The 57,671-nt window shown below is 46.9% G+C and carries 39 protein-coding genes, 1 tRNA gene and 1 pseudogene (2 of these 41 only partly in view); 16 read left to right on the forward strand and 25 right to left on the reverse strand.

Annotated features, from left to right (window positions below; translation table 11 throughout):
* Positions 1–69, forward strand: the 3' end of a protein-coding gene (locus Q1A41_RS12545; RefSeq protein ID WP_299979404.1) for a PAS domain S-box protein. 1,416 nt of this gene lie to the left of the window's left edge; 69 of the gene's 1,485 nt are visible here — the last part of the coding sequence; its start codon lies beyond the left edge, outside the window; its stop codon occupies positions 67–69.
* 122 nt (positions 70–191) lie between these two features.
* Here the strand turns inward: Q1A41_RS12545 and Q1A41_RS12550 are convergent, their stop codons facing one another.
* The 5 genes from Q1A41_RS12550 to Q1A41_RS12570 are packed head-to-tail and all read right to left on the reverse strand — an operon-like array spanning position 192 to position 2,444.
* Positions 192–707, reverse strand: a complete 516-nt coding sequence (locus tag Q1A41_RS12550) for a GNAT family N-acetyltransferase (RefSeq protein WP_299979407.1) — start codon at positions 705–707, stop codon at positions 192–194.
* 11 nt (positions 708–718) lie between these two features.
* The gene (locus Q1A41_RS12555) at positions 719–1,111 is read right to left on the reverse strand and encodes a GFA family protein (RefSeq protein WP_299979410.1); all 393 of its coding nucleotides are present in this window, start codon (positions 1,109–1,111) and stop codon (positions 719–721) included.
* 37 nt (positions 1,112–1,148) lie between these two features.
* Positions 1,149–1,535 (reverse strand): DUF5329 family protein, encoded by a 387-nt coding sequence (locus tag Q1A41_RS12560; RefSeq protein WP_299979413.1) that lies wholly within the window; start codon positions 1,533–1,535, stop codon positions 1,149–1,151.
* 38 nt (positions 1,536–1,573) lie between these two features.
* Entirely contained in the window at positions 1,574–2,047 is a 474-nt protein-coding gene (locus tag Q1A41_RS12565) for a GNAT family N-acetyltransferase (RefSeq protein WP_299979416.1), read from the reverse strand.
* Between the two features lies 1 nt (position 2,048).
* Complete coding sequence (locus tag Q1A41_RS12570) at positions 2,049–2,444, reverse strand: MAPEG family protein (protein ID WP_299979418.1); 396 nt, start codon at positions 2,442–2,444, stop codon at positions 2,049–2,051.
* 547 nt (positions 2,445–2,991) lie between these two features.
* On the opposite strand from Q1A41_RS12570, the gene Q1A41_RS12575 reads away from it, so the two are divergent.
* From Q1A41_RS12575 to Q1A41_RS12585, 3 genes are all read left to right on the forward strand, one after another.
* A complete protein-coding gene (locus Q1A41_RS12575) occupies positions 2,992–3,612 on the forward strand; it encodes a TetR/AcrR family transcriptional regulator (protein ID WP_299979421.1) in 621 nt (206 codons plus the stop codon).
* A 38-nt stretch (positions 3,613–3,650) separates the two neighbouring features.
* Entirely contained in the window at positions 3,651–4,814 is a 1,164-nt protein-coding gene (locus Q1A41_RS12580) for an aromatic ring-hydroxylating dioxygenase subunit alpha (RefSeq protein WP_299979424.1), read from the forward strand.
* Between the two features lie 134 nt (positions 4,815–4,948).
* Positions 4,949–6,094 (forward strand): acyl-CoA dehydrogenase family protein, encoded by a 1,146-nt coding sequence (locus Q1A41_RS12585; protein WP_299979427.1) that lies wholly within the window; start codon positions 4,949–4,951, stop codon positions 6,092–6,094.
* A 463-nt stretch (positions 6,095–6,557) separates the two neighbouring features.
* Here Q1A41_RS12585 and Q1A41_RS12590 read toward each other — a convergent pair whose 3' ends face one another.
* The gene (locus Q1A41_RS12590; RefSeq protein WP_299979430.1) at positions 6,558–7,196 is read right to left on the reverse strand and encodes an Imm5 family immunity protein; all 639 of its coding nucleotides are present in this window, start codon (positions 7,194–7,196) and stop codon (positions 6,558–6,560) included.
* A 393-nt stretch (positions 7,197–7,589) separates the two neighbouring features.
* Entirely contained in the window at positions 7,590–9,098 is a 1,509-nt protein-coding gene (locus tag Q1A41_RS12595) for a PQQ-dependent sugar dehydrogenase (RefSeq protein WP_299979432.1), read from the reverse strand.
* 153 nt (positions 9,099–9,251) lie between these two features.
* Between Q1A41_RS12595 and Q1A41_RS12600 the strand changes: the two genes are divergently transcribed.
* Both Q1A41_RS12600 and Q1A41_RS12605 read left to right on the forward strand, forming a co-directional pair.
* Complete coding sequence (locus Q1A41_RS12600; protein ID WP_299979434.1) at positions 9,252–10,085, forward strand: helix-turn-helix transcriptional regulator; 834 nt, start codon at positions 9,252–9,254, stop codon at positions 10,083–10,085.
* 160 nt (positions 10,086–10,245) lie between these two features.
* Positions 10,246–11,643 carry an aminotransferase gene (locus Q1A41_RS12605; protein ID WP_299979437.1) on the forward strand — a complete coding sequence of 466 codons (1,398 nt, stop codon included), beginning with the start codon at positions 10,246–10,248 and terminating at the stop codon, positions 11,641–11,643.
* Positions 11,644–12,102: 459 nt separating this feature from the next.
* Here the strand turns inward: Q1A41_RS12605 and Q1A41_RS12610 are convergent, their stop codons facing one another.
* Complete coding sequence (locus Q1A41_RS12610; protein WP_299979440.1) at positions 12,103–13,248, reverse strand: acyl-CoA dehydrogenase family protein; 1,146 nt, start codon at positions 13,246–13,248, stop codon at positions 12,103–12,105.
* Between the two features lie 226 nt (positions 13,249–13,474).
* Here Q1A41_RS12610 and Q1A41_RS12615 point away from each other — a divergent pair, with 226 nt between their 5' ends.
* Positions 13,475–14,206, forward strand: coding sequence for a TetR/AcrR family transcriptional regulator (locus tag Q1A41_RS12615; protein ID WP_299979443.1), 732 nt, complete (start codon positions 13,475–13,477; stop codon positions 14,204–14,206).
* Positions 14,207–14,240: 34 nt separating this feature from the next.
* On the opposite strand, the gene Q1A41_RS12620 is transcribed toward Q1A41_RS12615, so the two are convergent.
* Positions 14,241–24,050, reverse strand: coding sequence for a retention module-containing protein (locus Q1A41_RS12620; protein ID WP_299979446.1), 9,810 nt, complete (start codon positions 24,048–24,050; stop codon positions 14,241–14,243).
* 707 nt (positions 24,051–24,757) lie between these two features.
* On the opposite strand from Q1A41_RS12620, the gene Q1A41_RS12625 reads away from it, so the two are divergent.
* Positions 24,758–25,924, forward strand: a complete 1,167-nt coding sequence (locus Q1A41_RS12625; protein ID WP_299979449.1) for a MerR family transcriptional regulator — start codon at positions 24,758–24,760, stop codon at positions 25,922–25,924.
* 118 nt (positions 25,925–26,042) lie between these two features.
* Here the strand turns inward: Q1A41_RS12625 and Q1A41_RS12630 are convergent.
* The 7 genes and pseudogenes from Q1A41_RS12630 to rlmE form a co-directional block, all read right to left on the reverse strand.
* Positions 26,043–26,129, reverse strand: a tRNA-Leu gene (locus Q1A41_RS12630).
* A 190-nt stretch (positions 26,130–26,319) separates the two neighbouring features.
* Positions 26,320–26,661 (reverse strand): annotated as a pseudogene (secG, locus tag Q1A41_RS12635) (preprotein translocase subunit SecG); the annotation flags it as partial.
* Positions 26,662–26,693: 32 nt separating this feature from the next.
* On the reverse strand, positions 26,694–27,431 hold the full coding sequence (tpiA, locus tag Q1A41_RS12640) for a triose-phosphate isomerase (RefSeq protein ID WP_299979452.1): 738 nt from the start codon (positions 27,429–27,431) through the stop codon (positions 26,694–26,696).
* A 215-nt stretch (positions 27,432–27,646) separates the two neighbouring features.
* Entirely contained in the window at positions 27,647–28,996 is a 1,350-nt protein-coding gene (gene glmM, locus Q1A41_RS12645; RefSeq protein ID WP_299979454.1) for a phosphoglucosamine mutase, read from the reverse strand.
* A gap of 114 nt (positions 28,997–29,110) precedes the next feature.
* Complete coding sequence (gene folP / locus Q1A41_RS12650) at positions 29,111–29,968, reverse strand: dihydropteroate synthase (RefSeq protein WP_299979457.1); 858 nt, start codon at positions 29,966–29,968, stop codon at positions 29,111–29,113.
* A gap of 94 nt (positions 29,969–30,062) precedes the next feature.
* Positions 30,063–31,982 carry an ATP-dependent zinc metalloprotease FtsH gene (gene ftsH / locus Q1A41_RS12655; RefSeq protein WP_299979901.1) on the reverse strand — a complete coding sequence of 640 codons (1,920 nt, stop codon included), beginning with the start codon at positions 31,980–31,982 and terminating at the stop codon, positions 30,063–30,065.
* Between the two features lie 335 nt (positions 31,983–32,317).
* The gene (gene rlmE, locus Q1A41_RS12660) at positions 32,318–32,950 is read right to left on the reverse strand and encodes a 23S rRNA (uridine(2552)-2'-O)-methyltransferase RlmE (protein ID WP_299979460.1); all 633 of its coding nucleotides are present in this window, start codon (positions 32,948–32,950) and stop codon (positions 32,318–32,320) included.
* Positions 32,951–33,196: 246 nt separating this feature from the next.
* Between rlmE and yhbY the strand changes: the two genes are divergently transcribed.
* Together yhbY and Q1A41_RS12670 are read left to right on the forward strand one after the other, a co-directional pair.
* Positions 33,197–33,502: a ribosome assembly RNA-binding protein YhbY gene (yhbY, locus tag Q1A41_RS12665; protein WP_299979463.1), complete on the forward strand. Its 306-nt coding sequence runs from the start codon at positions 33,197–33,199 to the stop codon at positions 33,500–33,502.
* Positions 33,503–33,887: 385 nt separating this feature from the next.
* A complete protein-coding gene (locus Q1A41_RS12670) occupies positions 33,888–35,171 on the forward strand; it encodes an MFS transporter (protein WP_299979466.1) in 1,284 nt (427 codons plus the stop codon).
* A 59-nt stretch (positions 35,172–35,230) separates the two neighbouring features.
* Here Q1A41_RS12670 and greA read toward each other — a convergent pair whose 3' ends face one another.
* The 4 genes from greA to Q1A41_RS12690 form a co-directional block, all read right to left on the reverse strand.
* Positions 35,231–35,710: a transcription elongation factor GreA gene (greA, locus tag Q1A41_RS12675; protein ID WP_299979469.1), complete on the reverse strand. Its 480-nt coding sequence runs from the start codon at positions 35,708–35,710 to the stop codon at positions 35,231–35,233.
* Between the two features lie 214 nt (positions 35,711–35,924).
* Positions 35,925–39,146: a carbamoyl-phosphate synthase large subunit gene (gene carB, locus Q1A41_RS12680; RefSeq protein ID WP_299979472.1), complete on the reverse strand. Its 3,222-nt coding sequence runs from the start codon at positions 39,144–39,146 to the stop codon at positions 35,925–35,927.
* A 45-nt stretch (positions 39,147–39,191) separates the two neighbouring features.
* Positions 39,192–40,337 (reverse strand): glutamine-hydrolyzing carbamoyl-phosphate synthase small subunit, encoded by a 1,146-nt coding sequence (carA, locus tag Q1A41_RS12685; RefSeq protein WP_299979475.1) that lies wholly within the window; start codon positions 40,335–40,337, stop codon positions 39,192–39,194.
* A gap of 356 nt (positions 40,338–40,693) precedes the next feature.
* The gene (locus Q1A41_RS12690) at positions 40,694–42,244 is read right to left on the reverse strand and encodes a methyl-accepting chemotaxis protein (RefSeq protein ID WP_299979478.1); all 1,551 of its coding nucleotides are present in this window, start codon (positions 42,242–42,244) and stop codon (positions 40,694–40,696) included.
* 341 nt (positions 42,245–42,585) lie between these two features.
* Between Q1A41_RS12690 and Q1A41_RS12695 the strand changes: the two genes are divergently transcribed.
* Both Q1A41_RS12695 and Q1A41_RS12700 read left to right on the forward strand, forming a co-directional pair.
* Positions 42,586–45,429: an autotransporter domain-containing protein gene (locus Q1A41_RS12695; RefSeq protein ID WP_299979481.1), complete on the forward strand. Its 2,844-nt coding sequence runs from the start codon at positions 42,586–42,588 to the stop codon at positions 45,427–45,429.
* Between the two features lie 106 nt (positions 45,430–45,535).
* A complete protein-coding gene (locus Q1A41_RS12700) occupies positions 45,536–46,111 on the forward strand; it encodes a Crp/Fnr family transcriptional regulator (protein WP_299979482.1) in 576 nt (191 codons plus the stop codon).
* Positions 46,112–46,254: 143 nt separating this feature from the next.
* On the opposite strand, the gene Q1A41_RS12705 is transcribed toward Q1A41_RS12700, so the two are convergent.
* The gene (locus Q1A41_RS12705) at positions 46,255–47,973 is read right to left on the reverse strand and encodes an AMP-binding protein (RefSeq protein ID WP_299979485.1); all 1,719 of its coding nucleotides are present in this window, start codon (positions 47,971–47,973) and stop codon (positions 46,255–46,257) included.
* 203 nt (positions 47,974–48,176) lie between these two features.
* A complete protein-coding gene (gene dapB, locus Q1A41_RS12710) occupies positions 48,177–48,983 on the reverse strand; it encodes a 4-hydroxy-tetrahydrodipicolinate reductase (protein ID WP_299979487.1) in 807 nt (268 codons plus the stop codon).
* A 415-nt stretch (positions 48,984–49,398) separates the two neighbouring features.
* Here dapB and Q1A41_RS12715 point away from each other — a divergent pair, with 415 nt between their 5' ends.
* From Q1A41_RS12715 to Q1A41_RS12725, 3 genes are read left to right on the forward strand one after another with little or no spacing between them, the layout of a single operon-like run.
* The gene (locus Q1A41_RS12715) at positions 49,399–51,018 is read left to right on the forward strand and encodes a methyl-accepting chemotaxis protein (protein ID WP_299979489.1); all 1,620 of its coding nucleotides are present in this window, start codon (positions 49,399–49,401) and stop codon (positions 51,016–51,018) included.
* Positions 51,019–51,053: 35 nt separating this feature from the next.
* Positions 51,054–52,337 carry a hypothetical protein gene (locus Q1A41_RS12720; protein WP_299979492.1) on the forward strand — a complete coding sequence of 428 codons (1,284 nt, stop codon included), beginning with the start codon at positions 51,054–51,056 and terminating at the stop codon, positions 52,335–52,337.
* Between the two features lie 30 nt (positions 52,338–52,367).
* A complete protein-coding gene (locus tag Q1A41_RS12725; protein WP_299979495.1) occupies positions 52,368–52,787 on the forward strand; it encodes a phosphate ABC transporter substrate-binding protein in 420 nt (139 codons plus the stop codon).
* Positions 52,788–52,855: 68 nt separating this feature from the next.
* On the opposite strand, the gene dnaJ is transcribed toward Q1A41_RS12725, so the two are convergent.
* From dnaJ to grpE, 3 genes are all read right to left on the reverse strand, one after another.
* The gene (gene dnaJ / locus Q1A41_RS12730) at positions 52,856–53,977 is read right to left on the reverse strand and encodes a molecular chaperone DnaJ (protein WP_299979498.1); all 1,122 of its coding nucleotides are present in this window, start codon (positions 53,975–53,977) and stop codon (positions 52,856–52,858) included.
* Between the two features lie 254 nt (positions 53,978–54,231).
* Positions 54,232–56,163 (reverse strand): molecular chaperone DnaK, encoded by a 1,932-nt coding sequence (gene dnaK, locus Q1A41_RS12735; protein ID WP_299979501.1) that lies wholly within the window; start codon positions 56,161–56,163, stop codon positions 54,232–54,234.
* Between the two features lie 168 nt (positions 56,164–56,331).
* On the reverse strand, positions 56,332–56,913 hold the full coding sequence (gene grpE, locus Q1A41_RS12740) for a nucleotide exchange factor GrpE (RefSeq protein WP_299979504.1): 582 nt from the start codon (positions 56,911–56,913) through the stop codon (positions 56,332–56,334).
* A gap of 241 nt (positions 56,914–57,154) precedes the next feature.
* Here grpE and recN point away from each other — a divergent pair, with 241 nt between their 5' ends.
* Positions 57,155–57,671 carry the beginning of a DNA repair protein RecN gene (gene recN / locus Q1A41_RS12745; RefSeq protein WP_299979507.1) on the forward strand. It continues 1,151 nt past the right edge of the window, so the window shows 517 of its 1,668 coding nt (coding positions 1–517); its start codon is at positions 57,155–57,157; the stop codon falls past the right edge of the window.

Genomic DNA, 57,671 nt, shown 5'->3' on the forward strand with positions numbered 1-57,671 from the left:
CTATCAGAAGACAGTCAGCGCTTCCTCAGTGAACTGGCCGAGAACTATCAGGTAAACAAAGAGGGCTGATAACTCCCCTCACAGTAAGTACCTTCATTAGTTTCTGTGTGGCACTATAGTGCCTAAGCAAAGTGCCTAAGCAAAGTGCCTAAGCAAAGTGCCTCAGCAATGCACCTAAGCATACCCAGTTGCTAGGCAACTGGGTGCCTATAGATATCCCATCTATCGCCGCGAAAGTCTATCTCTCTTTCAAAACTTGCACCGACTGCTAAGGCCAGCTTTATTGACGCCTGGTTCTCTTTAGCGATTAGGCTGATCAGTGCTATTTCAGGCAGGTATTCTAAACCGGCTTTTTGTAGCGCTCTGGCAGCTTCACCGGCATAGCCCTTTCCCCAATGGGCTGGCGCCAATGCCCATTTTATTTCTGGGCTGGGCCAATCATTCGGATACCAAAAGCCGGCCGTACCGATTACCTTGCTACTGCTTTTTTCTTCCAGAGCGTACGGGCCATAGCCCCTCAATACCCAATGCCCCAACATAGCACTCATTATTCTCCAACTTTCGCCTTCACTGAAGGCTCGCCCTACTGTGTACCGGGTGGCCTCTTCTGAAGAATAATACTCATGGAGGTCTTGCCAATCTTCATCTTTGAATTGACGTAGAATTAATCTTTCAGTTTCAAGTTGTTCGGGCACCTTAAATTTCATAGCTAAAAATCTTATTCAAACTCTAAACACTGAGGCAAATGACTGTCGATAGAGTACCAACTTGCTTTTTGCGACACCCAAATATGGTTCTTCTCTTTTAGTTGAAGCGAGCCTTCTATTGAGTCGTCCATTGACTCATCTAAGGAACCTAGGCGAAGTACGATATGCTGGGCTGTTTTTCGCTTCGCATATATTTGTGTGCCACAGTGAGAACAAAAATGGCGAATTTTCCCAGGGGAAGACTCATACTGACTTAGATGCTCATCCCCTAGAACTGTAAAATCATCCACTTTAACAGCCGCCACACTGGAAAATGCGGCGCCATGGGCCTTACGACAAGTAACACAGTGACAATGCACTATATCCCCCATATTGCCATTGATTTCTAGGGCACCTTTCCACACAAACAACTGCCCGTTGCCATACAAACTCCCTGTATTCTTACTTATCTTCTAAGTCTCGATAACGCAATAGCTCTTCGCTCAACCAATCTACACTTTTTATTTCATTTTTTATCGCCTTGCCCGTGACACAATGAACCTTGTAATACTTCCCAGACATCGTGCTTTTGGTAGCACAAAGGCGAATAAAGTCTTCTGCTGTCTTTATCTCATCGGCAAAATAACGATACTTTCTTTGTATATGTTTTACGGCCTCCTTCCCACTATGCCGCTTGCCATTACGCTCATATTGGCAATTGGTGCTTTTCACATAGGCAAGCAGGTGATTTATTTCTTGTTGAGATTTAGCTGGCTCACTTGCATCAGCTGGTACCACCCCAATGGCCAAGGCCATTAAAAAAAGAAAGGCAAAGCATATTTGTTGCATTAGAATTCCCATAGAAAGTAGCGATTCAGTTACCCGAGCTATAGCTCGATCACCATATCAATGCGATGCATGTCTGGCCCCCAACCGTCCTGTTTCTCACAAACGGTCTTGGCAGCAAACTTCTTAAAGAAAGGAGCAGACTTGTGGCTTGCTGCAATTTTTAAAGTCTGAGCCCCAAGCAAACGAGCCCGGCTTAGAGCCCGTGACATAAGCTCGGTTCCAATTCCACTTCCTTGCATATCGGGGTTAATCAAAATCCAATTTAGCGAGGCAGCTCTTGCTGCAAAAGCCCCACCACTGATCGCTGTTTCTTCTGGAAACACCCCAAATGCCGCTATAAGCTTGCCCGAAATAAAGCAAAGCTCGTACGCATCAGGGCTTGCCTCAAGAAAGCTTTTGTAATCATCCCGCTCATTTGGCGCAAAGTACTCGGGGCAATTTGCATCGAATAGCTTCAAACAGTCATCCAAGACTGCCGAAACATAGGGCAGGTATAAAAGCTCTTTTTTCACACTAAATATCCGCCACAAGCTTGCCCCACATTGCTAACACCGCAACGAAGTTAATGGTAAAAACTACCCCGCGTAATTTAATACTGGAATGAAAAATTTGCACCGCACTGTGCAATATTCTACCCGCCACAAAAACCCAAGCCATAAGAATGTAGAAAGTCGATGATTCAAGGCCCTTCAGGATTATTAATATACAAGCAACATGAAAAAAAAGCGGCCATTCAAATTGGCTACTTAGGTTAGCGCTTATTTTGACTTGGACTGATTCAAAAGGATTACTGCCATCACTACGATTTCCAATACCCCACACCTTCGGCGCTCTTGCGACGGTCAACATTGCATAGAGTGCTGAACACAGCAGGATATGGACCACCATAGGAATTACTATACTTTCCATACTTCAATACTCCTTTTGACCCCTACGCGATTTTTGTCTTTGGCGACGACGCTCTTTACGGATACTTGGTCCTGTACGCTCCAACTCACAAACTTTCGCGAAGGCTAGTTCCACAAGCAGAGGACCTGCTAAAATTAATACTGCGAATGTCAAAAAGCTTTCTGTCTTTATACCAATATATACTGCGATACTAGCAATACACATTAGAAGCAAAGACAAGCAGCATTTAGAGAGAGTTGTGTACTGGTAGTTATTGAAACAGCTATGACAATCCATGCTATTTGCGAAGGACAGCATTTTCATTCCAAGCTCATATTCCTTACAGTTTGGGCACTTGCGCTTCATAGCTCCCTTGATCCCTCTCCAACACTCACTACTCGGGCGGTTATAGCGCTAATCTATTGATAAGCGCTGATCAACACAAGCCCTATCCCCATTTGCCGCTACTATCTTGCATAGCCGCTCTACTTGCCTTATATTCACCCTACCAACCGGTAGGTAGGCACTACATTGATTGAATTTATGAAAACCCAGAGCAAATGCCCCCATGACTAAGCTGAAATCCGTAAAAACACCTGAACTGGATACCAAAAGCCGTATTTTGCAGGCCGCTTTAGAGGCCTTTTCCCAAAGTGGCTTCTACGGCACCAGTATTAATAGCGTTGCAGAAGCGGTCAATATCAAGAAGCCTTCATTGCTGCATCACTTCTCTAGCAAAGAAAAGCTCTATGGCGCGGTTTTGGAGTCCATATCTACCCGCTTGTTAAGCGAACTAGAAGCGGCTATGGCCAGCTCTGAAGATGAAAAGCAACAGATGCTGAATGTGATGGATAGCTTTTATCGCTGGAATAAAGAATGCCCCAATGAAACAGTTTTGCTACTGCGTGAAATGCTGGATAACCCCCAGCGCGCCGCCACGGCCCACAATTGGTATTTAGCGCCTTGGCTGGAGCGATTAGTTGAGCTGATTCGCCGTGGCCAGCAGAACGGCCGCTTCCATGAGCTGGAGCCTATGGCATTCCTCTACAACATTATTGGTGCACAACATTATTTCGTGGTGTCCCTACCCACCTTAAAACAAATACTCAGCGCCAGTGACTTCAAGGCCCTATTAAAACAACAACGCCAAGAGCTAAAGTCGCTGATCGAATTGCGCCTGTTCAAATAATTTAAAGAATCAAATTATAGAATAATGAGAAGCCTGATATGAAACATCAACGCCAAGTCGAACTGCTGCAGCAGTGCTTAGATTATATCGATACAAAAACTACCCAACACGAAGAACAAGAGTACCTATCGCCGGTTTATAAATACCACGATCAAGAGTACTTTGATCAAGAACTTGATGCCGTATTTAAGCGCATGCCCAATATGGTGGCCCATGTCAGCGAGATAGAGCTTGGCAATGGCTTTATCACACGGAATTTACACGGTATCAGTGTCATTATTGCTCGCCAAAACGACGGCTGTGATGATAGTAGCTTTAAGGCGATGATCAACGTTTGCAAACACCGCGGTGCTCGTTTAGAAGGTGCAGAAAGTGGTTGCAAAAACCGTTTTGTATGCCCCTATCATGGCTGGATGTTTAATAACAAAGGCGAGTTAAAAGGCGTTCCTCATCAAGAGGGGTTCCCCACATTAATTAAAAGCGACAGTGGGCTAAATGAATTATCGCTTTGGGTACGTAACGGCTTTATCTTTGTCTTACCAAACACCGATGTAGAGTTTGATTTTGATAAGTTCTGGGCACCGATCGCTGAAGATCTTGATGATTACAATATTGAAGACATGATGGTCTATCGCCCGGTGACCAAAACCTGGAACAGCAACTGGAAGATTGTCTCCGGTGGCGGCTTAGAGTCTTATCACTTTCAGGTTACTCATGCGAAGACAATTGCGCCCTACTTCTTCAGCAACACCTCTTATCTCGAAGACTTTGGCCCACATTTTCGCTTGATTTTGCCGCGCCAATCGATCAATCAATTACGTGAGCAAGATCAAAGCGAATGGCAAATACGCGATCACACCCATATGGTGTACCAGCTATTTCCTAATGTTGCTTTGCTGGTACAAGAAGACCATATCGCCATGTTTATCATGAAGCCTGTTAGCCCAAGCGAAGTTGAAATTACCTTTCAAATGCTAATACCCAAAGATGGATTCGCACAGCGAGAACAAGCTTACTGGGATAGAAATCACCAGATTACCGAAATTACCCTAAATGAAGACTTTGAAATGGGTGAGTCGATTCAATCTGGCATCCGGTCTGGTGCCAACAAGCACTTGCGTTTTGGCTTATCCGAATGGGGCTTAGCAAAGCTTGAGCAGTTCATCGATCAGGCCATCGCAGGAAAGCCCCCTGGACAATAATTAGGCCTGCTGGGTTAAAACTGTCATTTTGAGCGAAATAAACACTAAAAGGGTCACCAAATACAATTGGACTGCTTTGGCATTCTTGTCATTATTCAAGCTATACACTATAGCTTGAATAATGAGGCCTAGATATGTCCCAGAATTATGACGACTCTGAATTGGGTTTATTTCGTGAAATGGCAGTACGCTGCTTAGAACAAGAAGTTGAACCCCATTACGAAGCCTGGGAAGAAGCCCACGCCACCCCAAAAGAGATCTGGCAAACCCTTGGTGCTGCTGGCCTGCTAGGGCCAGATCTACCTGAAGAATACGGTGCCGCTGCGGCCTCCTTCCGCGTTGCGCAAATGATCACCTATGAAATGTCCCGCATGGGCTATGGCGGCCTTGGTAGTGGCTATAACATCCACTCAAACATCGTAATGCCTTATATTCTGAATATTGGTACCGATGAGCAAAAGCAGCAATGGCTACCTAAAATGGTAAGCGGAGAAGTTCTGGGCGCTATTGCCATGACCGAACCAGGTGCTGGCAGTGACTTGGCCGGTATGAGCACCAGTGCCGTACGCGATGGTGACGATTGGATCTTAAATGGCTCCAAAGTATTTATTACTAATGGCATCTATGCAGATCTCGTTATCGTATGCGCCAAAACCGACCCAAGCGCGGGTGCAAAAGGTATCTCCCTATTCTTGGTTGATACCTCATTGCCTGGCTTTAATCGCGGCAAGTCTATTCGTAAAATTGGTCAACACTCTAGCGATACCGCTGAGCTATTCTTCGAAAATATGCGCATACCCGCTAATGCGCTATTAGGTGAAGAAGGTAAAGGCTTTATCTACCTAATGGAAGAATTGCCCCGCGAGCGCTTAGGCGTTGCCAGCCAAGCCGTCGGCGCTGCAGACGGAGCCATTGCCTTGGCCGTTGATTACACAAAGGATCGCAAAGCCTTTGGCCAATCGATCAGCCAATTCCAAAATACTCGCTTCAAAATGGCTGAATGCCAAGCCAAAGTAGAAACGGTACGCGCCCTGCTTGAAAAAAATATGGATAAGTACGAGCGCAGCGAGATGAGTGTTGAAGATGCAGCAATCCTCAAACTAAGCTCAACAGAAATGCAGCTAGAAGTTGTCGACCAATGTCTACAAATGTTTGGTGGTTACGGCTACACCGCCGAATACCCGATCTCCCGCTTCTACGTTGATGCCCGCATTCAAACTATTTACGCAGGTACTTCGGAGATTATGAAAGAAGTGATTTCTCGCGGGATTTTTAAGTAAGTCGATTATTCGTCGGGGCGATTGAGGCCTGTTTAATTGGCCTTTAGTATCGCAACGACGGACCGATCTTCGAGCTGGAGAGGGACTGCGGGGGACACATAAATACATCCTTGTAGCTCTTCTCCGGCATCCCTGCCTCCAAAGCCCCCACAGTCCCTCTCCAGCTCGAGGATCTACTTTTGTGACATGTTAGGCCGAGGTGTTGACGATTGACCTACTAAAGAAATCTTTATCCTTTATATCTTTTCAAGCCTGAGTATAGCTTGGTCGGGATCGACTGGCTGCCCTTGATCTACTGTGCAACAGTACTAGTGTTCGGGTGGCTTAAAGTTTCAAAGTCCAAACACAAAAAGTGGTACATCAATGTCCATGACAACGCCCCCGCTTACCTCTTTGTAAAACTTAAAAAAGAGTAGGATAGCGCTACAAACGTACTTGACTGCCGAGGCAATACTTCAAGGTGTCAATGCTCCAAAATTTCTCCTGGCGCAACAAGAGGTGGCCAAGTCTCGATTAAAGCCACCTTTAAATACCATAGCAAAAACTCTTTACGAGCTGACTCATTTAAAACTACAGACTCCCAAGTGGCCCCTCCAGATATAGCTAGAGAGGAATTGAAACAAGCATCCCAGCATTCTGGAGTACAATCCTTTTCTGTTTTGGCTTCCATTGAGAAGTCATAGTCATATACAACAGTCTCAAAAGCAGACAAACATGAAAAACCAGCATAACTCGCAACAATATTATCTTCACTAGAACACATAATATTGTTGACTATAGTTTCAAACCTTTCAGCTTGTATCTTCAGCTCCTCTAGAGGCTCTTCTCCAGCTAAACACTGTATGGAAAGTGAGAGTATATTCCTTGCTGTACCGTCAACATCGTAGCAGCCCTCCCAAATCGGTAGAGTTTTATATGCGCAAGCAAGAGCTATCTTTGCTCGCCTATAATAACCAGCATCAGGGTGTAAATCTTTTGATAAAGCCTCAATGCCCCTATGTAATTGAATTCTAAAGCCCAATGAAAGCTCAGAAGAGCATTCTAAAATTGAACTGCCTTCTTCAATCATTCTGAGAAGCTCATCAGGGATATCATTGCTCAAAATTATTTAACTCTCATCTACTGTTTTTCTTCAATAAAAACATCCTGGACATCCACCACAATTGGCCTATATACGCCATCTCTTGCCATGTAAAGCCAGAAACTCTATGCGGGGCTGCCCCAGGAGAAATTTATGGAACACTAAGCACAATGTAGATTTCAGGCTCGGCGGTAGCTGGCCAGGAACCGTGGAGCAGCATGGACGCTGCGAAGTCGAGCGCCCCGGATGGTTTAAGCGTGTTCCAGGACAGCTACCGCCGAGCCTGAAATCGGTCGGGGCCAACAAAAAGATAAATACCCACCTTCAACAAAGTGAGAGGGCCGCCGATCGTGGCACAAGCACAACCCCACGTTCGGCCGGTTCGGAGCCCCAAACTACAAGTCTATAAAAAACTCACTCAACCGAAAGTAAATACACCGCCATCGCCCGACGCTGAGCCTCATCAAACGGATACACCGGCATAGGCGCATTAGGTTGCAAGAAATAATCACTTAAAGACTGCAAAGTGTAACGGCCATTTAAAGCATCCAAAGACTTACCACCACTATTACCCTTGCCTTGCAACAAATGACAAGATGCACAAGGATACTGATTGTATAGCTCTTCGCCGACTGCCAAAGCTACCCGCATCTCTTCCGTACTAAGCTCCTCAAAAGCCTTATCCGCAACAGTATCACTAGCCAAATCGACCAAAGTATTCTGCGACTGCCCATGACAAACACGGTAAATAGAGCCTGCATAGTCATCAGAAACATAAACACAACCATCCGGCCCCTCGGCAATATCTACCGGACGCCCGATAATATCCTCATTCTTTTCAAAGCCACTTAAAAAATCCTCACCGCTTACAGAACCATCCTCTTGCCAATGTAAGGCCACCACCTTATAACCGTCAGCCTTGCTGCGATTCCAAGAACCATGTAGTGCAACCAAAGCTGTTTTTTTGTAAGCAGAGGGAAACTTAGCATCACGAATAAAGCGCATCCCCAAAGGCGCATTATGAGCAGGAAAACCAAATACCGGAGAAGTAGAGATAGACAAACGATCTTCCTGACCTGGACCAAAATCCGGGTCTAAATCACCAAAGCCATTAATATAAGGCCAGCCATAAAACTGCCCTTCCTCTACCTTGTTTAGCTCGCACACCGGATAATCATCACCCAACAAATCACGACCATTATCTGTCGCATACAAACTGTTATCCCAAGGCGCAATATCCAAGCCTACGCTGTTACGCAAACCGGCGGCAAAAACCTCACCGTTTTTACCATCAACATCAAAACGCATAATGGTCGCGCGACGCTTATCAGCCTCTTCGCATACATTACAGGTAGAACCAATACTCAAATACAAATTACCATCATGTAAGCGAATCGATTTACTGCGATGATTACCATCATCCGGCAAGTCAGGAATAATAATTTCATAATCGCCCGCAAACTTCCCCTGCTCATGATCAAAGCGAACACGGCCAATCGCATTGGATTCAGCGATATATAAATAATCCTCGTAGAACTCTAAATCATTTGGCGCTTTTAAGCCTTCCATTAGAATTTCTTTGCCATCATGACGACCATCGCCATCCGCATCGGCTTTTAAACGCACTAGCTGACCGTCACGAGAAAGCACCGCTAAAAGATCACCCGAACGGCTAAACTCAATAAAGCGTACCTTAGTCAAACCTTCAGCATAACGCCCAACAGAAAAACCCTCAGGGACTTTCAAACGTTGAGCAATAACACTCTGCTGGGGTGCTTCAACACTGTAAACCCCCAAGACATTAAGAATGGCCTTGGCACTGCCCAAAGATAATGGCCCAAACTGCAACAAAGCAGCAATCGCCAAAACTAAAACCAGAAGTATAATGACAAGCCATTTAACAAGCTTAAACAAAAAGGCCACGGGAATTTCCTTTTATTGTTATGGTTAGAGTCTTGGCAGATTATCATAATTTGCCTATATTGAGACGATAATGTTGTCTGACATGACGCAGCTCTTAATACGTACAAAATAAGCACAAAAAAACCAATTAAAGCCAATCTAGAGAGACCAGAGATGCTTGAAGCCTTAATACCCGCCATGGCTCGGGTAACTGAGAATATCGGCCAGGAAGGCTTCGCAGACAGCATGTTGGCTTTCTTTGAGCATATCTGCCCAGTGCAAAGCTTAGCCGCATTTGCTTTTCCCAAAGATGGGCGCCCTAAGCTGCTACTGGATATTTACGAAGATGGCATTATCGGCAAGCAGGCCAGCATGAATCGCTATATGTCAGGGGCTTATCTTTTAGACCCTTATTTTCAAGCCTGCCAAGAGCAGCAAGACAGCGGCATCTATCGTCTTGCAGAGCTTGCCGCCGATGACTTTGAGCAAAGTGAGTATTTTAAGCAATATTTCCAATTCGCTAACTTTACTGATGAAATTGGCTATCTATTGCAGGTCGAACAGGATTATATCCATCTATCACTGTGCAGTACCAAGGCCTTTGATGAATCCGCTAAAGCAAGCCTGCAGCAACTTAGCCCTTGGGTGCTGGCGATCATGTCCCAGCACTGGCGCGAATTCGGTCAAAGCAGTTCGGCTCAAGAGCAAGATGATATGCACCAGCGCTTGCAGCAAGCCTTTGCCCAGTTCGGGCAGTCATTTTTGACCCAGCGTGAGGCAGAAATCGCACGCTTGCTGCTGCAAGGGCACTCAACCAAATCAATGGCCGAACGCTTAGGCATCTCGATGGAAACCATCAAGGTGCACAAACGCAACCTCTACAACAAGCTGGATATCAACTCCCAATCCGAGCTTTTCTCCTTATTCCTCAACTCCTTAAGCCTACTGGGGCCGCAAGATATTGGAGACCCGCTATTGGCCTACCATCAACGACCTAAAGCCACATAAAGGGTAAACTCGCGACTGCACGCACTATCTAGCAGTAACACCGACACTATCTAGCACTAACAGCTACATTGTCTTACACCTACCCTATAGGGGTATGGGCAGCATGCTGGCTTTTGCATAGTCTTATACCCTAAGCAATAAATCAAAAACCGAGAGTACTATGAGCCAGAGCGAGCAATACGATAGCCAAGCCATCAATCAAATCGATAAGGATCACCATCTGCACCCTTGGCAGATCTTCGATGTATTTCGAGAGGAAGGCGCCCTAGCCATCGCCAAAGGTGAAGGCTGCTACATCTACGATACCGATGGAAAGCGTTATTTCGATTCTGTCGGCGGGCTTTGGTGCAATAATATCGGCCTCGGTCGTAAAGAAATGGCCGAAGCGATTGCGGCACAAGCTTACGAGCTATCCTACGCCAGCCCGTTTGTGGATCTCACCAATGTTCCTGCTGCAAAACTAGCGGCTAAGCTGGCTGAGTTAGCCCCAGCACCGATCAATCATGTGTTCTTTACCTGTGGTGGTTCAACCGCTGTTGATACCGCGTTTCGTATGATTCACTACTATCAGAATTGTCGCGGTAAGCACGAGAAAAAACATATCATCTCGCGCATGAACTCTTATCACGGTTCGACCTATGCCGCTATGTCGATTGGTGGCAAGCCTGGAGATCATCCGCCGGAATTTGATTACATCAGCGATACGATTCACCATTTATCTTACCCAAACTACTACCGCTGTGCGGAAGAAGGTCAAAGTGAAGCCGACTTTGTCGATCAGCTTGTTAAAGAGTTTGAAGATAAAATAGCCGAGCTAGGTGCTGATAAAGTGGCCGCCTTTTTTGCTGAGCCTATTATGGGTGCTGGTGGCGTTATCGTCGCCCCAGAAGGCTATCTGCAACGTATGCACCAAGTTTGTAAGCAAAACGATATTTTATTTGTTGCCGATGAGGTAGTAACAGCCTTTGGTCGTCTTGGGCACTGGTTTGCTTCAGAAAGCGAATTCGGCATCATTCCAGACATGATCACTTGCGCAAAGGGTTTAAGCTCTGGTTATCAGCCGCTTGGCGCTTTGCTGTTTTCCGATGAAATTTGGGATGTGCTTAATGCTGAGGATTCAGGCCGCTGCTTTGCTCACGGTTTCACTTACTCTGGTCATCCAGTTGCCTGTGCGGCGGCACTTAAGAACATTGAGATTCTTGAGCGCGAAAAGCTCTTAGAAAATGTAATGGAAGTGGGCCCTTACTTCGAGGAGCAACTTAAAACCCTAGAAGATCTTCCTATCGTTGGGCAGGTGCGCGGCCGTAAGTTTATGGTCTGCGTAGAATACGTTGCCGATAAAGCCACTAAGGCGCTGTTTCCTGAAGAGGAAGATATCGGCAAACGTGTATCCAACCACGCCGATGAGCTGGGCTTAATTACCCGTGCTATTGTTCATCTAAATGTTATGTCGCCGCCACTGACCATGACAAAAGAGGATGTCGATTTTATTGTTAGCACTTTGCGTAAGAGTATTGAGCTTACTATCGACGATTTAAAAACCGAGGGTTTATTGTAGTTTCCGAATTAGAGACCAGCCCATTCAATAAAAGGGACATCAAAGGCTCCAAGCAAAGTCCGATATTGATCGTAATATCGGACTATGTACATTCTTTGCTCCTGACCAGAATCTAGTTTGGGGCAGTGCTTTTCCGCTCCAACGCTGCATGGATTCATAACATCCAATTACTCACCCTACGGGCAGGCCCTATTCTGCTCCAAACAGAATAGTCATGTAGCCACCCGTTCCATGGATTCGCGCGTCCATGCGCTCAGCCTTTGGCCAAGCCCAAAACCTCTCCAAGAGGTTTGGTCAGGAGCCTAGTCGCTCCAAATCCCTACCTCAAGCCAGATTCTTACTTAGGTGGTCTCCGCAATGGGCTGCAGTAAAAGAGGTAAGTGAACACTCTAAAAGTAAATCCGGCCGAATAACAGGAGTAATCAGCAACTTAAGGCGTCCAATTAAAGTCCTATTTGTTTAAGGATGTGTACCCATAATTTTAGAAAGCACCGCCAGCATTGTTTCATCCGAGCCGCCACCGATTGCCGCTGCGCGGATATCACGGTACACCCTTGCTACATAGTTATCCCACATAAAGCCCATTCCTCCCCAGTACTGCAAGCAATCATTAGGAATTTTCTGGGTCAATTTACCCAGCTTGAACTTAGCAATGGTAGCTAGGCGGGTTACGTCTTCACCATGCATAATTTTCTCAACGGCATCAAAGCATAGCGAGCGTAGTAGTTCGACTTCTGCTTGCAGCTCCGCCAAGTGATAATGAATGGATTGATTGTGCAGCACAGGTGCACCAAAAATCTGCCGTTCGCGGGTGTATTCGATGGTTCTATCAATGCAGTTTTCAAATACCTTCAAGCAGCTTAAGGCACACCATAAGCGCTCCTCTTGAAATTGCTGCATTTGATAGAAAAAGCCCTTACCTTCTTCGCCAATTCGATGGCGTACTGGAACCTTAACATTATCAAAAAAGATCTGAGCGGTGTCTGAAGCATGCATACCCAGCTTTTCCAGTGGTTTAGAAAAACTGATCCCAGGGGTATCGCTCGGCACGATAATCAAAGATTTATTTTTATGCACCGGCCCTTCAGAGGTATTGGCCAACAAGCAAATAAAATCTGACTGCGTGGAGTTGGTAATCCACATTTTTGTGCCATTAATGACGTAGTCATCACCCTGTTGCTTGGCCTGTGTTTTTAACTGGGCTACATCAGAGCCCGCGCTTGGCTCGCTAACCCCAATACAAGCCACTCTCTCACCAGCGATTGCCGGGGCTAGGAATTCTTGTTTTAGATCGTGACTGCCAAAGTTAGTTAAGGCAGGCGTTGCCATGGTGGTATGAACCCCTAAGCCCAAGGGGGAGCTCATATGATCAGCGCGCCCAATCTCCTCAGCAAATATCGCTTGGAAGCTGTAATCCAAACCTAGGCCACCATACTCTTCAGGCTTGTTAATGCCTAATAAACCTAAAGCGGCGGCTTTTTTATAAAGCCCTTTGGCCGGGAAAATACCGGCTTTTTCCCAATCATCCACGTAGGGGTTGATCTCGTCGCGCACAAATCGTTGTACGGTTTCTCGTAGTTGTTCATGTTCTGCGCTAAAAATCATCGCCGTCCTCCTCAAACGCTACTGATTACAGGTCAAACACGGCCATCGTAAAGCTTTATCCAACAAAATGAGCATCACCACAATATATTGAAGCAATACTCACAGTCAAGTAGAGTGGCCGTGCTGGCCGCTGGAATTGAGTTATACTGGCGTGCTTTTAGCGTGCCTCGTATGGGCAAAAATCGACCAACGATTTGACAAGAAATAAACAAACTCAGGAATCAACATGGCAGCTACCCGCTCCAAATCGGAAAATCGCTCCCAAGAAAGAAGGGAAAAGATCCTTCAGGCCGCCATCAGCTTATTCTCCGAGCAGGGCTACCACCACAGCAGCACTCGCCAAATCGCCAAGACCGCCGGGGTTTCCGAAGGTACAGTGTTTAATAATTTCGAAAGCAAAAGCGCTCTTTTAGAAGTTATTATTCAAGGCTTTTACGAACGCTTAAGAAACACTGCCCAAGAAGGGCTTGTGAATAAGCATAGCTGTAAAGAACAGTTCGATTTCCTAGCGGAAAATCATATCTGCGTAATCTCGGAAGATAACTTTCTTTTAATGCGATTGCTGGCCGTATACTTTAGCGAGCATTTTAATTTCTATTTGGATTATCGTAACTCCAGCATCTTCAAGCACAGTAAAATCTACACCAGCCTTTTTGATCAAGTGATTCGCGAAGGCATCGCCCGTAAAGAGCTAAAGGAAGATATCAAACTGAGTGCCATGCGAGATTTATTCTTTGGCAGTATGGAGTATGGCGTGCGCAGTATGCTGGCACAGCTTGAGACCGAAGAGACAGCGCTAAATCAAAAGCAGTTAAAGGCGTACGCACACACGCTTTGCCAACCGATATGGCAAAGCATGGCAAATCCAAAAGAATTACACTCTAAAATCAATGAAAAAGAGCTAGATTTATGTGAGCGCCTAGAGCGTATTGCCGAGCGCTTAGAAGAAAAAATATAATACCGGAGCCCTACAGGCCCCGGCATTTAACACCTTACAGCAAAGCAATTTCATCTTGCATAATGGCATTGCTCAATGGCGAATCAGGCATAAAGGCATCATAAACATCCGCTGCCGGAGCCTCCTCATTAGCCTGCTCCTCTGCCCTTGAACTAACAATAGTCACAACATTATCGGCAAACCAATGATCCAGACTTTCCGCTTCTGTTGTATCTAATATGTCACCAAAGTCTATCCCCGTTAAACCTTCAAAATTGGCAAAGTGTGGCGTCTCTGCAAGCAGCGTTGCTGGCACAGAGGATATACCATCTGCTACTGGGAACATCACAATATTGTCTTGCTCCTCCAAAATAGATTCAGATTCTCCTCGCTGAATTCTAAACGGACTCGAACTTGAACTAGCGCGGGTCACATTAAAGGTTAGCAGCGCATTATTTGGATCTGGTGCTGCCGGATCAGAATTCTGAGAAACGTCACCATCAACATCGAGCAGGCGGAAACCAAAATACTCGCTTACGTCATTGGTTACCTGATAGTTAGCTTGATATGCATAATCACCACTGACCATATCGACAGTAAGCTCAGCGCCTAGTGCTGTTGTAACTACCAATGTCTGACCACTGATAACAGCACCGGTCTGAGTATTGGTAATTTCATCTGTAAGCCTATTGTAGCGATAAAGCACGTCATCGCTGCTATCATTAGGCGTATCTCGACGATCAACAAACTCCAGAATTATGCCGCCATCAGCTCCAAATAACCCCCCTAAGTTACCCAGTAGATTCCCGTCCACCTCAGGTATTTCTACGGTACTTTGTAGAGCATCATCTAAATCATTCAAATCATCAACTTGGATTGCATCTTTATCAACACCATTCTCGCCATCAAAGGCAATAGGGTTTAAGCTAGCTAAGGTTGGCCCAGTACCCATTCCAAAAGAGTAGGCATCCACACCATTGCTATTTAGAAATGCTATCCAAGCGCTTTCTTCATTAGCTTGAATACCAAAGTCAGGGTTATTAGGGCTACTATTTTGATCCACGACAGGGGAGTTGGCCAACACATTCACATCGCCATCAGCCGCTGTTGGCTCGCCATCAGATAAGAAATATAAAACATTTTTGGCATTAGCCAACATATTGCCATTGTTAGCGCCGGTATAAGCGGTCTGCGCCAGCGCTAAGGCACCATCGTAGTTTGTCCATCCCCCAGCACTTAAGGCATCAACATCAAGCTTGGCTGCATCTGAAGATTGCCAATAAGGTTGCTCAACACTCGCCGAGGTACTAAAGCCAACAATGGTAACTCGCACATCGCCGTTGGCTTCATAGGTATCTATTAAGCGATTGATAGCTTCTTTAGCGAGTGCCAAATTACTGCCCGCCATACTGCCGGAAATATCCAATACAATCATTAAATTAGTTTGCGCTGGCGGCACTTCGATTTGGCGAGTCACATCTTCAACCAAAGGCGAATCGTCTTCTACCGAAACGGTGAAATTACTGTTCGCCACAGGGTTTACGCCGTCATCAATTGAGATACCAAATTGCAGATCCAAAACATCTTCAACATTGGCTACTGGGTGATCGATCCCGCGCTCAAAGGTAACGGTATAGTCCATACTATGACTTCCCGCGTTGCTTACAAGCGGATCTAAAACAACGGTGGCGACCGTAACCGGAGTTCCATTATCATCGTAGCTACCCGTAAGAGTTCGACTGCCACTGTCATAGCTCCACACTACGGCATTACCTGCCGAGCTTATGCCGCTAGGCCCCGACAAGCTTACGGTAAATGGATTATTATCGCCGGCATCATCAAAACTAATGGTGCCCGTAGCACTAGCGGAATCAGTCGTATCTGTTGGACTTCCAATCGAATCAGGCAAACCTGCTGGAGTGATGCCTTCCTCAGATACGGTTGCGGAACTAGCCTGCAGATTATCTGGAGTCTCATCGTTATCGAGAATAGTACCCAAGCCTGTGTCGGATACATTGCTGCCATTACTGCTCAGCTCGGCACTTAAGGTGAAGGTTTCATCAGCCTCGTCAATTAAATCACTGACCGTATCCGTTCTTACTTGAATTAACTGATTACCGCCGCTAGGCAAATCGATAATTCTATTTGCAGGCAGATCCACCCATGGGCCACTGTCTCCAAGTCGGTATTGAAATAAAGCAGCATTAAAATCACCTGGCGTCCCAGCCGTGCCAGCAATCAAATTTAACTCAACTTGGCTATTTAATGCTGCCTCACCGACCAAAACCCCAAAGACGGCATTTTCACCTTCATTAACCGTCACATCACCTGTTCCGGTATTCGGCTGTCCAACACTGATTGTTGGTTCATTCGTATCATTAATAGTGCCGGTCGCGGTGTCGCTCACATCCGTACCGTTACTATTTAGGTCCGCAGTTAAAATGAAGGTTTCAGAATTTTCATCAAGATCATCAACGAGTGTATTGGTACGAACATCGAGTGTTTGATTACCACCGTTGGTTAAAGTGATCTCGCCATTGGCAGGCACGTCAATCCAAGTGGTTGTGCCCGCTTCGCGGTATTGAAAATCGCCACTGTTATAATCTTGCGGGCTGTTCGCGCTACCATCGCTAAGTGATAGCGTTAAAGTTGAACCTGCAGCGGCATTGCCAACCACCACACCAAAGACAGTATCTTGGCCTTCATCAACCGTAACATCACCCGTGCCGGTATTGGGTTGTCCAACATTTACAGTTGGCTCATTGGTGTCGTTAATAGTACCGGTAGCAGTATCACTCACATCCGTGCCGTTACTGTTTAAGTCCGCAGTTAAAATGAAGGTTTCAGAATTTTCATCAAGATCATCAACCAGTGTATTGGTACGAACATCAAGTGTTTGATTACCACCGCTGGTTAGGGTGATCTCACCATTGGCAGGCACGTCGATCCAAGTGGTTGTACCCGCTTCACGATATTGAAAATCGCCACTGTTATAATCTTGCGGGCTGTTCGCGCTACCATCGCTAAGTGATAGCGTTAAAGTTGAACCTGCAGCGGCATTGCCAACCACCACACCAAAGACAGTATCTTGGCCTTCATCAACCGTAACATCACCCGTGCCGGTATTGGGTTGCCCAACATTTACAGTTGGCTCATTGGTGTCGTTAATAGTACCGGTAGCAGTATCACTCACATCCGTACCGTTACTGTTTAGATCTGCAGTTAAGGTAAATGTCTCGGAATTCTCATCGAGGTTATCAACAAGAGTGTTGGTACGAACATCAAGTGTTTGATTACCACCGTTGGTTAAAGTGATCTCGCCATTTGCCGGAACATCGATCCAAGTGGTTGTGCCCGCTTCACGATATTGAAAATCGCCACTGTTATAATCCTGCGGGCTGTTTGCGCTACCATCACTAAGTGATAGCGTTAAAGTTGAACCTGCAGCGGCATTGCCAACTACCACACCAAAGACAGTATCTTGGCCTTCATCAACCGTAACATCACCGGTGCCTGTACCAGGCTGCCCTACATTCACGGTAGGCTCATTGGTGTCGTTAATAGTACCGGTCGCGGTGTCGCTCACATCCGTCCCGTTACTGTTTAAATCTGCAGTTAAGGTAAATGTCTCGGAATTCTCATCGAGGTTATCCACAAGAGTGTTAGTACGAACATCAAGTGTTTGATTACCACCGTTGGTTAAAGTGATCTCGCCATTAGCCGGAACATCGATCCAAGTGGTTGTGCCCGCTTCACGATATTGAAAATCACCACTGTTATAATCCTGCGGACTGTTCGCGCTACCATCGCTAAGTGATAGCGTTAAAGTTGAACCTGCAGCGGCATTGCCAACTACCACACCAAAGACAGTATCTTGGCCTTCATCAACAGTGACATCACCCGTGCCGGTATTGGGTTGCCCTACGTTCACGGTAGGCTCATTGGTGTCGTTAATAGTACCGGTAGCATTATCACTAACATCCGTCCCGTTACTGTTTAAATCTGCAGTTAAGGTAAATGTCTCGGAATTCTCATCGAGGTTATCCACAAGAGTGTTAGTACGAACATCGAGTGTTTGACTACCACCGTTGGTTAAAGTGATCTCGCCATTAGCCGGAACATCGATCCAAGTGGTTGTGCCCGCTTCACGATATTGAAAATCACCACTGTTATAATCCTGCGGACTGTTCGCGCTACCATCGCTAAGTGATAGCGTTAAAGTTGAACCTGCAGCGGCATTGCCAACTACCACACCAAAGACAGTATCTTGGCCTTCATCAACAGTGACATCACCCGTGCCGGTATTGGGTTGCCCTACGTTCACGGTAGGCTCATTGGTGTCGTTAATAGTACCGGTAGCATTATCACTAACATCCGTCCCGTTACTGTTTAAATCTGCAGTTAAGGTAAATGTCTCGGAATTCTCATCGAGGTTATCCACAAGAGTGTTAGTACGAACATCAAGTGTTTGATTACCACCGTTGGTTAGGGCGATCTCACCATTGGCAGGCACGTCAATCCAAGTGGTTGTTCCTGCTTCGCGATATTGGAAATCACCCGTATTGTAATCAAGCGGGCTGTTAGCGCTGCCATCAACAAGTGATAGCGTCAACGTAGAACCTGCAGCAGCATTGCCAACTACCACACCAAAAACAGTATCTTGGCCTTCATCAACCGTGACATCACCCGTGCCGGTATTGGGTTGCCCTACATTTACGGTAGGCACATTGGTGTCGTTAATGGTACCGGTAGCAGTATCACTCACATCCGTACCGTTACTGTTTAAATCTGCAGTTAAGGTAAATGTCTCGGAATTCTCATCGAGGTTATCCACAAGAGTGTTAGTACGAACATCAAGTGTTTGATTACCACCGTTGGTTAGGGCGATCTCACCATTGGCAGGCACGTCAATCCAAGTGGTTGTTCCTGCTTCGCGATATTGGAAATCACCCGTATTGTAATCAAGCGGGCTGTTAGCGCTGCCATCAACAAGTGATAGCGTCAACGTAGAACCTGCAGCAGCATTGCCAACTACCACACCAAAAACAGTATCTTGGCCTTCATCAACCGTGACATCACCCGTGCCGGTATTGGGTTGCCCTACATTCACAGTAGGCTCATTTGTGTCGTTAATAGTGCCGGTAGCATTATCACTAACATCCGTGCCGTTACTGTTTAGATCTGCAGTTAAGGTAAATGTCTCGGAATTCTCATCGAGGTTATCCACCAGAGTGTTAGTACGAACATCAAGTGTTTGATTACCACCGTTGGTTAAAGTGATCTCGCCATTAGCCGGAACATCGACCCAAGTGGTTGTGCCCGCTTCACGATATTGAAAATCACCACTGTTATAATCCTGCGGACTGTTCGCGCTACCATCGCTAAGTGATAGCGTTAAAGTTGAACCTGCAGCGGCATTGCCAACTACCACACCAAAGACAGTATCTTGGCCTTCATCAACAGTGACATCACCCGTGCCGGTATTGGGTTGCCCTACGTTCACGGTAGGCTCATTGGTGTCGTTAATAGTACCGGTAGCATTATCACTAACATCCGTCCCGTTACTGTTTAAATCTGCAGTTAAGGTAAATGTCTCGGAATTCTCATCGAGGTTATCCACCAGAGTGTTAGTACGAACATCAAGTGTTTGATTACCACCGTTGGTTAAAGTGATCTCGCCATTAGCCGGAACATCGATCCAAGTGGTTGTGCCCGCTTCGCGGTATTGAAAATCACCACTGTTATAATCCTGCGGACTGTTCGCGCTACCATCGCTAAGTGATAGCGTTAAAGTTGAACCTGCAGCGGCATTGCCAACTACCACACCAAAAACAGTATCTTGGCCTTCATCAACGGTGACATCACCCGTACCGGTATTGGGCTGCCCTACATTAACTGAGGGCGCATTAGTATCGCGAATAAAACCGTTGCCAGCATCGTTAATATTTGTGCCATTACTGTTTAGATCGGCGTTTAATGTAAATTGCTCTGTGGGCTCATCAAGGGCGTCTACCAGTGTATTGGTGCGAACATCTAGAGTTTGATTGCCACCATTGGTCAAGGTGATCTCGCCGTTAGCAGGAACATCAATCCAAGCCGTTGTTCCTGCCTCGCGATATTGGAAATCACCCGTATTGTAATCAAGCGGGCTGTTAGCGCTGCCATCAATAAGTGACAGCGTCAACGTAGAACCCGCAGCGGCATTGCCAACCACAACACCGAAAACTGCATCCTGGCCTTCATCAACGGTTACATCACCCGTACCCGTATTGGGCTGACCTACACTTACCGTCGGCTCATTTAGATCAAGGATAAAGCCATTACCGCTATCACTGACATTGCTTGCGTTGCTACTGAGGTCCGCTGTCAACGTGAATTGCTCTGTCGCTTCATCTAAGATATCAACAACGGTATTGGTGCGAACATCTAAAGTTTGATTACCACCATTAATTAAAGTTATCTGTCCATTGGCCGGCACATCAAGCCAAGTCGTCGTACCCGCCTCACGATATTGAAAATTCCCTGTGTTGTAATCCAAAGGACTGCTTGCACTACCGTCGCTGAGACTTAATGTAACCGTTGCACCGATAGCCGCATTCCCAACAAGCACACCAAAGATCGCATCCTCGCCCTCGTTTACAGTTACATCGCCAGTTCCAGTATTAATTTGGCCAACATTAATAGTCGGCGTATTGGTATCGGCAATAAACCCTTGCGCCGAATCATTACTCAGGGCGCCATTACTATTGAGCTCAGCCGATAAACTTAAATTTTCTAAGTTTTCGTCGAGGTTATCGATTTCCGTATTGGTTTGCACAAAAACCGTTTGATTGCCACCAGCGGCCAAGGTAATCACGCCAGTGGCGGGAACATCCTGCCAAGGATCACTAAGAGATAAACGATACTGATACAAGCCAGTATTGAAATCGACACCTTGCACCGCAGCATCTGCACCACTACCACCAATCAATTGCAAAGTTACGCTGCTATTGATCGCTGAGTTTTGCACATCGACTTGAAATTGTAGGTTTGTGCCTTCGTTTACTGTTTGCCCTGAAACCGCAATATTAGCTTGATCACCATCGAGAATAGTTGCTTGTGCGCTGCGATCAACAACATCACTGCCACTCGTTAAGCTCACGGTTAAATCAAACCGTTCGTTATTTTCATCAAGGTTGTCAATCACCGTATCGGTGCGCAACAAAATTAGTGGGCTACCGCCAGCAGGCAAATCGACATCACCACTTGCCGGTAATACAGTCCAACTAAGCCCGTTGTCCAAGCTGTACTCTATCAATCCAGCTTGATAATCAAAAGGTGCATTCGCCCCATCCGGGCCAGCTCCATCTTGCAAACTCAAGTTGATTACACTACCCGGCTCTGCATTACTTACTTGAATAGAAAATACGGCATCGTCACCTTCATTGACGGAGATATCCTCTACAGTAACGTTAACTTGATAATTCACACTGACTTGAGCACTGGCTGACAAGCCATCATCATCATTTACCGTATACGTAATCGGATCTGGATTATCGATAAAGCCAACTTCTGGGGTAAAACTAATTTCTCCAGCAGGGGATACTTGCCAAGTACCTTGACCGGCTACATCTAGCGTTTTTCCATCACCCGGCGCACCACTGATGACTACCGTAGAAGATATTAAAGTACCATCAGGATCACTATCATTAGATAAAACCGACACCACAACAGTGCTACCTGGTACGGCACTGCTGACGATATCTGAAACTGCAACAGGAGGTACGAGAGGGTCAATTACTGTGAGATTCAAAGTCGAATCGACTTCGTTTAGTCCATCGCTCACGGTGTAAGTAATTGGGGGAACGATTCCATCAAATGTTGGTAACGGTGTAAACGTATAAGCACCATCTTCGGCAATGGTAATGGCCCCTATTCCCGCTATAGTAGCCGTATCTCCCGCGACATACTCGGTGGCGTCACCTGGCACAGTGAAGCCCAACACAATCGCATCTTCGGGACCATCAGGGTTTGCACTATTATCTAAAACATTTCCCGCTATAGTATCCCCCTGCAGGCCACTTACAGCTTCATCAGCATCAGCCAAAGTATTCGCCGCATCAACATTGATCGTTAGCGTCGCACTATTGGTGCTGCCATCAGCATCACTCAAAAGGTAAGTAAAAACATCCTCACCAAAAACTCCCGGGTTCGCTGTATAAGTGTAACTGCCGTCGGCCTGTAAAATCAGAGTGCCTTTATCACTAACTAAGGGTACGGCCACTCCACCACTTTCAGCCGCCTGATCACCGACGGCCACCGACTGAATAAAACCTGGATCATCAGCACCAACAATATCGGCCACGCCATCAGTATCGTTGGCATCCCCTGCAGGGATATCAACAGCACTTAGAACATTACCCGTTGCTTGCAAAGTTTCATCAATGCTGTCTTCTTGAGAGTTTGCTATAGGCTCATCGTCAATAATTCGAATGATTAAATCATCCGTGACATCATCAAGAGCATTACCATCAGCATCGCTTACAACAACAGAAAACACCTCCGAAACTGGGCCTGCGCTGTGATCTACCGCATCACTCAAGGTATAGCTGTAATTAATTTCTGTACTGCTAACACTGTTAATTTGCAGCACACCAAAACTACCAGTAATTGTGGTCGCCTGTTGCACACCATCAAGCGCCACAGTTACACCGGCGATAGTAACCGTAGCTTGCCCATCACCTTCAAAGAAACTAATGACCCCACTGGTCTGCTCGCGCGCATCACTATTATTTGTACCATCGCCATCAGCTAACTCACCAGTACCATCGCTTAGGCCAGCCTCAAAAACTGCAGTGCCTTGCGCATTTGCCAGCGCATTACCTTCTGGGGTATCTGGGTTTTCCGATGGTGGAAGTTGTAAGTCCGGAGTGGCATCAATCTGGATAGTTAAAGTGGCACTGGATAAATCATCATCGTTGTCGACGATTGTGTAAGTGAAAACATCTTCACCACTTGCCGTGCGATTAGGCGTGTAACTATAGCTGCCATCGCCATTTAAAAGCAGAGTGCCTTTATCAGAATTAACGCTGACACCAACACCAGAACCATCACTTAAATCTGCTTGGGTGTCACCGCTAGCAACGCCGACAACGATAATATCCGCAAAACCATTCGCACCAGGATCATCGATTACACCATCAAGTGTATTTGCATCACCGCCGACATCTATTCCAGTAACGACATTACCCGTTGCGATGGTTAAGCTGCTAACTTGATCTATATCGTCCTGTGCTTCAGGTGCGGTGTCGGTGATGTCATTTTCGGGCTGCTGATTATCAAGTCCGTTTCCAAAGGTACCTGTCTCAAAACCCGCATTGGGAAGGGTCTCGTCGCCTGTTAAAGTAAAACGCACCCCTGTTCCCGCCGAGCTACCATTACCGCCACCACCAGCACCTGGCGCCCCACCAGCAGCTGTAGCTGGTAGAAGTTCCTCTAGATTTAGACCTTGCTCTAAACCTTCTTCCAGTTTTGCAAAATCTATGTCTTCTTCTGTTTCTTCAGCGACCTGTTGTACATTATCGCTTTGCAGCATTCGCAACATCGCCGCATCAATTTTGGCACTCTGCTCATGCCCAAGTGTTAATAAAGACCCGCTTGCGAAACGAATAACAACCGCGGCATCCATACCGGTTTGAATGCTGTCACCGAGAGAAATGGCATCGCCATTATTGAGCAGCGCCGATGGCGTCTCTCCACCTCGCTGAATAGAAACTTCACCTTTTACACCAATAACAACAGCATCTTCCGATGCGGTGTAATTACTGTCAGTGCTATTAGTAGGCGCACCCCAAAGGTTTGTGTTGTTGCTATCATTACCAGCCATGTCCAAGTCCTGTAGTCCCGGGAGCAACATCCATTGCTCAAGTCATAATTCGCCAAAACACTTAGTGGCTTTGGATGAATAAACTCATGGTCTCTAAGCAGGGTCTCCCTGCCATGTTGGGATACAACAAGCACCTATTCAATATTCGATTTCCATGAAAACCCCAAAAGAAAGGCTAGTACGGACTCAAATAACGCATTGATATATCTATGGGCTGATTCTCAACATTCCCCTTAATATTTTTATAAATTAATTATTTAGTTAAATTTCTTTCCTAATTCTAGGCCAAAAGAAGCGGGCCATCTCATTCTTTGTTTTGAGAATACTCTCACAAGAAATACCACTATTTTGATAACAGCGTCACAAAATTTATTTGACGCCAATACCTTTGATATGGAAGCAAATTTTAAATATTTATTGACTAATCACCTAAACGTTTTAAAAACACCTTTAAAATCAACATAGCCATGAGTTATATGGCGCTCTAAATATCGCAACAATAGAGTTTTAAGCGACTTCCATTGACTAGTCAGCTACAGATGCAGCAAAGGTAAACGTGAAGTGGTTTCCCGTAAAAAAGTGATCAGAGCTTTAAAACAAAACGATGAGCGGTAAGGCATTTACGCCATAAAAATTCCAATAGGCGGCTTGACCTGTCTACAGCTCGACAGTTTAAGATGGGTTCTTTTCTTATTAAGGGCATGGGTATGCATCAAATATCCGATGTTGCAAAACGCCTCGGTGTATCCCGAAGCACGCTACTTTATTACGAAAAAATTGGGCTTATCTGTGCCAAACGGCGCGACAATAATTATCGACGCTATTGCGAAAAGGATATAGAAAAGCTCATCTTTATTCTGCAATTAAAGGATGCAGGTTTATCACTACAAGAATCGTTAGAGGCTTTTGAGCAAAAGCTCAGGCCTAATCTTTTGCGAGAAAAACTCCTTCAACTGGATAAAGACATAGCTAAAAAACAACGGGCGCGAGAACTTCTCGCGGCATTAGCCGGCCAACAAAGCCTGCGCGATTTTCACATTCAATCTGAAACCGCAGCCCCAAAAGCACACCAAGAATGGCTGCAATCACAGGGCTTAAATAACAAAGACCGTCAAAGGCTGCGCTGGCTATCGAAAGACATCAATCAACATGAGAGCTATATGAGCGAATTTAATCATATTTTCAATTCACTAGAACGCTGGGCCCCAGGCTCTGTAAATGAAACCTTAGCCGCATTAAAACTGATTCCGGAAAACATCAAATCCATATTGGAAATAGGCAGCGGCCACGGTATCGCCACGCTTCCATTGGCCCAACATAGTAGCGCTACCATTACCGCCATCGACAATGAAGCAAGCGCACTAGACTATTTAGCATCACAAATTGCAAATAATAAGCAGCAAGACAAAATCCAACTTCTAAATGCCGACATGGCGGAGCTACCATTTAAGGAAGAGCGCTTCGACCTAATTTGGTCGGAAGGCAGCGCCTATATCATGGGTTTTGAAAACGCCCTTCGTTACTGGAAAGGTTTTTTAAACCCAGGAGCCTTTATTGTTATTAGCGAATTAATTTGGAGTACTGACACCCCTTCAGAAAAAGCGAGAGAATACTGGGGCCAAAATTATCCAGATATGCAGGATCGAGCCACAAGGCTAGCGCAAGCTGAGCAGCTGGGATTTAAACTTATCGACGATTTTTCTTTAAGCGATCAAGCTTGGAATAATTATTACCAGCCATTAAAAGCGGCTATCGATAAAAGCCGAAACAAGCTTGGGCAATCTGAAGTTTTGAATGATATTGACGAAGAAATTGCTATTGCCGAGACGCGCAATAATGAATTTGATTATCAGTTTTTTATTTTTCAGCTGTAAGACCTGTCACAGCAAAAGAACTCTCAACTTCTAAATTCCTGCGATAAAACTCAGACACAAAAAAGCCCCGACTAGCGGGGCTTTTTTATTAAGTTCGCGAGGGTAGCGAACTTTGATTTGGTGCCTAAGGCGGGACTTGAACCCGCACGAGCGTTAGCTCACCACCCCCTCAAGATGGCGTGTCTACCAATTCCACCACTTAGGCTAAAAACTTATTGAGGTTTGTTTTCCTCAATTTTTTGCTCAGCAGCTTCTACGGCCTCTGCAGCATTTTCTTGTAGATCTTGAGCGGCGGCTTCGGCAGATTCAGCAGCTTGATCCAATACGGCATTTGCGGCATCGCTAATGTCGTCAGCTGCAGCTTCAGTTGTTGCGGCAGCTTCGTCAGCAACGTCTTGTAAGCTTGGTAAATCGGAATCTGAGATTGCGTCACTCGCGGCAGCCGGAATATCAGATTCTGGCTCAACCTGTAATGTAGGGATGCCATCATCAACACTTACACCAGCATTTTGCTTAGCAACTATGGCCAAACCAAAACTGGTTACGAAAAATACAGTAGCCAAAATAGCGGTGGCGCGGGTAAAGAAGTTACCACCACCAGAGCTACCAAATACAGTTTGTGAAGCACCGCCACCAAAGGAAGCACCAGCTTCAGCACCTTTACCTTGCTGCAGCAAGATAAGGCCAATAATGCCTAGTGCTGTTAGCATGTGTACGATCAGAATAATCTTATCCATATTACGCTCTTGCGTTTCTTGTTTGTGAGTTTCTAGCGAACTGCTGCTTTAGCAATCGCTAAAAAGTCGTCAGCCTTGAGTGAGGCACCGCCTACCAAAGCACCGTCGATATCGGGCTTGGTAAATAATTCGCCGGCATTATCGGGTTTGACACTGCCGCCGTATAAAACTTGTACTTTTTGCGCCACATCGCCCAACTGAGAGCGAATAAAGGCGTGAACTTCTTGTGCTTGTTCCGGGCTAGCACTTAAACCGGTGCCAATGGCCCAAACGGGTTCATAGGCCACTACAGTATTGCTCATAGCCTCTAGACCTAAATGGTTTATCACGGTCATTAATTGACGCTCGATAACCGCTAGAGTTTCGCCAGCCTCACGCTCTGCCTGGCTTTCGCCAATGCACAACACTGGCACTAGGCCGGCTTTTAAGGCGGCAGCACATTTACGCGCTACAAGCTCATCGCTTTCGGCATGATATTGGCGACGCTCAGAGTGTCCCAAAATCACATATTGGCAACCTAGTTCGCGCAACATTGCAGGAGCAATCTCACCGGTGTAGGCACCACTTTCATGCTCACTCATATCTTGGCCACCCCAAGCAACATCACTACCGTTTAGCACCACTTGGCACTGGGGTAGATAAATAGCGGGAGGGCAAACACCTAAAGAGACCTTACTGGCATCCCAGTTGCGCAAACCTTTCAGCAATTCGGCATTGGCGGGAATTGACCCGTTCATTTTCCAATTACCTAGCACTAGGGGTTTTGCCATAGCGTCTTCTTAGCCTGATTCCGTGATTAAAAGTGATCGATTTTATGCAGCGTAAGCCATAGCTTTGCCATGCTGCCCAAAAGCGGGCGCCAATGGTATATGAGTGCAGCGAAACTTGCAAACAAAACAAGGGCTTAATGGCATTATTTGAGCGGCCTCCAAGAGGCCCCTAAATGACACTATGAAGCCTTGTTTAAAGGCTTAAAAAGCTGGGCTTAGGCGACTTCTTTTTCCACCACCTGAGCTAATTCTTGCGCCAATTCTGCAACTAACTGGCTATCTTCGCCTTCAGCCATCACTCGAATCACAGGCTCAGTACCCGAGGGGCGTAATAAGACACGGCCGCGGCCGTCCATGGCGGTTTGGGCGGCGGCAATAGCTTTTTGAATCGGTTGATTTTCGTCCAGATCAATCTGGCGATTACGGCGCACATTGATCATGGTTTGCGGAAGCTTATTCATGCCATTTTTAAGCTCATGCAAGGTCTTACCCTGCTCCACCACGGCAAGTAATACTTGCAAGGCCGCTACAATACCGTCACCGGTTGTGGTGACATCACTGCATACGATATGGCCAGAGGACTCCCCGCCAAGCAGCCATTGATTCTTTTTCATAGCTTCGATCACATAGCGGTCACCCACCTTGGCACGCACAAAAGGAACACCCATATCTTTTAGGGCCAGCTCAAAACCAAAGTTACTCATCAAGGTGCCTACCACGCCATTGCAACCGTGCTCACCGGCTGCACGATGGGCCGCGATAATATAAAGCAACTCATCGCCATCAATAACATCACCATGGCCATCAACAAACAGCACCCGATCACCATCGCCATCAAAGGCAATACCCAAATCTGCACCGGTTTCTACCACTTTATCGCGCAGCATTTCAGGGTGGGTAGAGCCACAACCCCGGTTAATGTTTAAACCATCCGGTTCAACGGCAATACTAATGACTTTTGCACCGAGCTCTTGGAATACCGCTGGCGCAACATGGTAGGTAGCTCCGTTGGCGCAATCCAATACGATGGTCATACCCTGCAAGCTAAAGCCCCAAGGCATGGTGCCTTTACAGAATTCCACATAGCGACCTGCTGCATCTGAAATACGCATAGCCTTACCCAGCTTGCCATCGGTGGTCACCATGGGCTTATCGATTTCAGCCTCAATTGCTAGCTCAATCTCATCACTGAGCTTGGTGCCTTGACGGCTGAAAAATTTAATGCCGTTATCATAGTAAGGGTTATGAGAAGCGCTAATCACAATACCTGCGGTAGCCTGAAAGGTACGAGTTAGATAAGCAATGGCCGGCGTCGGCATTGGACCTAGTAAACCAACATCTATACCGGCGTTAATTAAGCCTGCTTCTAAGGCTGATTCAAACATATAGCCCGAGATGCGAGTATCTTTACCAATTAAGATTTGATTACGTCCACCAGAAGCTTTAATGCTTTCTGCCAGGGCGCGCCCCGCCGCCCAACCTAATTTCAAAACAAAGTCTGGAGTGATTGGCTGCTCACCAACCTTGCCACGGATACCATCGGTACCAAAATACTGTCTACTCATAATTCACCCCCATCCTGGCTTTATTTTCCCTGTTCTCTTCGAACGCTAATTGAATTTATAAAAATCTTATTCGCTTACAAAATCTAATCATTTACAAAGCCACATTCGGGCCTATTACCTATGACCTTCATCAATCTGCCAATACAACTCTAAGATATCTCGACTTGGCGCCACATCGTGCACACGTAAAATAGCCGCCCCTTGCTGCAAGGCCAGCATGGCTACACCAAGGCTTCCCGCTAGGCGCTTGTCGACAGGCCGACCTAATAAGCCCTGCAACATAGACTTGCGTGATAGCCCCGCCAACACTGGGTGGCCCATCGCCTTAAATGCCGACATCTGACGCAATAGCTGCACATTATGCTCTAGGGTCTTACCAAAGCCAAAGCCTGGATCGAGAATGATTTGAGCTCTATCAACACCCGCTGCAACACAAGCATCGATACGCTCAGATAAAAAGGCTTTTACTTCGCTAAGGACATTGTCATAGTGCGGCTTATCTTGCATGGAATCGGGCTGTCCCTGCATATGCATTAAGCACACGGGTAATTTTAACTCCGCCGCCATCTCGGCCGCGCCCTCGCGCTGTAAAGCGCGAACATCGTTGATCAAGCCTGCGCCTACGGCTGCGGCTTCTTTCATTAAAACTGGACTACTGCTATCCACAGAAATAATGATATCGAGTTCCTTTGCGATGCGCTCGACAACGGGCACAACACGATCCATTTCTTCTTGTGCACTCACCTTGGCCGCGCCTGGGCGGGTCGACTCTCCGCCCACATCGATAATACTGGCACCGTCTTTTTGCATTTGTTTTGCACGCTGCAAGGCCAGATCCAAATCAAGATTACCGCGCTGATAGCTATTACCACCATCAGAAAAGGAATCGGGAGTGGTATTTAAAATACCCATGATTTTAGGTTTTTGCAGATCCAGCATTTGGCCGGCGCAGTTAAGGACAGGGTGAGACATAGAAGATGCATTCAAAATTTGATGAGCTTTAAAACAAAAATGGCCACAGTGTCAGAAAGCTCTGTCACTGTGGCCATAGATACTTACAAAACAATTAGCTTTCGTTTGCTGGACCACCAATCGGGCCGGCTGGCTTATCGTCTTTTTCGTCGCCTGTTTTCGAATCAGAATCGTCTGATTTGATATGACTATTAAAATCGCTATCATCCCAATCACGAGGCGGGCGCACTTGACGACGATTCATCAAGTCTTCTACCTGCTCAGAATCAATCGTCTCATACTCCATCAAGGCATCTTTCATAGCCTCTAGAATATCGCGATTATCGTCCAGTAGATCTTCAGCCACTTTGTAACGATCATCGATAATGCTACGCACTTCTTCATCGATCACTTTTGAGGTAGCGCCAGAATAATTCGGGGCTGACATGCCAGGGTACTGACCCTCATCTTCACCATAGGCCAGTGGGCCCAGCTTTTCAGACAAGCCCCACTTCATCACCATACCGCGAGCAATCTTGGTTGCACGATCGATATCGCTAGAGGCACCTGTGGAAACCGCATCCGCACCACCGGTCATCTCTTCAGCAATACGACCACCGTACAAGGTAGAAATCTGACCCAATAAATAACGACGGCTGTGACTGTACTTATCATCTTCAGGCAAGAATTGGGTAACGCCCAAGGCACCACCACGAGGAATAATCGTCACCTTGTGCACCGGATCGTGCTCTGGCATTAAGTATCCCACAATCGCGTGACCGGCTTCGTGATAAGCCGTCATGATCTTGTCGTCTTCGCTCATCACCATGGACTTACGCTCGGCGCCCATCATGATCTTATCGCGCGCTTTTTCAAAATCTTCCATGCTCACCGTGCGTTTATTGGCACGGGCAGCAAACAAGGCCGCTTCGTTAACCAGGTTCATCAAATCAGCACCGGAGAACCCTGGGGTACCGCGGGCAATAACAGAAGCTTTTACCGCATCATCCATAGGCACTTTACGCATATGCACTTTTAGGATTTGCTCACGACCACGAATATCTGGCAAACCAACGTGTACCTGACGGTCGAAACGACCTGGACGCATTAAGGCTTTATCTAATACGTCGGCTCTGTTGGTCGCCGCCATAACGATAACGCCTTCATTACCTTCGAAGCCGTCCATCTCAACCAACAACTGGTTTAGGGTTTGCTCGCGCTCATCATGACCACCGCCATGACCGCCGCCACGATGACGACCTACCGCATCGATCTCATCGATAAAGATAATACATGGGGCCTGCTTCTTAGCCTGGTCGAACATATCGCGAACACGGCTGGCACCCACACCAACAAACATTTCTACGAAGTCGGAGCCAGAGATAGAAAAGAATGGCACCTTGGCTTCACCGGCAATGGCTTTTGCCAATAGGGTTTTACCTGTACCAGGAGGGCCTGCCATTAACACGCCACGCGGGATCTGACCGCCTAGACGTTGGAATTTAGAAGGATCGCGTAGATACTCAACAAGCTCTTGTACTTCTTCTTTGGCTTCATCAACACCTGCCACATCGGCAAAGGTAGTTTTCACCTGATCTTCACCCAGTAGGCGCGCCTTGCTCTTACCAAAGCTCATTGGACCACCACGGCCGCCGGCACCACCTTGCATCTGGCGCATGAAGAACATAAAGATTACGAGAATAATAAGAATCGGGAAGCTAGCGACCAGTAGCTGCTGCCAAATGCTTGGCTTCTCAGGCAGTTTGCCTTCAACCTGTACCTTATGGTTGTACAGATCATCCATTAATTTGCCGTCTTGAACTTGCGGACGAACCACCTGGAAGGTCGAGCCATCTCGGCGCTCACCCATAATGATTAGGCCATCGACCACAACCTTTTGAACCTGTCCCGAGCGAACCTCGGCAATAAAGTCAGAGTAAACCAGTGGCTTTTGCTTGGTCTGACCATTGATGTTTTGGAACACAGCAAACAACACCGCTGCTATGACCAACCACAATACTAGGTTTTTCGACATATCGTTCAAAGCGATTTCCTCTTGGCGCCAGCTGATCTAAAAGCTGGCCTACTACGTTGACCTGAACGGGGTAAACCTCTCCCATATACAGGTTGGGTGGGCCATTGTAGCCCTATTTCTGCCTTACAGCGCACTTAGATAGCACGCTTTAGCGGTTCTTTACAGTCTATTTAGACAAGGCTGAGCAATTTTCAGACGTTTTGTTTACGACGCCCTTTCTATTGCTATCAAGCCATAATAAATGAGACAACAATTTCGCCCTTTTGGTTTAAAGGGAAATTTCTTTGCCTAGGTCTGCGTATTCAATCGAACAATAGCAAAGCGACCTATTAAATTTAGCCCTTAAACTGCTTAGCGACCAGATAAACTTCTCTGGAGCGAGCTCTAGAAGCATCTGGCTTGCGGGTCAGAACCTTTTTAAAGCTACTGCGACTATCGGCCAGCAGCTCATCAAAGCCTTCCCCTTGAAATACCTTAGCGACAAATACCCCGCCTGGCTTTAATACTTGGCGGGCCATGTCCAGCGCCAGCTCCACTAAATACATGGATCTGGGCTGATCTACGTCGGCCATACCAGACATATTGGGGGCCATATCCGAAATTACAAGGTCTGCTTGGGCGCCGCCCATTAGATCCATCAACTCGTTAAATACCGACTCTTCGGTAAAGTCACCTTGTATAAACTCGACACCCGCCATGCCATCCATCGGCAAGATATCCGAGGCAAATACGCGCCCTTTACTATCGCCACTGGCATTTACGCGCTCTGCCGCCACTTGGCTCCAGCCGCCAGGGGCCGCACCTAAATCAACAACCGTCATGCCGCTGCGGAATAACTTATCCTTTTCATCTAGCTCAATCAGCTTATAGCTAGCGCGCGAACGATAGCCATCCTGCTGGGATTGCTTAACATATTGATCGTTAAAGTGTTCTTGTAGCCAGCGGCCACTACTTTTGGAACGAGCCAATGGAATTACCTCAGTGTCGGTCTGTCGCCAGATATCGACAGAACCCTAAAAATAAAGACATCAGAGCACATGGCGGGTAGAATACGCCACCTTTTTAAGGCTTTGGCGAATTATTAACCAAGGCTGATGTGTAACAACTACCCGAATTGCGTAAGCCCAAACCTTAGGGCTCACAGTATTGAAGCCGCTTTTTTGCCTCTATTAGCCAAGCGGATCACGCAAAGGGAAATACCTAGAGACTATTGTATGACGTTAAGTGCAGATCGCAAAAAACAATATCGCAGTTTAGGCCATAGTCTAAAGCCTGTGGTGACCATTGCTGGCAACGGCCTCAGTGAAAACGTAATGATGGAGCTGGACCGCGCACTGGAAGATCATGAATTGATCAAGGTAAAGCTGGTCGTTGCCGATCGTGATCTGCGTAAGCAAGTCATCGAGGAAGTCTGCCAGCAGTCTCGCAGCGAGCTAGTCCAGGAGATCGGCAAAGTAGCGCTGATCTATCGCGCCGCGAAAAAGCCAAACGCCAAGCTGTCTAATATTTCTCGTGTATAAGCCTATACAAACGGGGTCAGTGCCCTATCGGCTCTGCCCCACTCGAAGTCGTAAGCTTTAATTCCCCAGCTAAAATATCGAAGCTCAACAAGCAATCGCTTATGTAGTACCTGCTTTCTAACTTCTTTAGATTTATTGCCAGTTTATATATCTCGGCTTCGAGAGGGGTCAGAACCCTTGGGTTCTGCCCCCGGTGTTCGCCAGCTCCACAAATACTCCATTCACCGCATCTATAAACCAGCATCACCTATTAAAAGTGTAAAGCCGTTTCAAATATGCGGGATAACCCTTACACTCGATAAAAATATAATAACGAGTGGCACAGTACTGAGCCCTTTTCCAAGCTAGCTCAGCGAATCTTTGCCGCGGTGACCAAGGTATTTTTATGTCTAACCCTACTGCGTCCAATCCCGAAGCGAGCTCTGGCCGCTGGCCCCACTACACCCTAGTCCTACTCAGTATCGTCTACGTTTTTAACTTCATCGATCGACAGATTTTGGTGATTTTGCAGGAATCCATTAAGGCCGATATGGGCTTGTCGGATTCTCAGCTGGGCTTAATGACAGGTTTTACCTTCGCCATCTTCTATGTATCAGCGGGAATCCCCATCGCTCGTTGGGCCGATCGCTCCAACCGTCGAAATATTGTTTCTTGGGCGATTGCCATCTGGAGCGGCATGACTGCGCTTTCTGGCTTAGCACAAAATTTTTGGCAAATGCTGCTCGCCAGAATTGGCGTGGGTATCGGCGAAGCCGGTGGCAGCCCCCCAGCTCACTCGATGATTTCCGATATTTACCCAGCCCATCAGCGTGGTACAGCACTGGCGTTTTATACCGCTGCCATTTATGTAGGCATCATGGTGGGTTATTTGGTCGGCGGATGGGTCGATCAAAACTACGGCTGGCGTATCGCCTTCTTTGTCGTGGGTATTCCTGGCATTTTTGTAGCCCTATTGGTTCGCTACAGCATCAAAGAGCCACCGCGCGGACAGCACGACAGTGCACCGGTGGGTGAAAGTGTAAGCCTTAAGGAAACACTTAAAACGCTCAAGTCCATGCGCTCTTTTGTATTTCTTGCGATCGGCTCTGGCTTGGCCTCCTTCTCAAGTTACGGCTCAGGTAACTTTATGCCAAGTTTTCTGTTCCGCTCGCACGGCATGGAACCCGCTGACATCGGCATACTGCTGGCTTTCGGTGCAGGTATTGGTGGTGGTATCGGTGCATTTTTCGCAGGCTGGTTTGCCGACAGAATCGGAAAAGAAAATAAACGCTGGTATGCCTGGATCGCCTGCATCGGTCAGATCCTTGCGATACCACTAGGCCTACTTGCGCTCTACTCTGACAATATGACCCTAATTGCGCTTGGTATTGGGGGCTCAACGTTCTTCGGCATTTGGTATCTAGGGCCGGTTTTAGCGATGGCGCAAACCTTAGTAGCACCGAATATGCGTGCTATGACGTCCGCCATTTTGTTTTTCATTTTGAACCTGATTGGCTTAGGTGGCGGGCCATTAGTTGCTGGTATTATGAGCGACATGCTCGCTAGCACTTATGGAACAGAATCGCTGCGTTACTCTCTCACAGCAATGGCTTTTAGCAGCGTATTTGCGGCCCTCTTCTTTTGGATGGGGGCTAAGCACTTGATGAAAGATTTAAAAAGACAGAGCTAGAAGAACATAAAAAAAGCCGGCGAATAAGCCGGCTTTTTTTATGGCGAGTGCATAATCGATTAAATGTGCTTTACCACATCAATTTCAAACTCCACCTCGCCACCAGGCGTCTGAACTACAACCTCATCACCCTCTGATTTACCCACTAATGCTCTAGCAATCGGAGAGTTAACAGAAATTTTATTGGCCTTAACATCTGATTCGTCATCACCAACAATCTGATACCTAACCGTATCGTCGGTATCAAGGTTAATAAGGTCAACCGTCGTACCAAAGATCACCTTGCCAGAATGAGGAATCTTAGTTACATCAATAATTTGGGCATTCGAAAGCTTGCCTTCGATATCTTGAATGCGTCCTTCGCAAAACCCTTGCTGCTCGCGCGCAGCGTGATATTCTGCATTTTCTTTCAAATCACCATGCTCTCGAGCTTCTGCAATAGCTTGGACAATACGTGGGCGATCTACCTTTTTAAGGTGATCCAACTCTTCACGCAGCGCATCTGCGCCAGCTTGGGTCATAGGTACTTTATCTAACATAGTAAAATCCATTCTCTCGCGATATTCTTGCGAGGCCTTTTATCTTTTTCTAATTCCCTTGGCGAGCTTAAATTACCACCAAGACTTTCTCAAATTGCGGCCTAAAACATTTATAAGGCCTAAAACGAAAAATGTAAGATAGAGCGACAAGTCTATTAAACTTGCAACTCACATCTTACATTATCCAAGGGTGTCGCCTTAGAAAAAGGCTATATTACCCAGTAATACGCGCGTGTAGTTCTTGCACAGAGCGCACTTTGTGCTCGTCAGCAAATTCAAGCGCAACTGCTACTGCTTCTGCTGAAGCCAAAGTAGTAGTGTAGTACACACCATGCTGCTCAGCACTGCGGCGAATTGATGCTGAATCTTTTATCGCTTGTTTACCTTCAGTGGTATTCACAACCATAGCAATTTCGTCGTTCTTAATAGCATCGACGATATGCGGGCGACCTTCCTCAACCTTGTTCACCAACTCAACGCTAATGCCAGCGTCTTCCAGTACTTTCGCTGTGCCGCGAGTCGCTACCAGTTCGAATCCGAGCTTCTGTAGATCACGACCTACTGGTACCACACCACCCTTATCGAAATCGCGCACACTGATGAATACTTTTCCAGAAGTCGGGATAGCATCACCTGCACCCATTTGCGACTTACTATAAGCCTCAGCAAAGGTATCAGCAACACCCATCACTTCACCCGTAGATTTCATCTCAGGGCCTAGAATCGGGTCAACTGCTGGGAATTTGTTAAATGGGAACACTGCTTCTTTTACACTGAAGTAATCTGGAACGATTTCTTTGGTAAAACCCTGTTCCTCTAGAGTCATACCCGCCTGACAGCGCGCGGCAACTTTGGCCAAGGAAGTGCCAATGCACTTAGAAACAAATGGTACTGTACGGGAGGCACGAGGGTTTACCTCGATCACATAGATTTTGCCATCTTGGTAGGCCAGCTGAGTATTCATCAATCCGATAACACCCAATTCCAAGGCCATTTTCTTAACCTGCTCGCGCATGAGATCTTGTACATCCGCTGGCAAATTATACGGCGGCAATGAACAGGCCGAGTCGCCAGAGTGAACGCCACACTGCTCAATATGCTGCATGATTGCGCCAATCACCACCTGCTTGCCATCGCTCACAGCATCGATATCAACTTCGATGGCGGAGTTCAAGAAATGGTCTAGCAATACAGGCGCGTCTTCAGAAACCTGCACGGCTTCGCGCATATAAGTGCGCAATTCGTTTTCGTTGTAAACGATTTCCATAGCACGACCACCCAATACATAAGATGGACGAACGACCAATGGATAGCCAACGTTTTCAGCTTCGCGCACAGCTTCTTCAGTAGAGCGAACAATGGCGTTTGAAGGTTGCAATAAGCCCAAGCGTTCGATCATTTGCTGGAAGCGCTCGCGGTCTTCAGCACGATCAATCGCTTCTGGCGCGGTGCCGATAATTGGCACGCCGGCCGATTCCAGTGCGCGTGCTAATTTCAGTGGCGTCTGGCCACCAAACTGAACAATCACACCTTCAGGCTGCTCTTTATGAACAATTTCCAATACGTCTTCTAAAGTCACCGGCTCAAAGTACAAGCGATCAGAAGTATCGTAATCGGTAGAAACGGTTTCAGGGTTACAGTTCACCATAATGGTTTCGTAACCGTCTTCGCGCATCGCTAAGGCCGCATGTACACAGCAGTAATCAAATTCGATACCTTGGCCGATACGGTTTGGACCACCGCCCAAGACCATAATTTTGCGATTATCGCTTGGCTGGGCTTCACACTCCTCTTCATAAGTTGAGTACATATAAGCCGTAGAGGTTGAGAATTCCGCCGCACAGGTATCAACACGCTTGTAGACTGGGTGGATACCTAAGCTGTGGCGATGCGCTCTAACTTTACGCTGACTCACACCGAGTAAGTCAGATAAACGCAAATCGGAGAAGCCTTTGCGCTTTAAGCGGAACATTAAATCAGCATCGATATCGGAAAAGGGCATCGACTGTAAGGCTATTTCGGTATCGATAATGTCTTTAATCTGTACCAAGAACCACGGATCAATCGCGGATACTTCATAAACTTCATCAACGGACATGCCTGCACGGAAAGCATCACCCACAAACCAAATGCGCTCAGCGCCTGGTGTGGATAGATCACGACGAATTTTGCTCATGGCATCTTCTGCGCTAAGATCAACTTTCGCCTCAAAACCTGCAGAGCCTACTTCCAACCCACGCAGTGCCTTTTGCATGGACTCTTGGAAAGTACGGCCAATCGCCATTACCTCACCCACCGATTTCATCTGGGTAGTTAGGCGCGCATCGGCATCACCGAACTTTTCAAAAGTGAAGCGAGGAATTTTCGTAACTACATAGTCAATCGATGGTTCGAAAGATGCTGGCGTTGCACCACCGGTAATATCATTTTGCAGCTCATCTAGGGTGTAGCCCACGGCTAGTTTGGCGGCCACTTTCGCAATTGGGAAGCCAGTGGCTTTTGAAGCCAAGGCAGAAGAGCGAGATACACGCGGGTTCATCTCGATAACCACTAAGCGGCCATCTTCTGGATTAACCGCAAACTGTACGTTGGAGCCGCCAGTTTCTACACCAATCTCACGCAATACTGCAATCGATGCATTACGCATGATTTGCAGTTCTTTATCAGTTAGTGTCTGGGCAGGAGCCACAGTAATAGAGTCACCAGTGTGAACACCCATTGGATCGAAGTTTTCGATGGAACAAATGATAATACAGTTATCATTTTTATCGCGCACCACTTCCATCTCGTACTCTTTCCAGCCCAGTAGAGATTCGTCAATCAACAACTCATTAGTTGGTGAAAGATCTAAGCCGCGAGCACAAATTTCTTCGAACTCTTCCCAGTTGTAGGCGATGCCACCACCGGAACCACCCATGGTAAATGACGGGCGAATAATCACAGGGAAACCAAACATTTCTGGAACTTTTTTGGCTTCATCCATTGAATGAACAATTTCAGCACGCGCACATTCTAAGCCGATTTTTTTCATCGCTTTATCGAAAAGGTCGCGATCTTCAGCTTTATGAATGGCCTCTTGCTTCGCGCCGATTAACTCAACGCCGTATTTTTCCAATACGCCATTATCGTGCAGCGCTAGAGCACAGTTCAGTGCGGTCTGACCACCCATGGTGGGCAGTACTGCATCGGGGCGCTCTTTCTCAATAATTTTGGCAACGGTTTCCCAGGTGATTGGCTCGATATAAGTGGCATCGGCCATAGCCGGATCGGTCATAATGGTTGCAGGGTTCGAGTTGACCAAGATAACTCGATAACCCTCTTCGCGCAGTGCTTTACAAGCCTGGGCGCCAGAGTAGTCAAATTCACAAGCCTGGCCGATAACGATGGGGCCAGCACCAATGATTAGAATACTTTCAATGTCGGTTCTTTTTGGCATCTTTCTTCTTACCTAAGTAATAGCGTTCTAGCTTAAGCTAGCCCCTTATTGGGCGGCTTCCATCAATTCAATAAAGTGGTCAAACAATGGCGCTGCATCATGCGGACCTGGGCTTGCCTCAGGATGACCCTGGAAGCTAAAAGCTGGCTTGTCGGTACGATGAACGCCCTGTAAGGTGCCATCAAACAATGATTTGTGAGTCGCACGAAGAGTTTCAGGCAAGCTGTCTTCATCAACAGCGAAGCCGTGGTTTTGACTGGTGATCAAAACGGTCTTGTCATCGATGTTTTGTACAGGGTGGTTACCGCCATGATGGCCATGGCCCATTTTTACGGTCTTGGCGCCAGAGGCCAAAGCCAATAGCTGATGGCCTAAGCAGATGCCAAATACCGGAATTTCAGTTTGCAAGATTTCCCCGATAGCTTCGATGGCATAATCGCATGGCTCTGGGTCACCTGGGCCATTGGAAAGAAATACGCCATCTGGCTTCATGGCCAATACTTCGCTTGCAGGTGTTTTAGCCGGCACTACCGTTAAGTCACAGCCGCGATCAGCTAGCATACGAAGAATATTGCGCTTCACTCCGTAGTCATAAGCGACAACTTTAAAGCGTGTCTCAGTTTGCTCTACATGGCCTTTACCCAACTGCCAGCTACCTTCATTCCAAGTATAGCTTTCAGTTGTGGTTACTTCTTTCGCAAGATCCAAGCCCTTCAAGCCAGAGAAGTCTTTGGCGGCGGCCAAGGCGGCTTCTTCATTAAGCTCACCGGCCATTATGCAACCTTTCAAGGAACCCTTGTCACGCAGCAAACGAGTCAGGCGGCGAGTATCAATATCGGCGATACCTAGAATATTGTGGCGCTTCAGGTAAGCATCCAAATCTTCTTCTTTACGGAAATTTGAAGCCAACAAAGGTAGATCGCGAATGACCAGGCCAGTTGCCCAAATTTTGTCGCACTCTTCGTCTTCTTTAGTTACACCCACGCTACCAATGTGAGGGTAGGTTAAAGTGACGATTTGTTTAGCGTAGGAAGGATCGGTCAGGATCTCTTGGTAGCCTGTGATAGCAGTGTTAAACACCACCTCACCGACTGCTTGTCCATCAGCGCCAATGGCACTGCCGCGAAAGATACTGCCATCTTCTAAAACAAGAATGGCGGGCCGAGAATTATTGCGCAATAAAGGGCTCATTAAACAGGCAGCCTCCAGTAGGGGGTAATCACATAGCTCAGCAATAAACCAAGACCGCAGATGCCTTCCTATCAAATGCATAATCGCTAGTCCGAGGGCTAGCGCTGCACACCTTAGGTGCACAGTGAGTGGCTATGCCACTATCTATTACCGAATCTGACGGGAAGTGTGGATTTTGCTTGGCACAAGTCGCAAAAAAGCGAGATGAAACAGAAGGTCTCATCTCGCTTTTTATTAAAATTCGCCATCGCTTTTCCAGCGGGTTAAGGGCCAATGGCCTATTGCAATCTAACTGCGCATTCTACGGCAATGCCCCCCTATTTGTCCATCCCATAAACAGCGAATTAACAAGCTTTTTAGATTTTAAATTGCCCGAGCGTAGACTTCATGGTTGCGGCCATATTAGCCAACTCTTCAATACTTGATGAAATCGCCGCCGATCCTGACGCAGCCTGCCTTGAAACCACGGCGATATTCTCCATGTTTCGCTCGATCTCACTATTGGCAGCACCTTGCTCTTCAGTTGCGCTGGCAATCTGGTCCGTCTTGGATCGAATGGAAGCTACACCTCCGGTGATTGCCACCAAAGACTCACTGGCGGCTTCTGAGTGCTTAACAGCTTCAGCAGCCTGCTTACGCCCCTGCTCCATTCGCTGTACCGCCTCTCGTGCACCACCTTGCAGACGCTCAATCATGTCCTGAATCTCTTCGGTAGAGGACTGGGTTCTAGAAGCCAAGGTTCGCACTTCATCGGCAACTACCGCAAAACCACGCCCCTGCTCACCAGCTCTCGCTGCCTCAATGGCCGCATTTAGCGCCAACAAGTTGGTTTGCTCAGCAATACCACGAATCACATCCAGTACAGTGCCAATATCTTCCGTACCTTGACGCAGCTGATCGATAACCTCAGCAGCACCATGAATATCCTGAGCTAAGCGTTCAATTTGGGCTTTGGTATCCCCAACCACCTCGCGACCGCTAGTAGATTCTTGATCCGCTGAATGGGCATTCTCGGCAGCCTCAGTAACATTGCGTGCAACCTCATCAACAACTGAGGACATTTCACGCACCGCATCGACAACCTGATTAATATCCGCCTGCTGATTGGAAACACCTCTTTCCGTTTCTCGGGCCAACTGAGAAACCTCTCCGGCATGGCGATCCAGCTCCATGGCGTTATTTGAGAAGCCCGAAATGGTTCCATGCAAGCGCTCAATGAAGATATTGAAGTTTGCACATAGAGTGCCGATCTCATCACGCCCGTCATCAGGTAAGCGCAAAGTCAGGTCGCCGTTACCTTCTGCCATATCTTGCAGCGCATCAGAAACACCTACGACTGGACGCACAATAGCCTTTGAAATAAACAGTGAAACAATTGCCGCCAAGACCGAGATAATTAGCACAGAAAGCCCCGCACTTTGAACCGCCTCATCTTTAGCTACCGTGACCTCATCACGACTCACTCCGATATAAATAAAGCCGAGCTTTTCACCATCGGCCTCAATCGGCTCTGCCATACGAAACTCATGAGCCGTCTCATGATCAGCAAAGGCCGTATTCAAAGAAGTTGGCGCACCACTAGGTATCGCTTTGCCCTTGGTGCCTTTGCCCTTTTCAAACCAAGCAAACGGCATCCCGTCGCCACCGTAAATCACCGAAGAGTTGATACGTCCACTCTTACTTAAATTATTCAATATGTCGCGGGTAGTCGCTTTATCATCAAATGCTAAGGCTCCTGAGGCGCTACCTCCCACCACCATCTCAATGGTTTCAGCAAAACGTTCTAATTCTTCTTCAATATGAGCAATCTGAGTGAGCACCGACACAGCACTCACTACAATTACTGCAGCCATGCTGGTTAATGTCACCCCCAGAAGCACCTTCCACTTGAGCGATAAACTTTTCATTCTAGACTCCATCAATAGGCCCAGGTCTACCTGGCTACCCACAGGTATCACCGATTACGCATAAGCAACCACTTACTTACAACCGCCAAAGCAATAAATTGCCAAGGCAAATTTTGCGCGTGCAAGTATTAATATCTACAGACTGAAGGAAAACTTTAGTGGTAATTAGCAAATCGCGGCTAAATCCGCCCAATGGCCATCCATGAACTAAAGATGAATACGGCGCAATAACTAGATTTTGTGCTTAGCATTTATATCTCACACACGGCATAATATTGCTGCCACATGCGACAGCTAGCTTAGCTGATACTAATAAATCAACCTCGATGGCCTGATCCCAAATGAAGTTATACAAAGTTGTAACAGCATTCCTATTGCTTATATTAGGGCCCCTCTCCCACGCTCAAGTTGTTATTAACTCCGCAACGCTTTCTAGTCCTATTGTTGCGGGGGAGCCCGTACAGTTAACGGTTATCTTGGAAAACCAAGACATTAGCCCACACCCGGCGGCTGTAGACTTTATTCACATCAGCGGCCCGAGCGTCCCAGATTGGCAAACCAGTGATCCGAGCTGTACATTCGTACCATTCGATGGTGAAGGCGAGGGGCAAGGCCTGTCGGGAGACCCAACTCCTACCGGCGGCTATGACTGTGGCTCAGTTGATGGGAATAGCGGCTCACCACTTAAAAAGCGCAGCAACTCCAAAAGAAACACCCCAGGCATCAACTTTACTGCATCACAAGCTTCCGTTCCCGGTGGCAGCAGCAACCAATCTCAATTCGTATTTAGCTTTACCCCAGTTGCGGGCAACTACGAAATGGTAGTCAGCTCAGTGTTCTGTCTTAGCGACCCTAGTTGCGATGTTGTATTAAATTTTACAGCTGATGACCTAGACCCAGAGATCAACGCCAACTTGCAAACCTCTGTGGATGAAAACGCAGGCCAAGCTACTTTGAGATTTTCATTGAGCCAGCCTGGCAATAGTGACATTGCTCTTGAAGTTAACACCCTAGACGGCAGCGCAAAAGCCGGTGAAGACTACCAGGCAGTTAGCCAGACCGTAACTTGGCCAGCGGGTGATAGCAGCCAAAAAACGGTAGTCATTCCCATTATTGACGATCAAAAGTTTGAAGGTAATGAGACCTTCCAGGTTGAGCTCACCCAGCTGGATGTCGACATTGCGGTAAACTCGCCTTTGAGCTTTCAGATAACCATCAATGAAGATGATCCCGAGCCGCCAGGAACCATTCAATGGACTCAGTCTCAACTTGATCTTACTGAAGATAGTGGAACTATTACACTCACCGCTCAACGCAGCGACGGGGCAGCGGGTGACATCAGCGTCAACTATCAAACCCTGGCCGATACCGCCACAGCAGACCTCGACTTTCAAAATAGCCAAGGCGTATTAAGTTGGAGTAACGGCGATACGCAAGACAAAACTGTTTCCATTACGGTCAATAAAGATCTACTGCAAGAAGACAGCGAAACCTTCTTTGTAGAGCTAAGTAATCCCACCGGCGGCGCCCTACTTGGCAATCAAAAATCTGTCGAACTTAAAATCGCTGACGTACGAGACCCACAGGCTCCCAATGTTGACGTAGGGGCTGACATTGAAGTCACCGACTTTGATGGCGACGGTAAAGTTGAGGTTAATCTTGACGCTTCTAACTCTAGCTCACTGAACAGTGAGATCGATACCGTTGAATGGATATTCGAAGGCGAAGTGATTGCCAACGGCATTAAAACAAGTGCGCTACTCCCAGTCGGCAAAAACCAAGTGACCGCTCGAATTACCAATAAAGCCGGCTTAATTTCAGAAAAAATCTTAAATGTTTTAGTCAAAGAACAACAAAGTGCCAACCAAGATAAGCTAGCAAGCACACCTGGCATTGATCGCAATGAACGCAGCCTGGCAGAAAATCTTGACAACCTCTGCCCTCGACTTGCTGAAGTCGATCAGTTAAATCCTTTGTCTGGCGCCCAGAAAAACTTACTCACTCGCTGTAATGGATTGCTAGACCCAGACCTTAGCGATGAAGATCAAGCGGCGGCCTTGCAAGCTATTGCCGGTGAAGAAGTTGCCGCACTGCTGTCTACAGCGACCGATTTTGCCAGCGTGCAGCAGAGCAATATCCGAACTCGTTTGACGCAATTGCGTCGCGGCGGCAGCGGCATCGATCTCTCCGGTTTAAACATTCAAACTGACAGCGGCAACCTAAATGGTAATTTAATCGCCAGCGCCCTAAGCAGCAAACTAGGCGGTGCTGCGAGCGGCGATGAAGACACTTACCTTCTAGAGAGCTCACGCTGGGGTGTTTTCTTAAATGGTAATATCCTTTACGGTGATAAAGACAAAACCGATGCGCAAAATGGTTACGACCTAGATGTAAAAGGTTTAACTATGGGTATGGATTATCGCATTACCGATAATGCCGTTGCCGGCCTTGCTATTGGTTTTGCCGATACGGATTTAGATTACAAACAAAATGGCGGCACCATGGATGCTGAAAGCCAGTTTGTGACGGCCTATGGTTCTTATTATGATGATAAGAACTACTATATCGATGTCAGCGTTACCCGGGGCAACAGTGACTACGACATGCTACGCCGCGTTGAATACAAAGATATGTTTGGCCAGGTCAATGCCCAAATTGACTCCAGCACCAGCGGCCGCCAGTTATTGGCCACCTTTGATGCAGGCTACGATTATATTAAAGGTCCATTCATTATTGGCCCAAACCTTGGTGTTTCATACAACAAAACCAATATCGATCAGTTTAATGAGCGCGGCAGCAGCGGCTTAGAGTTAGCTTATGGCAGACAAGAAGCTAGCGTGCAAAGTGCTAGCTTAGGTTGGCATAGTTCATACACTTTACTGCGCGACTGGGGTGTATTAACCGCACAATTTAATGGCAATTATTATCGTGATATTAAAAATGACGAAAACCAAGTCATCGCCGCGTTTGTGCACGATCCTTTTGGCGACAGCAACAGCCCACTCGCTCCGATGGTGGTAAGGACTGACGCTATCGATAAGAGCTATATGAGCTTTAATCTAGCCCTTGCCGCTCAATTTCAACATGGCCTTTCCGGTTTTGTTGATTATCGCTACCTAGCAGGCGCCAGCAATATTAGTTCCGCCGAACTAAGTTTTGGCATGCGTTACGAGTTAAAGTTTTAAATTCAATTTACACGAACTTTATAAGCCGCCCAAAGGGCGGCTTTTTTATTGTTCGCATTAGCCGTCTGATTTAAACTGCCACTCCCTATCGATCAGCAGTGAAACCATGAGCCCAGAATTATTATCTCACTATAAACTAAGCCCTGCGCTCGCAAGCCCTGCTCTATGGCCTTTGCTGGAAGATATCGGGCAAGAGAAAAACGTCAACGCAGGCACCCAGCTTTTGGCCTCCAATAGCAAGCCCCAATTTTGCTACATCATTTTAGAGGGCTTACTAAGACAATATTATCCAAGTGCCCAAGGCCGCGAGAGAAACAAGAACTTTTTCAGGGAAGGGCAACTGGCAGGATCTCTTAGCGCATGGCTAAATCAAGGAGAATGCCCCTATGAGATCCAAGCCCTTGAAGATAGCCTGCTCTGGGAAATGCCCATCAGCGCTCTGCGCAAAATTGAGAACAATCCAAGTATTCAAGAAATGCTCGATCACACGACTCGCGAACTGTTCTTACGTAACGAACAACGCGAAGCTGTGCTGCTAACCAAATCGGGCGAAGAACGCTATCAATGGCTGCTAAGTAATGAATCATGGATTACCGAACGTCTAGCGCAATACCATATCGCCAGTTATCTCGGCATGGACGCCGTCAGCTTGTCGAGAATAAAAGCGAAGCTAAAAAGCTAAAAAAGAAGATACTACCCTAAACCTCCCTGTTAAATCTCCTGTAAAGATCCCAGCACAGCATTAGAAAAACAGGGCAATTTATGGGCGCCCCCCTACTAACAGTTCGCAACAGAAACTACGCGCAAAGGGTGCTCAATAATTTCTTATAACTTTATATTTAACTCTCTAGCGAGTTTTGATGCCAATGCCTGCTGCTCACTTGATAAACGCTCAACAAACGTCAGCTTTACCTCACCACTGTCTAAAATCATGGCCTTTGCAGCTGGCAACTCAGCGAGTAATTCAGCTACGGTGCGCTCGATCGCTGCAGCACGCAGGCTCGGCTTATGCACTTTACCGACAGCAGTGACCGGCAAGGCTTCTAGAATCTCGATAAACTTAGGGCAAGCTGGACGCTCAGCAATATGCTCCAAGGCAAATTCCATCAGCTCTTTTTCGCTAACGTCGTGGCCATCATAGAGTTGCACATAAGCTACCGGCAATTCACCTGCATAAGCATCCGGGCGACCTACCGCCGCGGCTAATGATACGGCTGGGTGCTGCTCCAAACAGTTTTCAATCAATGCCGGATCGATGTTATGACCACTGCGAATAATCAAATCTTTTGCACGGCCAGTAATGAACAAATAACCATCTTCGTCAATATGACCAAGATCTCCGGTATGCAGCCAGCCCTGATCTAGAGGGTCTTCATCCCGGCCCAAATAACCCGAAAATACCACCTCGCCACGAACCAGTAATTCGCCACTGTCACCGGCTTTTTGAGCGCCATTGATTTTTAAATCAATCAGTTCACTGACATAACCTGCACTTCCAGGTACGGTGGGCTTATCAACTTTCGGCATAGCGATAGCACCGGCACACTCGGTCATACCATAAATTTGATAAAGCTCTAACTCGAGTTTGTTTTTGACATCATGACAAAGCGCCGCAGGAACCGGGGAGCCGCCTGAGATCAAATATTTTAAAGAGCTGATATCCGCATCTACAGGTACATTCATCATAGAGGCGACAGAGGTGGGAATGCCGCCACTGACACTAACCTGATATTTTTCAACCATGCGCCAGTGTGCTTGAACCACATTAGGGTCACGAAAGCCCGCTATAGTTGGCAAGACAATCTCGATACCTGCACATAAACAAGACAGACCATTGATCATCGAGCCCGCCACATGAAACAGCGGCAAGCCGCTCATCACCACATCGCCTGGCTGCAAATTCATACTCTCATGATGCAGAGCCACACAGGCAAGCTGATTGCGCTGAGAGTTTTGGGCCAGCTTTGGCGTACCCGTGGTACCGCCGGTGTGAAAGTAAGAGGCGATATCATCTAAGCACGGCAACTCCTCTTCACTTAGCTCGGCCGCATCAAAATGGGCCAGTTGCTGCTCGAACAACTCGTACGATTCAGTGGGAAACAGCACAGGAATTAACCTTACAGGCTTAGACAAGCGCTTAGCTACGGCTTCCGCCTTTTGCCAAATATCACTCACTGGATTTGGGCCCAACGCAATCAAGACATCAGTTTGCGCCGCCTCCATTAGTTGTAATAAGGCATCTTCACTAAGCAAGGGGTTGAGCGGATTGGCCACACCCACACTTTCAGCACCCCACATGATGGCATGAGCCTGGGGTATATTCGGCAACAGAAAGGAGCAGACAGGGCGCTGAGCTTGGCTATTCGCCTTTAGCAATCGAGCAACCCGACGCATATTATCCAGCAGCTCTTGATAGCTCCAAGACATATCTTGCAAGCCCTCGTTCAGATCTGTCACCAGCCGCAAGGCCGTTGCCTCAGGACGCTGCTGAGCTACCGCATTTAGATAGTGGTAAATAGAGGAGTGGGAGAATTCTATAGCCATACATCACCGCATCATTTTTGTTTTTAATAGTGCGGAATTTTGGCGCAGGCATCAATTAAGCTGCAATAGCATTTGTTAATAGACACGCTACAAAAGCATCAGATTTCCATCTAATGAACCTATTTTAGAGGCAATTAAGAGAACGTATTAGGGTTTGGCGACCCTAATACTCTTTTAGATACGAGCGTAAATTAAGCCGGCGCCTAGTTAAGCCCCAAAACATCTCGCATATCATAAAAGCCCGCTTGCTGACCGGCCATCCACGCTGCAGCCCTAACGGCCCCGCGAGCAAAAGCCATACGGCTCGATGCTTTGTGACTTATTTCTATGCGCTCACCGTCGGCCATAAACATCACGCTATGATCGCCAACAACATCTCCACCGCGAACCGTAGCAAAGCCGATGGTTTCCTTATCTCTTGCTCCAGTCTGCCCCTCACGCCCATAAACGGCGACTTTTTCAAGATCGCGACCTAGACTATCGGCAACCGCCTCACCCATAGCTAATGCAGTCCCCGATGGCGCATCGACTTTATGACGATGATGAGCCTCATAGATCTCGACATCATATTCATCACCAAGAATCGCAGCCGCTTGCTCAAGTAGCTTTAAACAAACATTTACACCGGTACTGTAGTTAGCAGCAATACACAAAGCCAATTTTTCCTGCATAGCTTGCAACTCGGCTTTTTGCTGAGTTTCAAAGCCAGTTGTGCCCACGACCAGGGCCTTAGAATATTGCGCACATAAGACGGCGTTTGCCAAGGTAGCCTCAGGCGCCGTGAAATCGATTACGGTGTCGACCTGCTCAAGAACCTTGCTTAAATCATCAACAATAATAACGCCATTTTTACCCAAGCCAGCGAGTTCCCCAGCATCACTGCCAATCATACTGCTACTGGGGTGCTCTACTGCCGCAGTCAGTACCGCCTGATCACTTTGACTAATCGCTTCTATCAGCATTCGGCCCATGCGCCCTGCTGCACCGGTTACGGCAATTCTTGCACTCATATTCGATCCTGCTATGGATTTAGTTTATTTATATAAAAGACAAGAATTATATAGATTTAGCCCTAGATGGCCAGCCACTAAATCTCTTATAAGCTTATGGCAAGCAATTAATTATTACTAATTCGCCAATCAAGAATAAGCACTTTTTAACCATATTCAATAAGTAATAATTCACTCTTTATAGGTATTCCAAATGCTAAGTCTAAATCTTTAGTTTGCGCACAAAAATTCAAGCAGAAATCCCGCAGCTGCAATTTTTAAACATATAAATCAAACACTTACGAGCCCCCTCCCACAACATAGAAAAAAACATTCTCTTCAAAAGCTAAACCTTCAGCGGCCTAGCCGACAGCAAAGACACAGCAATATTGCCTTGGCAACTGCTGATATCTCTCTTATGCCAGTGGTTAGAAACATGAATGGTTTAAATTTTCTATCAATTAAAATGAAGCTGATGCTCCCTCCCATCATCGCATTGATTGGGCTAAGTGCGGTATTGAGCTATCAATACACAGTTTCAAATAACAACATTGACCGGCTTAGCACTCTGCGCGATCAACAGCTCCCTGCAATGCTGATTGCCAGCAGCCAACAAAGTCAGCTGGAACGTTTACAAGATATCTACAACTCTGCCGTCACCATGGCCGATCAGGATATCTTGATTAATGCCGACAATTTGCACAAATCCATGCAAGAAGGTCTGGCACAGCAAGCGCAACTGCAATCGCAAAACAGTGAAGCCATTACTCAACAACGCGAGCAATTGCAATTATTTGTGAATGCCAATAACAATCTTGCCCAAGCGCTGATTGGCGGCAATTTTGACCCACAAAACATCCCAGCTTTAGTGAGCAACAAAGAAAAGCTCTATAAAGAACTAAACAACGCCTTTCACAGTGGGCAACGAGAAGCCTTAAGCAACTTTAATCAGCAAATTAACCAGGCCAATAGCAACGCCGAATCCTCTTCTCATATCGGCGTACTTGCCGGCATAGCGCTAGTCATTTTTTTAAGCTTGGTAACAGGTTTCAGTACTTGGACAATCACCTCACAAATCAACAATGTTTCAAACTCCCTTAAAGAAATTGCTGAAGGGGACGGCGATTTAACTTTGCGCTTAGCCCAACAAGGTAATGACGAAATCGGACAACTGGTCAATTGGTTTAATGTCTTTATCGCGAAGTTGCATAGCACTGTCGGTGACATGCTCAAGCTTGAAGAACCCATGAATCAATTGGCCGATAGATTGGATCAACTCTCTGGCACCTCATTAACTGATTGTCAGCAACAGCAAGATGCCGCTTGTGAGTTGGTTCAAGCCATGGATGAACTTATTCAAAGTACCGAAAACATTGCTGGCTCAGCAGCTACAGCTGCCACAGCTACTTCGGAGGCTGATCAAGATGCAAAAGCAGAAACTGAAAATATCAACAAAACGAGCTTATCTATCCGCAATCTATCCAGTGACATAACTTCAGCAGCCAATGTTATTAGTTCACTACAACAGGATGTGGAAAATGTCAGCGGCATTCTTGACGTTATTAAAGTGATAGCCGAGCAGACCAACCTGCTCGCCCTCAACGCGGCTATTGAAGCTGCGCGAGCCGGCGAACAAGGACGAGGCTTTGCCGTTGTTGCTGATGAGGTAAGAACACTTGCCTCAAAAACTCAAGATTCTACACAAGAAATCCAACAGCTCATCGAAAAGCTGGAATTGGCCTCTAACGAAGCTGTGCATGTTATGTCCAGTAGCCAGCAACAAGTTGGGTTAAATGCCGACCAAGTGCAAGAAACCGGCCGAACATTAGAAACCATCTCTGGAAGCGTCGCTTCTATTGCCAGTATGAATCACCAGATTGCGGCGGCAACCGAGCAACAAGACAGCAGCGGCCGCGCCATTCAAAGCAATGTTTCCGCGCTCACTGAGGCCACTCAACGCGTAGCCAAAAGCGCTGAGAACCTATCAGACATGAGTAAAGATTTGAGCCATTTCTCAGATCAGCTCAGCGCTGTTTCTTCGCAATTTAAAGTATAAAACCTCGATTTAGATTAGATGTATATAGGTGCCCCATGAAAAAGAAACTTATCACCCTGGCCATTTTGAGTACCTTGCCTTGGCAAGCTGCTACGGCCGATCAAAATAATATTCTGCAGAGACTGGAACAACTTGAGCGCAAAAGCATTCAAGATCAAAAAACCATTTCTGAACTAACGTCAAAACTGAACGCACTGAGTCAGAAAAGCTCAGGCAGTAACTCAGTTAAACTAGAGCAACGACTGGTTAAACTGGAAAAGAAAACTCAAAGACAAGCAAAATCCTTGAAGCGAAAAATTGAGTCTCAGAAAGATCGCTTAAGCATTAAGGGTTTTGCGTCTGTTTACGCCACCAAAGCCAATGTTAAAGGCGTAACACTTGAAGCCGGTGTAGATACCCATTGGGATTTTTCCCCCGATACCATTGCAGGCTTGCAGTTTGACTATAAGGTGAGTGATAGTATCGACGCAGTTATTCAGCTAACGGCCAAAGGCAAAAACGACTTTGACATGGAAGCTGAATGGGCCTTCTTGCGCTTCAATGTTAACGATAGCCTAGCCTTGCGTGGCGGTAGAATGCGCCTACCTTGGTATATGTATTCTGAATCCATTGAAGTTGGCTATGCCTACCCTTGGGTTAGACCACCCGCTGAAGTTTATGTCACCAGCTTTACTACCTATGAAGGTGTCGATGCGACTTATAGCCACCCGATTGGTAGCTGGAACACCGACACTCAAATTTACTATGGTACAGCGGGCACTGATGTAGCCGAGGCCGAAGCGGTCAGCGGTATAGCCTTTACCGCAGAAAAAGAGTCGCTAACCCTACGAGCCTCTTACAACCAGATAGACACTATTTCTATCACTGGATTCCCTCTATCTGACGATATCGATTATTACTCGGCCAGTGCCCGTTACGATAACGGTAAATGGTTTGCCATGCTGGAAGGCGCCGAAGCTGACATCGGCAAAAAGCTACCATTTCTAGGCAATATTGCTATGTCAGGCACCCTGGGTTATCAATTCGAAAAGTGGATGCCCTATATGAGCTTATCCAAAACCTATTCGGATGCCTCCCATGAAAGCAATGCCGTATCGCCTGTACAAAAAGTCTCGATGGAATCCATCACTCTAGGGATGCGCTACAACCTTAACAATCAAGTGAGCTTAAAGGCAGAGATCGTCGACTACGACAACTTTGATGGCACCTTGGGTAATACCGTCATCGGAACCGAATTGGCGCTGAACCCGAACCTTGTTAATGAGCTCGATAACGACGGTGTTCATGTTTTATCGGTAGGCTTTGATGCCGTTTTTTAAGGCGCTAGCAATTTTCAATATAGGTGTAATATGTTTAAGAAACTCTCATTAATAGCCGCCACTATTGCAGCATTTTCAAGCTCAGCTTGCTTTGCCGATCTTGCGGTAATTACTCATCCAAGCGCCAGCATTAATGCATCCAAAGCGGAGGTGTCAGCTTTATTTTTAGGGAAAAGCAAGAGTCTGGGTGGGCAGAAACTCACCCCAATTGATCAAGAGGAAGGCAGCCCTAGCCGCGATCAGTTTTATCAGCTACTTAGTAATAAGAACCCTAGCCAGCTAAATGCTTATTGGGCGCGTATTGTTTTCACAGGGAAAGGCCAACCACCTAAAGCACTAATGGATGATAGTGAAGTGAAAGAGTTTGTTGCCAGCAACACTGACTCCATCGCTTATATCGACAGCGGTGAAGTCGATGACAGCGTTAAAGTTATTATGACGGTAAAGTAGTTTTGTTGTTCTGCTGAGCACAAAAAAGCCCGCTACGGCGGGCTTCCTTATACAGCCTAGTAAACGACTTAGTTAAAGAAGTTTTTCATCCCTTCAAACCAAGAGCTTTGCTTAGGCGAGTTTTTATCACCCTTCATACTGGCTTGCAGCTCGCGCAGTAAATCTTTCTGCTTACTGGAAAGATTAACCGGTGTTTCCAAGACAACACGGCACAGCAAATCACCTGCCGAACCACCGCGAACAGGAACCACACCTTTACCGCGTAGGCGGAACAGCTTACCCGTTTGTGTTTCAGAAGGAACCTTAAGCTTTACTCGCCCATCTAGTGTAGGCACTTCTAGCTCACCACCCAATGCCGCATCAACAATGCTAATAGGTACTTCGCAATACAGGTTTTTACCTTCACGCTGGAAGATCTCATGTTCTTTTACAGAGACCTGAACATATAAGTCTCCTGGTGGACCACCGGCTTCACCCGCTTCACCTTCACCACTTAGACGAATTCGATCACCGGTATCAACACCTGCAGGCACTTTAACGGAAAGCGTTTTGGTTTCTTCAACACGACCTTGACCACCACAATCATTACATGGGTCGGAGATGATCTGGCCTTTACCGTGACAATTTGGACAAGTTTGTTGAACGGAGAAGAAGCCCTGAGTCATTCGAACCTGGCCCATACCACCACAGGTGCCACAGGTGACTGGCTTGCTGCCTTCTTTTGCACCCGAGCCATCACAGGTTCCACAGTGAACCAGAGTTGGAACCTTAATTTTAACCGAGGTGCCTTGTACGGCTTTTTCCAAATCGAGCTCTAAGGTGTAACGTAAATCAGCACCGCGAGCTGGGCCACCGCGACCACGGCCGCCGCCACCAGCGCCACCGAAGATATCACCAAAGACATCACCAAAAATATCGCTGAAGTTACCAAAGCCTTGGCCGCCACCCATGCCGCCCTGGCTTGGGTCTACGCCTGCGTGACCATATTGATCATAAGCCGCACGCTTTTGCGCATCCGACAAAATTTCATAGGCCTCACTGGCCTCTTTAAATTTTTCTTCGGCTTCTTTGTCATCTGGGTTACGGTCGGGGTGAAATTTCATCGCCACACGACGGTAAGCTTTTTTCAGATCTTTTTCTGAAATGCCGCGGTCAACACCCAGCACTTCATAATAATCACGTTTTGACATAGTGACTCTTCATTTTGAATAAAATGTTAAGTGTAAGACGTGAGACGTAAAAGGTGAGATGTAAAAGGTGAGACGTGAGATGTGAATTGTGAGATGTAAAAACCGAGGCATCAGTTAACTACCCAAGCTTCAACAACTCTCGTATCTCGTCTAACGTCTAACTTCTTACGTCTCACCTCTTACATCTAACGTCTTACATTTAACTTTAAACAAAACGGGAGGCAAGCCTCCCGTTTTAACGAAGTAACTCAGAATTACTTCTTATCGTCTTTCACTTCTTCAAACTCAGCTTCAACAACACCGTCGTCTTCTGGCTGAGCTTGTGCGCCTGCTTCAGGGCCAGCACCGGCTGCTTCAGCTTGCGCAGCCTGCTCGGCGTACAACTTCTGAGCTAGCGAGCTTGAAGCTTCCGTTAGCTTGTTGGTTGCAGCTTCCATGGCCTCTTTGTCGTCGCCTTTAACAGCTTCTTCGGCTTCCGTAACCGCAGCTTCGATAGCCGCCTTCTCTTCGTCAGTGGCCTTATCGCCAGCTTCTTCAACAGTTTTCTTGCTTGCATGAATCAAACCTTCCAAAGTGTTGCGTGCGGTGACCAACTCTTCGAACTGCTTATCCGCTTCGGCATTCGCCTCAGCATCATTTACCATTTGATCGATTTCTTCATCGCTCAAACCGGAAGAGGCTTTAATGACGATGGACTGCTCTTTACCAGTCGCCTTGTCTTTAGCACTTACATTCAAGATACCGTTAGCATCGATATCAAAGGTTACCTCAATTTGTGGCATACCACGCTGTGCAGGTGGAATGTCTGCTAAGTCAAAGCGGCCCAGAGACTTATTCTGAGAAGCTTGCTTGCGCTCACCCTGTACGACGTGAATGGTAACCGCAGTTTGGTTATCTTCAGCAGTAGAGAACACCTGAGACTTTTTAGTCGGGATAGTGGTGTTTTTCTCAATTAACGGAGTTGCCACACCACCCATGGTTTCAATACCTAGAGTTAGCGGAGAAACATCCAACAACAATACATCTTTAACGTCACCGGCCAATACCGCACCTTGAATCGCAGCGCCCATGGCAACCGCTTCATCAGGGTTTACATCTTTACGTGGCTCTTTACCGAAGAACTCAGCAACCTTTTCCTGTACCAATGGCATACGGGTTTGACCGCCCACCAAGATAACATCGTCGATTTCACCAACTGATAGATCGGCATCATCCAAAGCCGTTTTTACTGGCTTCAAAGAGTTAACCACTAGCTCTTCCACCAAAGACTCCAACTTGGCACGCGTCATTTTCACAACCAAGTGCTTAGGGCCTGTCGCATCAGCGGTGATGTACGGTAGGTTTACTTCGGTCTGCTGAGAAGAAGACAGCTCGATCTTGGCTTTTTCAGCGGCTTCTTTTAAGCGCTGTAGAGCCAGTGGATCATTGTGCAAATCGATGCCGTTTTCTTTCTTAAACTCATCGGCCAAGTACTCGATCAAACGCAAATCGAAATCTTCACCACCCAAGAAGGTGTCACCATTGGTGGCCAACACTTCAAACTGGTGCTCGCCGTCTACATCGGCAATTTCAATAATAGAGATATCGAAAGTACCACCACCCAAGTCGTATACCGCAATAGTGCGATCGCCTTCGGCTTTATCCATACCATAGGCCAAAGCCGCTGCGGTTGGCTCGTTGATGATACGCTTAACATCTAGACCTGCGATCTTACCCGCATCTTTGGTCGCCTGACGCTGGGAATCGTTAAAGTAAGCTGGCACGGTAACAACCGCTTCGGTTACTGTTTCGCCCAAATAATCTTCGGCGGTTTTCTTCATTTTCTTCAAAACTTCAGCAGAAATCTGTGGTGGCGCCTTAGCATCACCTTTGGCTTCTACCCAAGCATCGCCGTTGTCGGCAGCAACGATTTTGTACGGCACCATTGAGATGTCTTTTTGTACAACATCGTCTTTAAATTTACGGCCGATTAAACGCTTAACCGCAAACAGGGTATTTGTTGGGTTGGTCACCGACTGGCGCTTAGCGCTCTGGCCAACCAATACTTCGCCATCGTCAGTAAATGCTACGATGGATGGGGTGGTGCGATCGCCTTCGGCATTCTCAATAACCTTAGACTTGTCACCTTCTAGTACGGATACACAAGAGTTGGTGGTACCCAAGTCAATTCCGATAATTTTTCCCATGGAATTTCTCCAATATCTTTGGCGGCAGCCCGCCGTAATCAATTCAAATGTTCTGGTGAGAGCTCTGGGCTCTGCTTCATTGGCCTTGTTAGCTATATGGGTTCATATTTTGCTAGTTCAAGGCCTTTTGCTGAATATTGCTCAGCTTTTCATCGACAAAGTCGAGCATTAAGGCGCTTTAGCAACCACGACCATTGCAGGGCGAACTAAGCGGCCGTGTAAGGTGTAACCCTTTTGGAATACATCCATAACCGTATTAGGCTCAAGATCAGGGTTTGGCACCATGGTCATTGCCTGGTGGAACTCAGGATCAAAGGGCTCACCCGCCGGATCAATCGCTTCAACATTGTGGCGTTTAAGACCATCTTGCATGGATTTCAAAGTCAGCTCGATGCCTTCACGAGCCGCTTGCATAGCCTCACCTTCGGCATCCATAGAGGCCAAGGCACGCTCTAAATTATCGATAACGGTCAACATATCGCCGACGAATTTCTCAACACCGAATTTATGGGCCTTCTCGACATCCTGCTCAGCGCGACGGCGCACATTGTGCATCTCCGCTTGGGTGCGCAGCTCTTGATCTTTTAACTTGCCAATCTCGGCCTGTAAGTCTTCAATTTGCAGTACAAGCTCAGCCGGATTCACATCTTCAACTCGCTCCTGGGCTCCCTCTTGGGCCTCTGGGGCCATCTCAGGGGCTTCATTGGCAGCATCGGAGTCTACATTTGGGTTTTGCTCTTCAGAGGACACAACTATCTCCATCTATTTCTGGCTAGCTGGGCAAGACCTAGTGGCCCAGCCCCAACTTTGATTTCGTTCTGAATGCTTATATGGGGTCACTTTTGGCGGCTTCAACAGCTCCACAGGGTCGATTTAGGCACTATTTTCACTAAGATTATTGGCAGGTCACAAAAACTACTGTATAAAAGCACAGTAAACATGAGACAGTAGAAACTTCAGTTGGCCACATTTACGCCAGGAGGAGCGGGATATGCTCACCCAGCTCAGCATTAACAACATCACCCTCGTCGATCAGCTAAACCTAGAGCTAGACACCGGGCTGACGGCAATCACCGGCGAGACAGGGGCCGGCAAATCCATACTGCTCAATGCGTTGGGCTTGGCCATTGGCGAACGTGCTGATGCTGACAAAGTGCGTAAAGGGGCTGCCAAAGCAGATGTCTATGCCAGTTTCGACATTGCCGATATTCCCGCCGCGCAGAAGTGGCTACAGCAGCAAGAGCTAGAAAATGCTGATGAAGAATGCCTGCTGCGCAGGGTTTTATCCGCTGAAGGGCGCAGCCGAGCTTTTATAAATGGCAAGCCAGTAACTTTGCAGCAGCTCAAGAGTCTTGGCGAATTACTGATAGATATTCACGGCCAACACGAGCATCAATCCCTACTCAAAAAAGAACAGCACCGCCGCCTGTTGGATAATTTTGGCTCCTTAAAACCACTTTTGGAAAAACTAAAACAAGCCTTTAAAGATTATCGCCAAGCCCAGCAGC

This window comes from uncultured Pseudoteredinibacter sp., assembly GCF_947502065.1.
In the GTDB taxonomy this organism is placed as follows: domain Bacteria; phylum Pseudomonadota; class Gammaproteobacteria; order Pseudomonadales; family Cellvibrionaceae; genus Pseudoteredinibacter.

Excerpts from the sequence above, each read along its gene's own strand:
- Q1A41_RS12550 (WP_299979407.1), bottom strand. The coding sequence starts at position 707 with ATGAAATTTAAGGTGCCCGAACAACTTGAAACTGAAAGATTAATTCTA.
- Q1A41_RS12560 (WP_299979413.1), bottom strand. The coding sequence starts at position 1,535 with ATGCAACAAATATGCTTTGCCTTTCTTTTTTTAATGGCCTTGGCCATT.
- Q1A41_RS12570 (WP_299979418.1), bottom strand. The coding sequence starts at position 2,444 with ATGGAAAGTATAGTAATTCCTATGGTGGTCCATATCCTGCTGTGTTCA.
- Q1A41_RS12575 (WP_299979421.1), top strand. The coding sequence starts at position 2,992 with ATGACTAAGCTGAAATCCGTAAAAACACCTGAACTGGATACCAAAAGC.
- Q1A41_RS12580 (WP_299979424.1), top strand. The coding sequence starts at position 3,651 with ATGAAACATCAACGCCAAGTCGAACTGCTGCAGCAGTGCTTAGATTAT.
- Q1A41_RS12585 (WP_299979427.1), top strand. The coding sequence starts at position 4,949 with ATGTCCCAGAATTATGACGACTCTGAATTGGGTTTATTTCGTGAAATG.
- Q1A41_RS12600 (WP_299979434.1), top strand. The coding sequence starts at position 9,252 with ATGCTTGAAGCCTTAATACCCGCCATGGCTCGGGTAACTGAGAATATC.
- Q1A41_RS12605 (WP_299979437.1), top strand. The coding sequence starts at position 10,246 with ATGAGCCAGAGCGAGCAATACGATAGCCAAGCCATCAATCAAATCGAT.
- Q1A41_RS12610 (WP_299979440.1), bottom strand. The coding sequence starts at position 13,248 with ATGATTTTTAGCGCAGAACATGAACAACTACGAGAAACCGTACAACGA.
- Q1A41_RS12615 (WP_299979443.1), top strand. The coding sequence starts at position 13,475 with ATGGCAGCTACCCGCTCCAAATCGGAAAATCGCTCCCAAGAAAGAAGG.
- Q1A41_RS12620 (WP_299979446.1), bottom strand. The coding sequence starts at position 24,050 with ATGGCTGGTAATGATAGCAACAACACAAACCTTTGGGGTGCGCCTACT.
- Q1A41_RS12625 (WP_299979449.1), top strand. The coding sequence starts at position 24,758 with ATGCATCAAATATCCGATGTTGCAAAACGCCTCGGTGTATCCCGAAGC.
- tpiA (WP_299979452.1), bottom strand. The coding sequence starts at position 27,431 with ATGGCAAAACCCCTAGTGCTAGGTAATTGGAAAATGAACGGGTCAATT.
- glmM (WP_299979454.1), bottom strand. The coding sequence starts at position 28,996 with ATGAGTAGACAGTATTTTGGTACCGATGGTATCCGTGGCAAGGTTGGT.
- folP (WP_299979457.1), bottom strand. The coding sequence starts at position 29,968 with ATGTCTCACCCTGTCCTTAACTGCGCCGGCCAAATGCTGGATCTGCAA.
- ftsH (WP_299979901.1), bottom strand. The coding sequence starts at position 31,982 with ATGTCGAAAAACCTAGTATTGTGGTTGGTCATAGCAGCGGTGTTGTTT.
- yhbY (WP_299979463.1), top strand. The coding sequence starts at position 33,197 with ATGACGTTAAGTGCAGATCGCAAAAAACAATATCGCAGTTTAGGCCAT.
- Q1A41_RS12670 (WP_299979466.1), top strand. The coding sequence starts at position 33,888 with ATGTCTAACCCTACTGCGTCCAATCCCGAAGCGAGCTCTGGCCGCTGG.
- greA (WP_299979469.1), bottom strand. The coding sequence starts at position 35,710 with ATGTTAGATAAAGTACCTATGACCCAAGCTGGCGCAGATGCGCTGCGT.
- carB (WP_299979472.1), bottom strand. The coding sequence starts at position 39,146 with ATGCCAAAAAGAACCGACATTGAAAGTATTCTAATCATTGGTGCTGGC.
- carA (WP_299979475.1), bottom strand. The coding sequence starts at position 40,337 with ATGAGCCCTTTATTGCGCAATAATTCTCGGCCCGCCATTCTTGTTTTA.
- Q1A41_RS12690 (WP_299979478.1), bottom strand. The coding sequence starts at position 42,244 with ATGAAAAGTTTATCGCTCAAGTGGAAGGTGCTTCTGGGGGTGACATTA.
- Q1A41_RS12695 (WP_299979481.1), top strand. The coding sequence starts at position 42,586 with ATGAAGTTATACAAAGTTGTAACAGCATTCCTATTGCTTATATTAGGG.
- Q1A41_RS12700 (WP_299979482.1), top strand. The coding sequence starts at position 45,536 with ATGAGCCCAGAATTATTATCTCACTATAAACTAAGCCCTGCGCTCGCA.
- Q1A41_RS12705 (WP_299979485.1), bottom strand. The coding sequence starts at position 47,973 with ATGGCTATAGAATTCTCCCACTCCTCTATTTACCACTATCTAAATGCG.
- dapB (WP_299979487.1), bottom strand. The coding sequence starts at position 48,983 with ATGAGTGCAAGAATTGCCGTAACCGGTGCAGCAGGGCGCATGGGCCGA.
- Q1A41_RS12715 (WP_299979489.1), top strand. The coding sequence starts at position 49,399 with ATGAATGGTTTAAATTTTCTATCAATTAAAATGAAGCTGATGCTCCCT.
- Q1A41_RS12720 (WP_299979492.1), top strand. The coding sequence starts at position 51,054 with ATGAAAAAGAAACTTATCACCCTGGCCATTTTGAGTACCTTGCCTTGG.
- Q1A41_RS12725 (WP_299979495.1), top strand. The coding sequence starts at position 52,368 with ATGTTTAAGAAACTCTCATTAATAGCCGCCACTATTGCAGCATTTTCA.
- dnaJ (WP_299979498.1), bottom strand. The coding sequence starts at position 53,977 with ATGTCAAAACGTGATTATTATGAAGTGCTGGGTGTTGACCGCGGCATT.
- dnaK (WP_299979501.1), bottom strand. The coding sequence starts at position 56,163 with ATGGGAAAAATTATCGGAATTGACTTGGGTACCACCAACTCTTGTGTA.